The sequence below is a fragment of the Cyclobacterium jeungdonense genome (assembly GCF_010994275.1).
GTDB lineage: Bacteria > Bacteroidota > Bacteroidia > Cytophagales > Cyclobacteriaceae > Cyclobacterium > Cyclobacterium jeungdonense.
In genome coordinates this window covers 172,534-230,204 of the sequence record NZ_WMCD01000002.1, presented here as the reverse complement: position 1 = coordinate 230,204, position 57,671 = coordinate 172,534, and the positions used below count along the sequence as shown (strand labels likewise).

44 protein-coding genes and 1 pseudogene (2 of these 45 only partly in view) are annotated in these 57,671 nt (G+C 44.2%); 11 read left to right on the top strand and 34 right to left on the bottom strand.

Features of this window, described 5'->3' with window-relative positions; translation table 11 throughout:
• Nucleotides 1-2,189, top strand: the 3' portion of a protein-coding gene (clpB, locus tag GKS34_RS06060) for an ATP-dependent chaperone ClpB (protein ID WP_163383916.1). The gene continues 427 nt to the left of window position 1, outside the view; only the last 2,189 of its 2,616 coding nucleotides appear in the window; its start codon lies off the left edge, out of view; it ends in the stop codon at nt 2,187-2,189.
• 175 nt (nt 2,190-2,364) lie between these two features.
• Nucleotides 2,365-3,279 (top strand): glutaminase, encoded by a 915-nt coding sequence (locus GKS34_RS06055; protein WP_163383915.1) that lies wholly within the window; start codon nt 2,365-2,367, stop codon nt 3,277-3,279.
• Here the strand turns inward: GKS34_RS06055 and GKS34_RS06050 are convergent.
• Genes GKS34_RS06050 through GKS34_RS06040 form a run of 3 tightly spaced genes read right to left on the bottom strand, consistent with a single transcriptional unit; the run spans nt 3,276 to nt 8,503 of the window.
• The gene (locus tag GKS34_RS06050; protein ID WP_163383914.1) at nt 3,276-4,223 is read right to left on the bottom strand and encodes a sugar phosphate isomerase/epimerase family protein; all 948 of its coding nucleotides are present in this window, start codon (nt 4,221-4,223) and stop codon (nt 3,276-3,278) included. The genes GKS34_RS06055 and GKS34_RS06050 overlap by 4 nt on opposite strands.
• Nucleotides 4,224-4,272: 49 nt before the next feature.
• The gene (locus tag GKS34_RS06045) at nt 4,273-5,766 is read right to left on the bottom strand and encodes a DUF1501 domain-containing protein (RefSeq protein WP_163383913.1); all 1,494 of its coding nucleotides are present in this window, start codon (nt 5,764-5,766) and stop codon (nt 4,273-4,275) included.
• 1 nt (nt 5,767) lies between these two features.
• Complete coding sequence (locus GKS34_RS06040) at nt 5,768-8,503, bottom strand: PSD1 and planctomycete cytochrome C domain-containing protein (protein ID WP_163383912.1); 2,736 nt, start codon at nt 8,501-8,503, stop codon at nt 5,768-5,770.
• A gap of 221 nt (nt 8,504-8,724) precedes the next feature.
• Between GKS34_RS06040 and GKS34_RS06035 the strand changes: the two genes are divergently transcribed.
• From GKS34_RS06035 to GKS34_RS06025, 3 genes are all read left to right on the top strand, one after another.
• Nucleotides 8,725-12,816, top strand: a complete 4,092-nt coding sequence (locus tag GKS34_RS06035; protein WP_163383911.1) for an ATP-binding protein — start codon at nt 8,725-8,727, stop codon at nt 12,814-12,816.
• 160 nt (nt 12,817-12,976) lie between these two features.
• Nucleotides 12,977-13,471: a YybH family protein gene (locus GKS34_RS06030; protein ID WP_163383910.1), complete on the top strand. Its 495-nt coding sequence runs from the start codon at nt 12,977-12,979 to the stop codon at nt 13,469-13,471.
• 196 nt (nt 13,472-13,667) lie between these two features.
• A complete protein-coding gene (locus tag GKS34_RS06025; protein WP_163383909.1) occupies nt 13,668-14,102 on the top strand; it encodes a nuclear transport factor 2 family protein in 435 nt (144 codons plus the stop codon).
• A gap of 594 nt (nt 14,103-14,696) precedes the next feature.
• On the opposite strand, the gene GKS34_RS06020 is transcribed toward GKS34_RS06025, so the two are convergent.
• The 5 genes and pseudogenes from GKS34_RS06020 to GKS34_RS06000 all read right to left on the bottom strand — a co-directional run bounded on the left by GKS34_RS06020 (nt 14,697) and on the right by GKS34_RS06000 (nt 18,370).
• Complete coding sequence (locus tag GKS34_RS06020) at nt 14,697-15,782, bottom strand: porin (protein WP_163383908.1); 1,086 nt, start codon at nt 15,780-15,782, stop codon at nt 14,697-14,699.
• 234 nt (nt 15,783-16,016) lie between these two features.
• Nucleotides 16,017-16,445 carry a DUF1801 domain-containing protein gene (locus tag GKS34_RS06015; protein ID WP_163383907.1) on the bottom strand — a complete coding sequence of 143 codons (429 nt, stop codon included), beginning with the start codon at nt 16,443-16,445 and terminating at the stop codon, nt 16,017-16,019.
• Between the two features lie 282 nt (nt 16,446-16,727).
• Nucleotides 16,728-17,720, bottom strand: coding sequence for an NAD(P)-dependent alcohol dehydrogenase (locus GKS34_RS06010; protein ID WP_163383906.1), 993 nt, complete (start codon nt 17,718-17,720; stop codon nt 16,728-16,730).
• A gap of 15 nt (nt 17,721-17,735) precedes the next feature.
• Nucleotides 17,736-17,903, bottom strand: a pseudogene (locus GKS34_RS06005) (glutathione peroxidase); the annotation flags it as partial.
• 38 nt (nt 17,904-17,941) lie between these two features.
• Complete coding sequence (locus GKS34_RS06000; protein WP_163383904.1) at nt 17,942-18,370, bottom strand: DoxX family protein; 429 nt, start codon at nt 18,368-18,370, stop codon at nt 17,942-17,944.
• Between the two features lie 446 nt (nt 18,371-18,816).
• Here GKS34_RS06000 and GKS34_RS05995 point away from each other — a divergent pair, with 446 nt between their 5' ends.
• Nucleotides 18,817-20,391: an alpha-L-arabinofuranosidase family protein gene (locus GKS34_RS05995; protein WP_163383903.1), complete on the top strand. Its 1,575-nt coding sequence runs from the start codon at nt 18,817-18,819 to the stop codon at nt 20,389-20,391.
• A 370-nt stretch (nt 20,392-20,761) separates the two neighbouring features.
• Here GKS34_RS05995 and GKS34_RS05990 read toward each other — a convergent pair whose 3' ends face one another.
• From GKS34_RS05990 to GKS34_RS05950, 9 genes are all read right to left on the bottom strand, one after another.
• On the bottom strand, nt 20,762-21,397 hold the full coding sequence (locus tag GKS34_RS05990; RefSeq protein ID WP_163383902.1) for a sulfotransferase family protein: 636 nt from the start codon (nt 21,395-21,397) through the stop codon (nt 20,762-20,764).
• A gap of 102 nt (nt 21,398-21,499) precedes the next feature.
• On the bottom strand, nt 21,500-22,504 hold the full coding sequence (gene ahr, locus GKS34_RS05985) for an NADPH-dependent aldehyde reductase Ahr (protein WP_163383901.1): 1,005 nt from the start codon (nt 22,502-22,504) through the stop codon (nt 21,500-21,502).
• 128 nt (nt 22,505-22,632) lie between these two features.
• The gene (locus tag GKS34_RS05980; RefSeq protein WP_163383900.1) at nt 22,633-24,750 is read right to left on the bottom strand and encodes a PQQ-dependent dehydrogenase, methanol/ethanol family; all 2,118 of its coding nucleotides are present in this window, start codon (nt 24,748-24,750) and stop codon (nt 22,633-22,635) included.
• Nucleotides 24,751-24,975: 225 nt separating this feature from the next.
• Entirely contained in the window at nt 24,976-25,404 is a 429-nt protein-coding gene (locus tag GKS34_RS05975; protein ID WP_163383899.1) for a nuclear transport factor 2 family protein, read from the bottom strand.
• Between the two features lie 72 nt (nt 25,405-25,476).
• Nucleotides 25,477-25,668 (bottom strand): RidA family protein, encoded by a 192-nt coding sequence (locus tag GKS34_RS05970; protein ID WP_163383898.1) that lies wholly within the window; start codon nt 25,666-25,668, stop codon nt 25,477-25,479.
• 185 nt (nt 25,669-25,853) lie between these two features.
• Nucleotides 25,854-28,292, bottom strand: coding sequence for a TonB-dependent receptor (locus GKS34_RS05965; protein ID WP_163383897.1), 2,439 nt, complete (start codon nt 28,290-28,292; stop codon nt 25,854-25,856).
• Between the two features lie 132 nt (nt 28,293-28,424).
• The gene (locus tag GKS34_RS05960) at nt 28,425-28,943 is read right to left on the bottom strand and encodes a nuclear transport factor 2 family protein (protein WP_163383896.1); all 519 of its coding nucleotides are present in this window, start codon (nt 28,941-28,943) and stop codon (nt 28,425-28,427) included.
• Between the two features lie 501 nt (nt 28,944-29,444).
• Entirely contained in the window at nt 29,445-29,990 is a 546-nt protein-coding gene (locus GKS34_RS05955; RefSeq protein WP_163383895.1) for a hypothetical protein, read from the bottom strand.
• Between the two features lie 824 nt (nt 29,991-30,814).
• Nucleotides 30,815-31,141: a DMT family transporter gene (locus GKS34_RS05950; protein ID WP_163383894.1), complete on the bottom strand. Its 327-nt coding sequence runs from the start codon at nt 31,139-31,141 to the stop codon at nt 30,815-30,817.
• Between the two features lie 687 nt (nt 31,142-31,828).
• Here GKS34_RS05950 and GKS34_RS05945 point away from each other — a divergent pair.
• From GKS34_RS05945 to GKS34_RS05935, 3 genes are read left to right on the top strand one after another with little or no spacing between them, the layout of a single operon-like run.
• Nucleotides 31,829-32,674, top strand: coding sequence for a BamA/TamA family outer membrane protein (locus GKS34_RS05945; RefSeq protein WP_163383893.1), 846 nt, complete (start codon nt 31,829-31,831; stop codon nt 32,672-32,674).
• Nucleotides 32,675-32,694: 20 nt separating this feature from the next.
• A complete protein-coding gene (locus GKS34_RS05940; protein WP_163383892.1) occupies nt 32,695-34,203 on the top strand; it encodes a serine hydrolase domain-containing protein in 1,509 nt (502 codons plus the stop codon).
• Nucleotides 34,200-35,969 (top strand): C45 family autoproteolytic acyltransferase/hydrolase, encoded by a 1,770-nt coding sequence (locus GKS34_RS05935; protein ID WP_163383891.1) that lies wholly within the window; start codon nt 34,200-34,202, stop codon nt 35,967-35,969. The genes GKS34_RS05940 and GKS34_RS05935 overlap by 4 nt, the downstream gene beginning before the upstream one ends.
• 52 nt (nt 35,970-36,021) lie before the next feature.
• Here GKS34_RS05935 and GKS34_RS05930 read toward each other — a convergent pair whose 3' ends face one another.
• The 12 genes from GKS34_RS05930 to GKS34_RS23570 form a co-directional block, all read right to left on the bottom strand.
• The gene (locus GKS34_RS05930; protein WP_163383890.1) at nt 36,022-36,480 is read right to left on the bottom strand and encodes a hypothetical protein; all 459 of its coding nucleotides are present in this window, start codon (nt 36,478-36,480) and stop codon (nt 36,022-36,024) included.
• Between the two features lie 16 nt (nt 36,481-36,496).
• On the bottom strand, nt 36,497-37,282 hold the full coding sequence (locus tag GKS34_RS05925) for a 2-oxo acid dehydrogenase subunit E2 (protein WP_163383889.1): 786 nt from the start codon (nt 37,280-37,282) through the stop codon (nt 36,497-36,499).
• A gap of 154 nt (nt 37,283-37,436) precedes the next feature.
• On the bottom strand, nt 37,437-38,864 hold the full coding sequence (locus GKS34_RS05920) for a bifunctional metallophosphatase/5'-nucleotidase (protein WP_163383888.1): 1,428 nt from the start codon (nt 38,862-38,864) through the stop codon (nt 37,437-37,439).
• Nucleotides 38,865-39,667: 803 nt separating this feature from the next.
• Nucleotides 39,668-41,296, bottom strand: a complete 1,629-nt coding sequence (locus GKS34_RS05915; protein ID WP_163383887.1) for a potassium channel family protein — start codon at nt 41,294-41,296, stop codon at nt 39,668-39,670.
• Nucleotides 41,297-41,868: 572 nt separating this feature from the next.
• Nucleotides 41,869-42,903 (bottom strand): hypothetical protein, encoded by a 1,035-nt coding sequence (locus GKS34_RS05910; protein ID WP_163383886.1) that lies wholly within the window; start codon nt 42,901-42,903, stop codon nt 41,869-41,871.
• A 384-nt stretch (nt 42,904-43,287) separates the two neighbouring features.
• Nucleotides 43,288-43,866 carry a GDYXXLXY domain-containing protein gene (locus GKS34_RS05905; protein ID WP_163383885.1) on the bottom strand — a complete coding sequence of 193 codons (579 nt, stop codon included), beginning with the start codon at nt 43,864-43,866 and terminating at the stop codon, nt 43,288-43,290.
• Complete coding sequence (locus tag GKS34_RS05900; RefSeq protein WP_163383884.1) at nt 43,859-45,142, bottom strand: DUF2157 domain-containing protein; 1,284 nt, start codon at nt 45,140-45,142, stop codon at nt 43,859-43,861. Before GKS34_RS05900 ends, GKS34_RS05905 begins: the two co-directional genes overlap by 8 nt.
• 372 nt (nt 45,143-45,514) lie before the next feature.
• Nucleotides 45,515-46,123, bottom strand: a complete 609-nt coding sequence (locus GKS34_RS05895; RefSeq protein ID WP_163383883.1) for a DUF4386 family protein — start codon at nt 46,121-46,123, stop codon at nt 45,515-45,517.
• Nucleotides 46,120-47,223 (bottom strand): PepSY-associated TM helix domain-containing protein, encoded by a 1,104-nt coding sequence (locus GKS34_RS05890; protein ID WP_163383882.1) that lies wholly within the window; start codon nt 47,221-47,223, stop codon nt 46,120-46,122. The genes GKS34_RS05895 and GKS34_RS05890 overlap by 4 nt, the downstream gene beginning before the upstream one ends.
• A gap of 97 nt (nt 47,224-47,320) precedes the next feature.
• On the bottom strand, nt 47,321-48,319 hold the full coding sequence (locus tag GKS34_RS05885) for a 3-keto-disaccharide hydrolase (RefSeq protein WP_163383881.1): 999 nt from the start codon (nt 48,317-48,319) through the stop codon (nt 47,321-47,323).
• Between the two features lie 802 nt (nt 48,320-49,121).
• Nucleotides 49,122-50,012, bottom strand: a complete 891-nt coding sequence (locus GKS34_RS05880; protein WP_163383880.1) for a hypothetical protein — start codon at nt 50,010-50,012, stop codon at nt 49,122-49,124.
• A gap of 584 nt (nt 50,013-50,596) precedes the next feature.
• Nucleotides 50,597-50,719: a hypothetical protein gene (locus GKS34_RS23570; RefSeq protein WP_262888549.1), complete on the bottom strand. Its 123-nt coding sequence runs from the start codon at nt 50,717-50,719 to the stop codon at nt 50,597-50,599.
• 627 nt (nt 50,720-51,346) lie between these two features.
• Between GKS34_RS23570 and GKS34_RS05875 the strand changes: the two genes are divergently transcribed.
• Nucleotides 51,347-52,642 (top strand): agmatine deiminase family protein, encoded by a 1,296-nt coding sequence (locus GKS34_RS05875; RefSeq protein WP_163383879.1) that lies wholly within the window; start codon nt 51,347-51,349, stop codon nt 52,640-52,642.
• 640 nt (nt 52,643-53,282) lie between these two features.
• On the opposite strand, the gene GKS34_RS05870 is transcribed toward GKS34_RS05875, so the two are convergent.
• The 4 genes from GKS34_RS05870 to GKS34_RS05855 all read right to left on the bottom strand — a co-directional run bounded on the left by GKS34_RS05870 (nt 53,283) and on the right by GKS34_RS05855 (nt 56,132).
• Nucleotides 53,283-53,513 (bottom strand): hypothetical protein, encoded by a 231-nt coding sequence (locus tag GKS34_RS05870; RefSeq protein ID WP_163383878.1) that lies wholly within the window; start codon nt 53,511-53,513, stop codon nt 53,283-53,285.
• A complete protein-coding gene (locus GKS34_RS23720; RefSeq protein WP_163384202.1) occupies nt 53,488-54,027 on the bottom strand; it encodes a SatD family protein in 540 nt (179 codons plus the stop codon). Before GKS34_RS23720 ends, GKS34_RS05870 begins: the two co-directional genes overlap by 26 nt.
• 657 nt (nt 54,028-54,684) lie before the next feature.
• Nucleotides 54,685-55,170, bottom strand: coding sequence for a copper resistance protein NlpE (locus GKS34_RS05860; RefSeq protein ID WP_163383877.1), 486 nt, complete (start codon nt 55,168-55,170; stop codon nt 54,685-54,687).
• Nucleotides 55,167-56,132: an NAD-dependent epimerase/dehydratase family protein gene (locus GKS34_RS05855; protein WP_163383876.1), complete on the bottom strand. Its 966-nt coding sequence runs from the start codon at nt 56,130-56,132 to the stop codon at nt 55,167-55,169. The genes GKS34_RS05860 and GKS34_RS05855 overlap by 4 nt, the downstream gene beginning before the upstream one ends.
• 132 nt (nt 56,133-56,264) lie before the next feature.
• Between GKS34_RS05855 and kbl the strand changes: the two genes are divergently transcribed.
• A complete protein-coding gene (kbl, locus tag GKS34_RS05850; protein ID WP_163383875.1) occupies nt 56,265-57,461 on the top strand; it encodes a glycine C-acetyltransferase in 1,197 nt (398 codons plus the stop codon).
• 196 nt (nt 57,462-57,657) lie between these two features.
• Here the strand turns inward: kbl and cdaA are convergent, their stop codons facing one another.
• Nucleotides 57,658-57,671, bottom strand: partial view of a diadenylate cyclase CdaA gene (gene cdaA, locus GKS34_RS05845; RefSeq protein WP_163383874.1) — the 3' portion only. The gene runs 853 nt beyond the window's last position; only the last 14 of its 867 coding nucleotides appear in the window; the start codon falls outside the window, past its right edge; it ends in the stop codon at nt 57,658-57,660.

Sequence of the window (57,671 nt, the reverse complement as noted above, 5' to 3'; positions counted from 1 at the left end):
AAGGAAATAAAGTGACCGATCAAAACGCAGAATCAAAGTACAGGTCTTTGGAAAGGTATTCCAAAAACCTAAACGAGCTCGCCAAAAAAGGCAAAATAGACCCGGTTATTGGCCGGGATGAGGAAATCAGAAGGGTATTGCAGATACTAGCACGAAGGACCAAAAACAATCCCATACTTCTGGGAGAACCCGGAGTGGGTAAAACGGCCATCGTAGAAGGCTTGGCCCAACGGATTGTCAGCGGAGATGTGCCGGAAAATCTGAAAAGTAAATTGCTGATTTCCCTGGATATGGGATTGCTCGTAGCTGGTGCCAAATACAAAGGAGAGTTTGAGGAAAGACTGAAAGCAGTCATCAAGGAAGTAACCGATTCGGAGGGAGAAATCATTCTGTTTATCGATGAAATTCATACGCTGATCGGTGCCGGTGGAGGAGGAGAGGGTGCCATGGATGCGGCTAACCTGCTAAAACCTGCGTTGGCCAGAGGAGAACTTCACGCTATCGGAGCCACCACACTGAAGGAGTATCAGAAATACATTGAAAAGGATAAGGCTTTGGAGCGAAGGTTTCAGCAGGTAATTGTCGACGAACCCGATGCCTTGGATGCCATTTCCATCCTCCGGGGGATCAAAGATAAATACGAATTGCATCACGGAGTCCGCGTTAAGGACGATGCGGTAATAGCTGCAGTGGAACTTTCACAGCGTTACATTTCTGATCGCTATTTGCCCGATAAAGCCATTGACCTGATGGACGAAGCCGCCGCCAAACTGCGGATGGAAATTGATTCCCTGCCGCAGGAACTCGACGAGCTCAATCGCAGGATCATGCAGTTGGAAATTGAGCGGGAGGCTATCCGAAGGGAGAAAAACAAGGAGAAAGAGGCCGTGCTGAGTAAAGAGCTGGCCGAACTCACCGAAAAAAGACAAGAAATCAAAGCCAAGTGGGAAAGTGAAAAGGCTGTCATCCAGGGGATACAACGTGAAAAGGAAAGTATCGATAAGTTTAAGCTGGAAGCGGAGCAAGCGGAAAGAGCTGGGGACTTCGGTAAAGTAGCGGAAATCCGGTATGGAAAAATAGGAGAAAGCGAGAAGAAACTGGAATCTTTCCAACAGCAACTTAAAGAGATGCAGGAAGGCTCCCCTTTGTTGAAGGAAGAAGTAGACCATGAAGACATCGCAGCCGTAGTCAGTAAGTGGACGGGAATTCCCCTTTCCAAAATGATCCAAAGTGAGATGGAAAAACTCCTTCATTTGGAAGAGGAGTTAGGTAAGCGGGTAGCTGGACAGCGGGAGGCAATTGTGGCCATTTCGGATGCGGTTCGCAGAAGTCGTGCGGGTTTACAAGACCCAAAGCGCCCCATAGGGTCCTTCATTTTCCTGGGTACTACCGGTGTTGGAAAAACCGAGTTGGCAAAAGCCCTGGCCGAATACCTGTTTAGCGATGAGAATGCGATGGTAAGAATAGATATGTCAGAATATCAGGAACGTCATGCAGTCAGCCGTCTGGTGGGAGCGCCTCCGGGTTACGTGGGGTATGACGAAGGAGGCCAATTGACCGAAGCTGTGAGAAGAAAACCTTATTCCGTGGTACTGCTGGATGAGATCGAAAAAGCCCATCCTGATGTATTCAATATCCTGCTTCAGGTTCTGGATGATGGCAGGCTAACCGATAATAAAGGAAGGGTGGCCAACTTTAAAAACACCATCATTATCATGACCACCAATATTGGCTCTACGCTGATTCAGGAGCGTTTTGATAGCATGGATGAATGGAACAAAGAGCAGGTGATGGAAGAAACCAAAGAAGAGGTCTTTAGCTTGTTAAAAAAATCAGTGCGGCCGGAGTTTCTCAACCGTATTGATGAAACCATCATGTTCGAACCTCTAAATAGGGAAATCTTACGGCAAATTGTGGATATCCAATGGAAGGAGGTACAGCAACGACTGGCTGAATCCGGCATAGAGCTTGAAGCTACTCCGGAGGTGTTAGACTATCTCGGCGAGGTCGGTTTTGATCCCCAATACGGAGCCAGGCCTCTAAAGCGAACCATGCAGCGACTTATATTGAATGAGTTGTCCAAGCAAATCCTTAGTGGCTATATTAAAAACGAAAGTGCTGTATTGGTAGACCTGGATGCGGATAGGCAGGTATACTTCAAAAATGTGGATGAAGTAAGCGTGGAATAAGTGGTTCCAGTATCAATTGGTTTTCACTAACCATTATTCTGGATTTTCATTCGGTAAGATAGACAGTTGGCTGTTAATTCAGTCAGCTGTTTTTTTTTGTCCAGTTGTAGAAGGGGTCCCTCAAAAAAATAGCGTTACTTTTGATAATCGGGACGTACCCCATAAAAAAGTAACTATGGATTACCAGGAATTAATCTCAGAAGTATATCAGGAAGTAAATGAGCTGGACTTACGGGGGAAAGTCGCGGATTACATTCCCGAATTAACGAAAGTATCCAGAAACCGGTTTGGTATTGCCTTGATAGATCTGGAAGGAAAGGTATATGGAGTAGGGGATTATCAGGTGCCTTTTTCAATTCAAAGTATTTCCAAGGTATTTACGCTGACCATGGTCTTTCACAAATTCCGTAGTAAACTCTGGTCCCGCGTGAACGTGGAGCCTAGCGGCAACCCCTTCAATTCCATCGCGCAGCTGGAATATGAAAAGGGCGTACCGCGAAATCCTTTCGTCAATCCGGGAGCCCTGGTGATCACGGATGCCTTAACCAGTAAGTTTGAAAATCCCACACAGAGCATCCGGGATTATATTGATGAGTTGGCAGGACAGCATTGCGTGCGCATTAATGAAGAGGTGATGCAATCGGAACTGCAACACGCGGAGAGGAACACAGCCATGGCTTACTTTCTAAAGGCCTATAAGAATTTTGACAACGACATTCCGGAAGTGATTCGCACGTATGTATACCAATGTTCCATAGAAATGTGTTGTGAAGAACTGGCAAAAGCGTTTTCCTATTTGGCAAACGACGGATATTCCATCTTTGCAAAACGCGAGATTTTAAACGAAAGCCAATCCCGGCGGGTCAACGCCCTGATGCTTACCTGCGGCTTCTACGATGAATCCGGAGAATTTGCTTTTCGCGTGGGATTACCCGGTAAAAGCGGCGTGGGAGGAGGGGTAGCTGCTATCATGCCCGGCAAATTCAGCATCGCCGTCTGGTCTCCCGAACTGAACGAGAAAGGAAATTCGGTAAAAGCGATCAAGGCCTTGGAGCTGCTAACCGATAAACTGAAATTTTCCCTGTTTTAAATCAGGTTCACAGTTCTCCACATGGCTTTGGAAGTGGCAGCCAGGGCCTGCTCGTTGTCCATAGCATTTAATTTTGCATTGAAAGGTTCCGCCCTGACCGGTCCATCGTATCCAATAGTTACCAGGGCCTGCATAAATCCCTTCAGATCTATCAAGCCACTATCTCCTGGTAGTTGCCGTTCACCATCGATCTGTTCAGGAATAGTTCGTCCAGCAGTGGCATCGTTGAGATCGCAGGTCACAATTTGCTCGTTGGTCAGTTTCTCCAGATCGGCTACGCTTTCACTGGAGGTATACCAGTGAAAACTGTCCAGCTGTACACCCAAATTTGGGTGCCCGATCTCGGCGATGAGGTCCTGAACTTCTTTCAGGGTTCCAACAAAGGGATAGCGGTTGATGATTTTTAGATTTTTTGTACCCACGTATTCGAAACCGAGTTTCAACCCTTCATCTCCCAATAGTTGGGCTGCCTTTCCAAGGCGCTCGCTGTGTTGCTTAAAGTTGTCCAAATAGGGGAGTTCATCGTGGCTGGGCATAATCCAGGTGCCCACACGGCTTACACCGGCTTTTCGCAAGATGGTGGCTACCTTCGGTAAGTCTTTAATTCCCTCTTCAAATGTAGCCTTGTCTTTTCGGAAATCGACTGGCAGTCCTGCTGCATCCCAGGTCAGGTTGTGGGCTTCTTTTTTGGCCAGAAACTCGTCAAACTTTCCCGGAGACATTTCCATCAACTGAGCAGGAACGGGTAAGATGGCTTCAAAATTATAAGCAACTGCCTTGTCAATCATCTCCTCCTGATTAATGGATACTCCGATGGCGTAGGGATTCAAACTCACACGGAATTTTCGTTCTTGTATATTCCCACCGGCATGGGATAGATAAGGGGCGCTGGCTAATCCCAGGGAAAGTAAACTGCTTTGCTGAATAAATGTTCTTCGGTCCATTGGGTGTTTTCTATAGTTGTTGTTGTAATACTGACTTCTTTGAGTTCATTCAGGTTAGTATTTCCCGTATTATGTTTCCTTCAACGTCCGTTAGCCGGAATGGCCTGCCCTGAAAGTCAAACGTAAATTGTTCGTGGTCAAATCCCAAAAGGTGCAGGATGGTCGCGTGAACGTCATGTACAGAAACTTTATTTTCTACTCCGGAAAAACCAATTTCATCGGTTTCTCCATGCGAAGCTCCCTTTTTGATGCCTCCACCAGCCATCCACATCGTAAAAGCATCCACGTGATGATCCCGGCCCATATAGCTCTGAGTTTTTCCTTCTCTGTTTTCCTGCATGGGGGTGCGACCAAACTCCCCTCCCCAGACTACCAGGGTCTGGTCCAGCAAGCCTCTTTGTTTCAGGTCGGTCAGTAAGGCGGCAATGGGCCGGTCTATTTCCTGGCATTTGTCCTTCATCCCCAGGTTTATGGCCGTTTCCTCATTGGTGCCGTGCGCATCCCATCCCCAATCGTAAAGCTGTACAAAGCGCACGCCCTTTTCTACCATTTTTCGCGCCAGTAAACAATTGTTGGCAAAGGACTCTTCTCCAGGCTGTGTTCCATAAAGCTGGTGAATGTACTCCGGCTCTTCGTTGATGTTCATGACTTCCGGTACCTCAATCTGCATGCGGAAAGCCATCTCGTATTGGTTGATGCGGGCTAAAATTTCCGGGTCTGCATAGCTTTGGAAATCCTCCTGGTTAATGGCGTTGATGGCGTCCAGTAATTTTCTTTTCATGGATCTGGACATGCCTTTCGGATCCTCGATGTACAATACCGGATCCCCTTTGGAACGGCATTGCACTCCTTGGTAAACGGAGGGTAGAAAACCACTTCCCCAGACACTTTTTCCGGCATCCGGGGTTTTTCCTCCAGAGGTAAGCACCACGAAGCCTGGCAAGTTTTGGTTTTCCGATCCCAGGCCGTAGGTTACCCAGGAGCCAATACTGGGCCTGCCCAATCGGGGACTACCGGTCTGCATGAAGAGCTGGGCCGGTCCATGGTTAAATTGGTCGGTATGGACTGCTTTCAAAAAAGCCACCTCATCCACTACCTGCTTGAAATGAGGCAGGTAGTCAGATACCCAGTTACCGGATTCCCCGGATTGCTCAAATTCAGCCTGTGGCCCAAGCAGGTTTGGTCGGCCCCTGATAAAGGCAAACTTTCTTCCCTGAAGCACAGATTCCGGACATTCCTTGTTGTGAAGTCTGGCCAACTCGGGTTTGTAATCAAACATTTCCAGTTGGGAAGGTGCACCTGCCATGTGCAGGTAAATCACCGATTGCACTTTGGGCGCAAAGGGAGGTGCCGCCGCTGAAAGAGGATTGAGGTCCCGCTCGGAGAGTTGCATGCCCTGGGGTTCGGGGGTTTGACATCCGACCAGCGAGCCCAGTGCTAAACCTCCCATACCGCTGACACAGCTTTGTATAAAATGCCTGCGGGTTTGGGATTGTAGTTCTCGTTCCAGTTTTTCAGCCAGTAATTTTTTGATCTTGTCCATGTCAGGATTTGGTTAGGAATTCATCCAAATTCATCAGCGCATTGGCGATGAGCGCCAAGGCTGCCAGCTCCGGGTTTTTCTGCTCGTCTTCTGCAAATTGCAGCCATTCCTCCATCGCCTCTGTGTTGGATGAGAAATCTTCCAAGGCGAATGCATACAATGATTGAAGGTGCTCCTGTTTTTGCGGACTGATGGGTTGCAACAAGAGTCTTTCGTAAGCCCAGGAAATGGGGTCTGCAGCATCGGAGCGGTACATGCTTAGAGCCAGGTGAAAAGCGGCCTCCTGGTATACCGGATCATTTAATGTAACCAAGGCCTGCAGGGGAGTATTGGTTACGGTACGGCTAATGGTGCAAACTTCCCGGCTTCCTGCATCGAAGCTAATAAAAGAAGGGTAGGGGCTGGTACGTTTCAGAAACGTATAAACGGCTCTACGGTAACGGTCTTCTCCTTCACTGGTTTCCCAGGATTCTCCGTTGTAGACGGTTTGCCATACATTATCCGGCTGGGGAGGCATCACCGGTTTGCCATACATTTTTCTGCTTAGAAGGCCCGAAGCGGCAAGTGCCTGATCCCGGATTTGTTCTGCACTGAGCCGGAATCTCGGGCCTCTAGCATACCATTTGTTTTCCGGGTCTTTTTCATGAAGAAAGGCAGAGGAAACAGAGGACTGCCGATACGTTCCGGACAAGACCATATCTTTAATTAAAGGTTTTAACCTCCAGTTGTGGTCTTCCATTAATCGGACAGCCAACCAGTCTAGTAATTGCCGATGACTGGGCGGGTCTGATTGGGTGCCCATATCTTCCAAGGTGCTGACAATTCCGCGGCCAAATAATTGTTCCCAAAGCCGGTTAGCAAGGGTTCGGGCGGTCAGTGGATTTTCTTTGCTGGTCAGCCAGTAGGCAAGCCCAAGGCGATTTTCAGGCCATTCCGGATCCCAGCTGTTAAGAACGGCAGGCACATCTGGTTTTACAGCTTCCCCTTTGAGCATCCAATTGCCTCTTTCAAACACATGGGTTTCCCGCTTCATGTAATCCGGGTTTTCTACGAGGATAGGAACTGACGGGGTGTTTTTGTTGAGCAAGGTTAAAAAATCGTGGTCTATTTCTTCGTGCCCGGGTTGATCTTGTCCGGGTAACTCCGGAAAAAAGCCAAACCAATTGATGGTAGAAGTGGTCTGCTGCGGTTTCAGGGATTTGTTCTCCATGTGGAGGTAAAGGTCCACCTTTTCATGCAATTCTTTTATGGGAAAGCGGCGTATTACCCTACCCTCCGTTTTTCCCAGGGTGAATTGAGCCAGGATTTCCCCCTCTGGCCCGCCTTTACGAATGGTCAGCAGGTTTCCTTCGTTTCCTGTCCAGTAATTAATATAAATATAGGGCGAGCCTCCGGTGTAGACATCCCGTAAGTAACAGGATCCATTATCCCAAAGGCCCAGCCATTTGGTGTCGATCAATTCACCATTTTCAAAGTCCTCGGCGATGTGGGCATGGTATTTGGGTTCCTGGTAAAGCAGGATAGCCTCCATTTTATTCTCCAGCGTTTCATTCCCGTACTGGGCAGCCCAGGATTTTATTTCCTCCATGCGGATGCTGTCTTCCCCGGTGTAGAATTTTAATTTGGGTTCCTCCCCATGGGTGTCTTCATCCCGGCTGTTATTGAAGAAAGCCATAAGCTGGTAATAATCTTCGTGCCTAAATGGATCGTATGGGTGGCTGTGGCACTGCACGCAGGACATGGTCGTGCTCTGCCAAACTTCAAAGGTGGTATTGACCCGGTCGATCACGGCAGTTACCCGAAATTCCTCATCCTGAGTACCACCTTCATCGTTATTCATGGTGTTGCGGTGAAAAGCAGTGGCTGTTAGTTGGTCTAAATCCGGGTCGGGCAATAAATCTCCGGCAAGTTGTTCGATGGTAAACTGGTCAAAAGGCATGTCTGCGTTCAGGGCTTTGATCACCCAGTCCCGATATGCCCAGATTTGGCGGCTGACGTCCCGTTCATAGCCTTTGGTATCCGCGTATCGAGCCAGGTCCAGCCACCAGGAAGCCCACTTTTCCCCAAAAGCAGGATTGTCCAATAGCTCATCTACCAACTCTTCATAACTCATCTGGCCGGATTTCCACCGGCTTACCAAGGCTTCATCAGGAGGAAGCCCGGTAAGATCCAGGCTCAGCCTTCGAATAAGGATGTTTTTACCTGCTTCTGAGGAAGGGCTAAGTTCTTGCCGGGCCAGACCTTCGGCTATAAACCGGTCAATGTCATTTTGAATGAAAGGCGGGGCTTCTTCGGAGAGTAAGCCTGCCTGAAGGCCCTTTTCAGGAGCCACTGGTTTCGCCGGCGTTTTGTACGCCCAATGTTGGCCCCAGTTTGCACCCTCTTCCACCCACTGGGTGAGAATTTTGATTTCTTCTTCGCTGAGGGGGGCTTTTTTGTACGGCATGCGTACTTCCGGATCGCTTTCGCTCAAGCGGGAGATAAACTCACTGTCGTGGACATCTCCCGGAATAATGGCAGGACGACCGGACTCCGTGGCAGCAAGGGCTTCCTCTTCAAACAGCAGGCTAAATCCCCCGTTTTTTTTGACTCCTCCGTGGCAGGAAATACAGTGCTGGTTGAGTATAGGCTTCACCTGCGTACTGAAATCAATCTCCGTTTCCTGGGTTAAGGCATAGAAAATGACTCCTGCAAGTAGGATGCTGGCCATTCCAATAAGAAAACCGGACTTTTTCATGGGGATTCGGGCACAAGTTTTAATGTCGAAAATTAGCCAGAAAAGCCTGAAATTGCAAAGTATTGCGAAACGTGGACGTAGATCTGCCTGTTTTATGACTGGGAGACCCACCAACAGGCCTGCGACTTACTCAATACGCGATACAATAGTTGGGAAATAGCAAATCCAGATTGTTCAAAGTTTGGAAAATTGCTTATATTAAGTCAAAAATCCAGTCTGATTTGATCTGTAATAAAATTTCGTTATTCCTTGTTTATCTGTTCCTTGCTGGACTGTATCCCAATGCTCCCCTGGCAGCACAGTCGCTTGGATTTTCTGAGAATATTCAATTTGAAGAGATCTTTAATCCCGCGGGACCTGAATCCAATATGGCCAACAGGATGGTGCAGGATAGTGCGGGATTTATTTGGTTTCCGACGCCCGTAGGCTTGTACCGGTACGATGGAACGAATTTCCGCCTTTATCCACTTTCTACTAACGGAGGTCCTGCCGATACCGAAAGCCTTTTGGTGGATCGGCAAGGGAATTATTGGGTGGGTGGATTTGGAGGGGGACTGTATCGTATGAATCCGGAAACAGGAGCGTTTCAAAATTACGTTTATCGCGGCAATGAGGAAGCGGCTTCACCGAGCCATATCGGCAACCTGGCAGAAGGTCCCGAGGGAAAAATATGGTTGGCAACGCGGGAAGGAGTATTCGCTTTTAACCCTGAAGTATCATCATTTGAGCATTATGATAAGGTAGAAGTAAATGGGGTTTCACTTCCTATAGGTTATGCTGAAACAGTACTTGTTGATCGCAGCGGAAATAGTTGGGTTGGGGCTGGCTATATTTGGGGCGACGTAGAAAGGGAAGATACGGGTGGCCTTCTCAAGTTCAATGTGGAGGAAAATGCCTTCGATCTATTACTCCCGGATACATTTAAAGAAGCACCAGCTAATTCCTTTAACATCAGTAGTCTTTACGAAGACAAGCAGGGCAATATCTGGATAGGCACGGCGGATCGGGAATTGTTCAAATTTGATCCAGTAACCCACACGTTTCAGCAAATACCGCTCAGGTTGCGGGACCTGCCAACCCGACCCGTGTGGAGTATTCTTAGCGATATTACCCAGGACTGCCATGGTCGGTTTTGGTTGGGGGTAACCCATGATGGGATGTACCTTTTTGACCCGGCGGATGATAGCACCCGTTATTTTGCGATCGACCCCGCCCACCCAACGAACGGATCAGCCAATAATGCCTGGAAGTTTCTGGCTGCCAGGGATGGATCAATCTACGTTAGCAGCGGACGGGACGAGGGGTATGTAAAGCGATTCGAACCGTGCACGAAGCAGAATTATGAGGGGACATTTGAGACCTTTCTGGCGGGCGATCAGGTCAATGAGATTGTAGCTGGCGCTGGTGAGGAAGGCTGGATAGGCACCCAGGACAATGGCTTGTTTCGTTATCAATCCAGTGGCCTCCTTCGGGCCATGAAGCTGGATTCCGGCGAAAAAAGTATAAAAGCACTTCATCAGGACAGAAAGGGTAATCTTTGGATCGGATGCTGGCCGCAACCTTGCGGACTCCTGCGTCTCAACCTGGATAGCGGGACGAAAGAAGTCCTGCGAAAGGACCCTGAGAATCCCAACAAGCTTTCCTCCGACCTGATCATGGATATACTGGAGGATCGTACCGGCAATATCTGGATCGCCACCTGGGGTGGAGGTCTCAATCGATACGACCCGGTAACCGGAATCTCTACACAGTACCGCTACGATCCGTTGGATTCCACCAGCCTCGGGGGTAATTTTGTTACCAGTTTGTACGAGGATCCATCGGGGATCATCTGGGTAGGAGGTGGAGGTACGCTGCTTGAGCCTTCCGAGCCGGCGTTCCTGGATCGCTTCCTACCCACCCAGGAGGTTTTTGAGCACCACTTCCATGGGATGGAAGTGGAGGCGTTTTCCGAAGTCGACGCAATTACAGACATTACCGGTGCTCCAAATGGTGCCCTCTGGATCAGTAAGCGCGGCGTTATTGTGAGATTTGATCCGAAATCGGGCAGCAAACAGTTGTTTGCCCGAAGCAGGGATTATAATTGGTATTGGAGTATCCATCTGGACAGTAATGGTGGTGTCTGGAGTACCAGTCTGGATGGATTGGCCCATTTGAATCCAACAAGTTCGAATTTTACGGTCTTTCCATGGCATACCTTACCCGTCAGCAGCAATTGGTGGCAGCCGATAGAAGGCCTGGGAGACGACCGCTTTCTGGTCGGAGGTCAGGGTGGTTTTATGCAGTTTTCCGGTCAACATTTACTAGCCGCTAAAGTCGGTCAGCTGCCGGATGTTATTTTGGACCGGTTTGAAAACCAGGGAGAAGCGCTGCTGCCGAAATACCTGAGTCCGGCGGCGGCAAGTCTTCGGGAAGCAAAGCAAATTACCTTGCCTCCCGAACAGAATATCTTTTCCCTAAGTTTGAAAGCTCCTTATTTTCAAAAAGACCAGCCCATATCTATCGAATACATGCTTCATGGCTATGATTTAAACTGGAAGATAGCGGATCAGCAGGGTCTGGTGTCCTATTTTAAGGTTCCGCCCGGATCGTATACGTTAAAAGCCAGGGTAAGAAGTGCCAATGGTTTGGTTACGGAACCGTCACTGAATATGGACATCGTTATACTAACTCCCTGGTGGCAACGCTGGTGGGTATTGGCTTTATTTCTGCTGGCGTTAATGATACTTTCCTATTTTAGTTATCGTGCGATTTTGCGCCGAAAGCTAGCCTTGGTAGAGGCGCGAAAACTCAAGGAAATGGATGCCTTAAAAAATCGGCTGTATACCAATATTACGCATGAATTTCGCACACCGCTCACGGTTATCAGCGGTATCACAGACGAAATCGAAGGGCACGAAAAGGAAAAGAGGCTGATTCAGCGAAATAGCAACCAATTGTTGGGCCTGGTCAATCAGATTCTTCGACTCCAAAAGCTGGAATCGAAAAAAACGGAACTCCGGCCTGTTGCTGGCGATGTAGCCCGATTTCTGAACTATTTAGTGGAATCGTTTCAATCTCTGGCGCAGCGTAAGCACCTGCAGCTTGTTTTTTATGCAGATCCGGCTACTATTCCCATGGATTTCGATGAAGAGAAAATGCAACAGTTGGTATCCAACCTGATTTTTAATGCCATCAAGTTTACGCCGGACTATGGCAAGGTGGAATTAGGGCTAACGCTAATAGCAGACGGAAAAGAGATTCGTATCAAGATACGGGATACGGGAGTAGGAATGCCAGAAGATCAGTTGAAACATATTTTCGACCGTTTCCATCAGTCCGAAAATCAGGGAAATGCCACGGAAGGTACTGGAATTGGCCTTGCACTGGTGAGTGAATTGATAAAGCTCATGAGCGGCCGTATAGAAGTGGAAAGTCAGGTAGGACAGGGGACTACCTTTACCGTTTTTCTTCCACGTCCGGAAGTTGAGGCCTCTGATCAGCTTGTTATGCGAAAGCCAACTATTGATAGTGCTTTTCTCACTCCCCTGGAAGAATCTACCGGGTTCGTCCCCGGAAATAGTGTCCGCTCCGTCGCAGGAGACCCTTACATTTTGCTTGTAGAAGACAATCAGGATGTTGCGTACTACCTGGAAAGGATTCTGCGGGATCAATACCGCATCGGGCTGGCGCGGAATGGAGCGGAGGGAATGGAAAAAGCACTTGAGGAGATTCCTGATATGGTGATCAGCGACGTCATGATGCCCCAAATGGATGGTTTTGCCTTTTGTGCTAAATTAAAAAGAGACCTTAGGACCAGTCATATTCCGGTGATTTTGCTGACAGCCAAAGCGACACAAGGGGAACGGCTGGAAGGTTTGAAAGCTGGTGCGGACGCGTATTTGGCCAAACCTTTCGATAAAGAGGAATTACTCATCCGAATAGAAAAGTTGCTGGACTTGCGTCGGAAAATACAACAGAACTTTTGGCAAAAGGATGCCCGCCATTTGCCGGATTATCAAGATGCTTTTTTAGATAAATTGCATCAAGCAGTGAAAGATAACCTAGGGGATGAAGATTTCGGTACCCTGGAACTTTGCCGTGCAATGGCTATGAGCCGTACCCAACTGCACCGCAAAATCAAAGCGCTGCTGGATATTCCAACGGCACGTTTTATTCAACTCACCCGGCTGCACAGGGCCCGTCAGCTGATCCTGACCACGGATAAAAGCATCGGAGAGGTCAGCTTCGAGACAGGGTTTAAGGACCCTTCGTATTTCACCAAGCTGTATGCGGCTGAATTTGAAGAAATGCCCTCTGAAACACGTAAATAGATGTTAATCAGCGACTTAAATGAGTTATTAGGAACATGATTACCAAAAAGAAAGATTTAAATTGGCGATTTTGCCATTCTTTGCAACAAACTTACTAACTACTTCGACCATTCTGGTAGGATATTGCGATTAGTATTTTCTATCAAAACAAAAAGATATTATGAAAAATCTAATCAATGTTTCTTGCCTGAGCCTGGTATTTCTCATTGGGATTACTACCGCCAACGGTCAGGAGTACGAAGGCATCGTCACTGACTATCCAAAAGAGCAACAAGAGGTAATTCAAACGATTGACGACATCATGCTAAGCGTGAAAAAGGGAGATGTAGACAAGTTAATCGGGTTCCATTTCTACAGCCCGAAGTTTACGGAGTTTAAACAAGGTGCAGCCCGAAACGGAGCCGAAGCTAACGAGGCCTTTGAAAGAGAAGTTTTTGGAAACGTCACCGAGGTGGTTAAAATGGATGCCCGTGACTTGAAGGTGGCAGTGTACCATGGAAAGGTTGCAAATGCCACTTTCCACTCGGATTTCCACCTGAAATTCGGCGATGACCTCGCCGTTATCAATGACCAGATCACCTTGCTTTTCGTTAAAAATGGGCAGGGTGAATGGAAAATTGTTCACGAACATCATTCCCCGCTTGCGGAAAAATAGAGATGGCATACCTGAGTTTGTTGCATTTTCCCATAATCTGGATGGATGATTTGCGACACATAGCCTGAAAGACAACATCCCAATCCTATGAAAGCCAGTAGCTCCCTTTATGATACCTGGGCGGGTAACTGGCAGAAAAATAGGGATCACATGATTTTATTTTATAATAACAATATTCGTTAAAATCTAGCTCATCATGAAAAAAGCGATAGTTTATACCTGCTTCTTCGCGGTAAGTGTTTTAACCGCAAGAGCACAGAACGCAGAAAAACAAGCAATCATACATGTAATCGAAGGCGAGCACCTGGCAGCATGCGCCAAAGACTTTGACACGTTCTCCAGTTTCTACGATCATAGTGAAAATGTGATTTGGGGAAATGGAGTTAGCCTTAGTTTCAAAGGGTGGACAGAAGTGGAAAATCAGCTACGACCATTAATGGAGCAGATGCCAAATCCGCTTGAACCCAGCGTATTTTACAATTACCAGATCGCCGTTGCCGGAGACCAGGCCTGGGCGACCTTTGACAAGAAAAATAGAGGGGCGACCACGCCTATTTCCAAAGAACAACGCATTCTCGTCAAGAAAGATGGGGAATGGAAGCTGGTGGTCATGCTATTTTTCCCGCTTTAAGCGGCAATGCGGGTTTCATCGAAGTAGTGTCCGTATTCGCTGCCGGTTTTAATCCAATCCACCGGGCAATGCTGCTGCGGAAATGGACTCCGGCAGCCTGCGGCCTACAATTAAACAGACAGGGCCGAAGCCGCCCTTCCATTAGCTTAAATCTGGATTGATAATGGCTGCAAACGTAGTTTTGAATTCTGGCTTAGGGTACTTATAAACGCGTGTTTGGTTTTTTTCCTTCTCGGAAAAAGCCGTGACGTCCCTAAGTAAGCGGACATGTCCGGACAGGCATTCTTTTTCTTCTCAGATGGGGTTCTGTTTGATGTCCACGTTTTTTTCGCATTGATATGCTTTTAATTTTCCCTTCTTGACTTTTTTCCGTTTTTGCTAATTGACTGGGCATTTTCTGATTCCCTAACTAAAGCCCCAATAGCAGTACTCAAGCGCAATAACTGCCTGCTCATCCCATATTCTTTCTGGGACTTTCGTAAGATTCTGAAAATCCTCACCATTATAACTACAAAAAACCTTTATCCTTTATGATATTCATTTCCTAACTTAAAAAGCTCTCTTAATTGCCATTTCAATTATCAAGAATTATTGTCAATTAAACGCCATGCTCAATGAAGTTCCAATAAAGAAATTGCTTTGCGTGGGAGCCTGTTGGCTGTCCAGGAAAATTTCATCCTCTCTACTGGTAAAGTTCCTTCCTTCTACCCGCCAGAGCACATTTTCCATTACCTGCACATCCAGATTCACAGAATACCCAAAAGTTTGAAAAACATTGCCGGTGGAAATGATCACTTCATCTTTATCGGAATAGTACTCCACCCTGGCAGAAAAAGCCCATTTTTCGGTAAGTGTAAACCGACCGATCAGGACAGGGGAGTACCAGGTATGGTAGTCACTACTTCCCGTAGTTACTTGCTCGGCGCCAATGTCAAAACCAGCAATAAACCCAAATTTTTCATGGATTTGAAATTGACCATAAAAATTATGGAAATACCGCATCTGTCGGGTGCTGTCCGGCGTATCGCTGCCAATAAAAGAACTGCTGTTGAGGCTGATGTTTTCGCCTGGCGTCCACGTAAGTTGATGGCCAAAGGCTGGTGTTTGATTGCCGGGCAGACGCTGTATTCGCTGCCAGCCGTTGAGAATTAGCCCGCTCAAAAACCATTTGTCATCATGGCTTGTATACGAAATTTTTGCTCCGGAAAGATAGTAAGGGGAGTTTTCAGCTACCAGGCTGCGTGTCATGTTCCAACAGGTCGCACCAATGGCACTTTCAAAGCCAATATGAGACCCAAAGATACCGGCATCCACCCACAGGTTTTTGGTTTTGGAGATTTTCACGCCCACATTGGCTTCAAATATGTTTTTCAATACACCGGGTTCGGCCGCGAGATTGGCATTGGCATAGGTACCTGTCATCAACGCCAAGGTACCCCTTACTTGATCGTTGTCATAGGCTGCCTGAATGTACCCGAAGTTTAGATTTACTTCGTTGTGCCGGTTGAATGAATAAAGGAAATCGGGGCGGTTGTGGTCCACGGGCTCGCCAAAATCGTACACGTAGTAGGTTTCCAAATACCCACTAATTTTTAATGGGCTCTCGTTGGAGTCGGTCTGGGCAAAAATCAGGTTAACCAGGCCAAAACTCATTGTGATTGAAAGCAGTATTTTAAACATGCCGTTGAAATTAATCCTTGTACAATGTAAGATTTTTTGAAGCCCACGATTATAAATATCAGACCAATCTTCTTACACAGATTAAAAGCGCCAAACAAGTGGCTACTTTAGTGCGGGAACCAACAAAAATGCTCATTGGGAAGGGAATTGCTACCACTCTACCCTTCTTCCATTGGTTTTAAGTTTAAATGGGTGTTTTAGTAGGGCTAAATACCAATAAAAACTTATGCTAAATCAAATCCCCAAGGTCAGTTGGTCTTTCACTTTGTGGTACCTTAAAGCCGCTTTAATGCATTCTTTTAGTTCCAGTACGGGAACTTTCTGATTTAACTCAAACACGATTGCCCGATTCCCCTCGTATTGGAAGGTTCGGTCAAATACCATTCGAAAGGTATCCATCAGCCGAGTCGTGCATTGGAAATACAAGGCATACTGATCCGGGGCTTTTGCTTTCCAATCCATTCGAATAGTGCTGCCCTTTTTGGTTAGAAAACTTGGTTCCCCCCATTTCAATGTCTCTTCCAGTTCATCAACCCCTTCCGTTTCTTCGGCAGTTTCGATAATCAATTCCCGTAAATAAAGCATTTTTTTCCGAATGGGGTCAGGATACCGGGCAAATACCTCCATTACTTTGGGGTTGGTTTTTCGTGCTAGCTTTTCCATGGTCTATTCTTAGTCGGCGGGCTCTAGGTTTTTAGCTGTATTCGTAGGACTTATTTGGACGTTGCAGAACACAGAACCAGGTCCATCCGCTGATTTGAATAAACCTGCCCCTGAGATCGCAAGTATGAATATAAAGTTAGTAAATAAATGACACCTTTTTACCTGATTTTATCCGCTTTGGTTTTGCCTTCCTGGATTAGCCTAATTTACCGTATTAACGTGCCCAATTTTTCCACGCAAGGTCTTGCTAGAGGAAACTGAAAGGCTGACTCTGTCAGTCTTTCAGTGTGACAACGACGACACCGTTTCGCCCTTTATCACTACCTTACCCCGATGCTTTCCTTCACCGAAGTATTGGATGAGCCTCGGGGTATCTTTGAGTAAATAAGGCCCGTCAATGATGATATTAATCTTTTTTTGGTCATAAAGTTCCAGGAAAAAGTCTAAACTCCTATTGGATTTTAAACTCAGGATCAGAAGCTTTTTGGTGGAAAATAGGGATAGGACTTTGCCAAAAAGGACCAGATTTATCAAGCCCGCCGGATTGCCACCGATCGTAACGTATATTCCGTTCGGGGATAGTGCCCGTAAGTAAGACCAGGGATATTGATTGGATTTGCAGTCCAGGATCAAATCGTAGGTGTCACCATTTTTCGTGAAATTGGTTTTCTTGTAGTCTATGACGTGATCATACCCGATTGCCTTCATTTGCTCCAGTTTTTCTCCTGAATCAACTCCGGTAACGACACAGTCTTCCAGTTTGGCCAGCTGAACGGCTAAGGTACCTACCCCTCCACCGCCACCGTTGATAAGGATTTTTTGCCCTTTAGTAAGTTGGCCAAGGTCCCGAAGCGCTTGCAAAGCCAGACAAAATGCATGAGGTACCGCCGTGGCCTCTTCGAAACTCAGGTTATCGGGTTTTTTGACCAAAGCATTTGCATCTACACAGACGTATTCAGCAAAGGTTCCGAAGCCATATTCCGAAATATCTCCAAATACTGCATCTCCAACGGTAAATCTTGTTACATCCGATCCGACTGCATCCACCATTCCGGCCAATTCCATTCCGGGGATTTGCACCCTGGGTCGAAACAGCCCAAACAGCAGTCGGTACAGGTAGGGTTTGCCCCTTACCAAGCTCCAATCGTAATCATTTATTGCTGTAGCACGTATTTGTACCAATACCTCGTGATTTTTGGGAATGGGTTTGTCCACCTCCCTTACATCAAGCACTCGTTCAGGATTGCCGTATGTTATAAATTGGACCGCTTTCATAAGAGTAGGAATTGGTTATTGTTGTCTTTCGATGATATATCTCATTTCATCGCTGTTATTCCATTTGATGCGATCCCCAACCAAGCTGCCAGGGTCCGATTTTAGAAACGTAAAGAGGGGATGCGCCTGTTTTCCATTCACGTCAACTTTATCCGACATAACAAAACTCACCCCATAGGTAAGCTGGCAAAACGCTTCGTTTCGAAATCATAAAACATTTTTTAGGTTCTATTTTTATTTTTCTGGATCCATTTATTGAAAGCGCCGGTGGACCAAAGAGCCCATACAACCAATACAGGTTGGAAAAATAGCCGTATCAATCGTTTTTGGTCGGTATCCAAGCCAAAAGCATCGATACCATTGGTGTATTGAGATAGGTTTCCAGGGAAGATAAGTACGTAAAAGACCGCCAACGCAATCCCCACGTAATAGGTATAACCGGTTAAAAAGATCATAGCAAGTCCCAGCGATATTTCTACCATGCCAGAGGATATGACGACAAAATCCATAAACGCTGGATCCTCAGGTAACCATCGCGGAACCTGGGCCTGGAATTCCTCCCGTTGAAAAGTCAAATGCCCCAGTCCTGCCAGTACCATTAGGCCACCCAGCAGGATTCTCATTAGGTTTTGAATAAGCGTTGTTTTCATTTTGACTATCGTTTGGGATTAAATCGTTTACGATAGAAAAGTACCCAACATTTGTCGCATGATCAAACCAATGTGAATCATTTATTAAAAACCTTAAGTCTGCCCGCAGATTTAATACAGGTATAGGTTCTACGCTCTCAAAACGACATCAATGGAATAAATTGGCCAAAGCGCAGGTGCATAGGGTAGGTGTGCAGCGCCTCCAACCTACAGGCCAGTATCCATGCTCACGACATATTTAGTTCTTTAATGCGTCCTGGTATTTTTTCGTTTGGGGTGTTGCGCTCCTCATTTTTTTGTGGATTATTGAATTTTTATTAATTTAAAACGATGGCAGGTATGCAGGTTTCTTACCTATTGGCTTTTACAATGGTCATTGCTGCTGCTTTATTGCCGAAATCGTAACCTATCCGTCCGTTTTTTGCGTACACGACCCCATACGAAAAATGAGTATCAACCGAAGAACCTTTATTAAATCCGCTGCTTTTGCCGGAGCGGCATTAGCAGCCAGCCCGGACTTGTCAGCCGGCGCCAGGTCCGTTGTCGTTAAGGCAAAAGAGGGAATCGAAATTGATCCCGAGCCTACCTTTGCCTTGTCTCCTTATTTGTACATGCAGTTTATGGAACCCCTGGGCCGCACCGATGGGTCGGTAGAGGCCGCGTGGGATTTTAGTAAACACGCCTGGCGAGAGGACGTGCTGGAAGCCACCCGGGAGCTGGCGCCCAGCATGGTGCGGTTTGGCGGTATTTTCAGCTCCTATTACCGCTGGCGAGAGGGCGTCGGTAAGCGAAGCAGTCGTGTACCCATGCAAAATCTACTGTGGGGCGGGTATGAATCAAACCAGGTAGGCACCGCAGAATTCGTAGACTTTTGCAGGCAGGTGAGTGCCGATCCGCTGATGTGTGTGAATTTTGAGTCCGAAGGCAGTCCCGGATGGTCGATTGACGGTATGGGTAGCGATCGGCGTGGTACCGCTCAGGAAGCAGCCGAATGGGTGGACTATTGCAACAATCCAGAAAATTCGCTGCGAAAGGCCCACGGTATAGACGGTCCCTTGCAAATCCCCTTCTGGCAAATCGGTAACGAAACCTCCTATGCCAACGACCGTTTCCACCTGGATACCGCCGTTCAGAAGACGCTGGCGTTTAGCAAAGAGATGCTTCGGGCCGACCCGTCTATCAAACTGGTCGGCTGGGGCGGTTTGCAAAGATGGGGTGAAGGAAAAGAAACCTTCTGGGCCAGGGAAATGATCGAGCGTGCCGGAGAAAACCTGGATTACGTGGCGTTTCACCACATGTTTAACCCCTACGGCAGGGAGCCAAACAACCCCTTGAAAGGAGTAGATTACCGGAAAGATCCTGCCCGAACCTGGGAATACCTGATGAATGCCTGCGCCTACCACGAGAAAAAAGTACTGGCCATGCGGGAACAGGTGGAGCCCTACCAAATGCCCATGGCCCTGACCGAGTGCCACTACAGTTTTCCGGGCAGAAACCGAAACGAGGTGATGTCCACCTGGGCCACCGGTGTTTCCTATGCCCGCATCGCTAATTTACACGAACGCCACGGGGACCTGCTCAAGATCGCGACCATGGCCGATTTTTGCGGCACCCGTTGGCAGGTCAACGCCCTGATGATTCCTATCCCAAGATCCTACGGGGAAGCATTCCTGATGCCGGTTGCCAAAGTGATGAAACTCTACAGAAAATACAGCGGCACCAACTATTGCGCAACCACACAAACGCCTGCTTACTTGGACGTTACGGCAAGTAGAAAAGGGAATAGGTTGTTTGCGCACGTAGTCAATACGCATCGATCTTCGCCCGTAAAAACCACCTTATCCCTAAAAGGCGCAACGATAGCCTCGATCAAGGTGCATGAAATGGCAGCCGATCCGGAGTTTGAAATAATCGCCCGGGAGCCCGACCCACTCCAAATACAAACAAAAGAGGCACCTGCCGACGGAGCATGGACCTTTCCGGCTGCTTCGGTATCGGCAGTTGAAATCCAACTCGTGTAACCGGGGCCGTGGCGACCAGCTTAGCCACCGGATACTAGCCCGGGCGGATGCTGGCGGTTCGGGGACACACAGGCATCACAGAACCCGCCCTATCCCCGCGCACAAATTACGTTTTAAACAGCAGCATCCCGGCATTGTAATCCTAGGAATCCAAGGCCATCAGATACAGGTTAATGGCTTCTAAAACAGTATGCTGCCAGGACATCCATACCTACCTGTCTTTTTCATTGAGCCAAACTGCCGTCAATATACTTTGGTAATTAAAATAGCTGATGGGCCATTGGATGATTTCCTGAACGATACTACCCGAAACACGTGCCGTTTTTCCAGACTAATTAAATTAGAGCTGAATATTCTTGTTTGAGCAGCCTCAAGATGTTGGCTTTGTGGCAGCATTCACCAAATCCCAGAATTCTTCCCGGTTATTGGTGCGGGGAAACGCCGTATCGGGGGTCTCTACGTTTAAAAACGCGCACAAAGGTTCCCATCCTTCCTTGACCTGATATACCAGTAGTTGTTCGGGCGGGATTAAGGCCACCACTGCGTTATTATGTGCTTCGTATCTTTCTGCCAGGCCCTCGAAATCAAGGCCCATCGGGAAACCTGATTTTTCAATCACCTTCACCACCATATTGAGCCATTCCTGAACAGGAGCTGGTGTGTTTTCCCGTTCGGTAAGCAGTTTGTAGATCGTAGAACCAAAGCTCTCTGCCCACGATTCTTTGCTCCGGTGTGTTAAAATAAATCGACCACTCGGATACGTTGCATAAAGTTCTTTGTAAAAGGCAGCGGTAGGCCAATCAACGGCGCTCTGCATGCCTTCATAAACAGCGTCAAAGTTGGTCGGATGATTCAATAGCTCATTCCAAAGTGGCAGTTGAACGGGCATGTTTTGCGCCACACGCTCCATATGGTGGCAAGGACCCAGTTGTAGTTGTTCGAGTGCTGTTTTCAACGAATAGGTGCCGGTTCTTCCCAGGCCTAATCCAATAACTTTCAATTCCATAATTATTTTTTTTTTTTTTGTTTACTAACTGACTACACTAAATCTGTTTTCGGCGTACCCCTTTTTGACGACAACTGCTTAATCCTGGGATGTTGCTACCCTTTAATTTTTCAGTACAATTCGGAAACGGGCCTTCCCTGATTCCAGATGTTCCATCGCTTCATTGACTTGAGACATGGGGAATTCTTCTGTAATCGGATAAATGTCGTGTCGTACGCAGAATTCCAGCATGGTTCGTGTCAAGGCCGGGCTTCCGAGAGGACTTCCTGCAACAGACTTTTCTCCCATAATCAGAGAAAATGCAGGAATAGCCATCGGTTCTAATACCGCTCCCACATTGTGAAACTTTCCTTTTGGAGCTAAAGCGGTCAAATACGAATTCCAATCCAACGTAACATTGGTCGTATTCAGAATGAAATTCAGAGTTCCGGCGATTTTTGCCAGTTCCTCGGGATTCCTGGAATCCACAACCTGGGTGGCTCCCATTTCCAGGATGGACTTCTTTTTATCAGGTTTGGAGCTAAAAGCGATGACTTCACAGCCCCATTTGTTCAGGAATTTGAGTGCCATATGGCCCAGGCCCCCGATGCCAATTACGCCAACCTTGTCAGTTGCTTTGACTCCGGCGAGAATGATCGGATTAAACACGGTAATACCTCCACAGAGCAAGGGACCGGCTTTGTCCAGATCGATACCCTCTGGTAGCGGTATTGCCCAGGACCAATGGCTTCGAACGTAGTCAGCAAAGCCACCATGTCTGCCACCAATAGTGAATTCGGCTGTAGAGCACAGGTGATGGGAGCCATTCATACACTCATGACAAGACATGCAGGAACCAGAAAGCCAACCCAAACCGACCTTATCCCCGACTTTTACATTTTTGACAGCATTGCCTGCGGCGACAACCTCACCTATGATTTCATGGCCGGGAACAATGGGATAGGCCGTCATTCCCCAGTCATTATTCATCATACTAAGATCTGAGTGGCAAATGCCACAGTTGATTACCCTGATATCGACTTGCTCAGTACCTAATTCTCCCAGTTCGTAAGAAAAGGGTTTTAACTTTTCATGGGGGCCATTGGCGGCATATGCGGATACGTTCATAGTTGTAATTGAGTTTAAAATGTGGAAAATTGGGTTGATAATTTTGAAGTATTGTATTTTAACCGATGATAATTTTTTTTCAAGGAAGGATCGGGTTGATGAACTGATGTAGATCTGATTGCATAAGCTTAATGTGATTCCACCTCTTTTCTAGGATTGTTTGTGCTCCCTGTCCTATCCGAAGTTGAAGTTTCCATGGCCCTTTGCCTGACATAATGCCGCAAATCCTCCAGCTCTCTTTCCGTAATTTCAGGTTGTCCCGGCATCCCTCTTCCTGCTAAAATGCCATCGCGCACAATAGAAGAAAAAGCTTCTTTGTTTAAAACAAGAGCCGATGCCCTCAGGTCCGGTGCCATGCCTCCCGCAATTAAACCAGATCCATGGCAAACACCGCAGCTCGTGTATACTATGGCTCCTCTTGCTGCCATCTCATCGTTGATTGTAAAATTAGGATCATTCAGAGGTTCGGGAAAATAAGGGGGTGGAAGAGCGGCCATCTCTGCAGAACCCTCCAGCGAAAAACTGATCAGGCGCCGGCTATGGATGCCATACGACCAACCCAGTTCGGCAGCATCCGCACCTAGCCCGGCAAAGCCGCCACCAAAGCCAACCAGCAGCGATATATATTGTCTTCCGTTAATCGTGTAGGTGATTGGCGGAGCAGAAATACCCAGGCCGGCATCAAACTCCCACAGGATTTCTCCCGTTGATGCTTCATAAGCTAAAAATTTGCCGTCCGACCGCCCTTGGAAAACCAGGTTTCCGGCCGTGGTCAATGTACCAGCATTCCAAAATGTCTCCTGTGGCAGATACCAGGCCACCTCTTGTTTAACTGGGTCCCAGGCTTGCAGAGATGCACTGTATTCCCTGGGTTGTTTATCAGAAAATTTCCGGCGCACTCCAAGTCCACCGGTAAATTCCCGGGCCTGCCAGTTCTCAAGATCGATCCCTTCATCGGAAAAATTTGTTGAAAGATGATGGGTAGGAATATAAACCAGCCCGGTTTGCGGATTGTATGACATGGCCTGCCAGTTATGAGCACCCCAGGGGCTAGGGGTGATATCAGCTGGTCCGTCCTCATACCGTGAACCTTCCACTTCTACAGGGCGGCCTGTTTTCATATCAATATGAGATGCCCAAGTGGTTTCAACATAGGGTTCTGCGGAAATCAATTTACCCGTCTTGCGGTCAATTACATAGAAAAAGCCATTCTTTGGTGCGTGAAGAATAGCTTTTCTCTCCTCCCCCTCAATATTCAGGTCAGCAAGAATAATGTCCATATTGGATGTATAGTCCCAGGTATCTCCCGGAGTGGTCTGGTAGTGCCAGACATATTCGCCCGTATCCGGGTTCAGCGCCACGATACAGCTTAAAAAAAGATTATCACCGCCGCCTGGGCTTCTGATTTTCTGGTTCCACGGCGATCCGTTACCCGTTCCGATATAGAGCATATCCAGTTCGGCGTCATAGGTAAACCCGTGCCAGGCATTTCCGCCCCCGCCGTGCTTCCACCAGTCGCCAGTCCAAGTCTCAGCCGCCATTTCCATGGCTGCATTTTCGAAGCCGTCGGCCGGGTTTCCAGGCACAATATAGAATTTCCACGCCTCCTCACCGGTATCCGCTTCATAAGCGGTAACCCAGCCGCGGGTCGGGCCATTTTCCGTTCCGCCGTTGCCGATCAGCACTTTCCCTTTGAAAGCCTTGGGAGCTCCCGTAATGTATAGGGAACGCTCCATATCATAGGTACGAACCGACCAGATCTCGGCGCCGGTGCCTGCATCAATGGCAATCAGCCTACCATCCCAGGTGGCGGCAAAAATTCTGCCTTCATAAAACGAGATCCCCCGGCTGTGAGCCCATCCAATTTTCCTCTTTCCCTTTACTTCTTCAACTACTTTGGGGTCATATTCCCAGATCAGAGAGCCGTTCGTTGCATCTACCGCCCTGATGATATTCATGGTTCCCGTAAAATACATCACGCCATTTACCACCAGAGGTGTTGACACCAGGCCCACATCGTTTGGGAGTTCTATGAACCAATCCACTTTCAGGTCAGCCACATTATTGGTATTGATGTCAGTTGCAGGACTATACCGCCGCTCGTTGTGTGTACGGCCGTAAGCAAGCCAGTCTGAGGTCTGTTTCTCATCGGCAAGAGCAACATCGGCGAAGAGTGGAGCTTGATTTTTATTTCCGCACGAAACCAACAGCGATAGTCCGATTAATGCTGTTACGGTTTTTTTCATGATTTATTTAAGTTATATCTTTAAACTTATAGGTTTATCGGAGACAAGGATTTGGGTTTTGGCCATCGATTTTTTTAGGATCCAGCATGCTTCCCAAAGGTGCTTAGACGGTTTAGAACATGATTCCAAGGTCGTTGATTGCGAACTGGTTGAAATTGACCATTGGAGATTTTTTCTAGGATCCTGATAATCGAGCATCGGGGTATAGTTCGAGACCGGATTGGTTTACTCATTCAAAGCATCATGTAATTTTTTCGTATCCACATATTGTTGAAAAGCAACCACTTTCCCGTCTTTCAATGTCCAGAAATGGGCCACTTGGGCATTGTATGTTTTTCCTTTTTTGGTTTTGGCATCATAGCGTAAGGTGGCCAGTACTTTGTCATTGAGCATCTCGTGCAGCTCGATGTCTTTCAAATTAAAATATTCATGTTCCTCACCAATGCGGGCAAAAACACCATTCAGCACCGCATCTGGTCCCTTGTATGGATTGCCATCTGCATAAGCATTACCTTCAGCCTCATTCCAAATGATATTTGAATCCATCATTCCCAGAACTGTCGGGATATCGCCAACGCCAAAGGCCTTATAGAGTCCATCTATGACAGCCCGATTTTGGGTGGCAATTTTTAAATCATCTTCATGTGTTTTCATAGAATTCTTACTGTTTTAAATTATTAAGTTACTTTTTAACTTTTCCAAAGTTTGGAACTTTGGAAAAGTTAGTTATTGTGGTTTATGTACTTCCAATTCAATTTCGATTAAAAATTCAGGCAAAGCCAGCCCTTTGACCTCCAGCCAGGAACCGGTCGGAAACTGATGGGTGTAGATGGAATGGCGGTATTCGGCATGGGAATATCCGTAGGCTTTTTCTATTTCGGGTCTCAAGCAGAAGTACGCTGGTTTTTCTGATTTCATAGGAATCGTTTAGTCGAATCGTATATTTTTGATTATGTAAAAAAAATGGCGGACTCAATGATCTGACTTTCAGTATTAAATCAGTAAGAACTTAACCTTTCAAATTTTGAAATGAAACCCATCAAGGACGAAGCCACCCCTTTTTTGTCCGAATGCACCAATTTATTTTCTCAAGGAAAAAATGATCAATTGGTCACCCTTTTCTGTTCCTCCTGGGAGCCTACTTTTCGGTCTCTCGTTCCTTTAATCTTGCTGTTACCAAACGTATAGGTGTAGGTGGCCATAAATACCCTTTTTTCAAACTTAAGGCGCCCAGAAATTTCTAAATCAGCACCGCCAAATGACTTCCATCGCAATTGGGTGGTTTCAAAGATATCATTGCAGGAAACCCTTAAAACGCTGGATTTTCCAAAGTCCTTTTGGATTCCGAGATTGACAAAAGCCCTTGAAAGCCGTTTGTAATAGCCGCTGATGGTGGGCGATGCATAATATCCCATCAGCTCAACGGTGTATTTTTTGGGAAGAGGGAAAGTATTGGTCAGCACTACCTGTAATCCAGTCTGATCTACTTCATAGGTTTCCCCATTTAACAATGAATTTACTTTTTGATAGTTAAAGGTGAAGTTGTTTTGCATTTCCCACCAGGAAGCTACTTGCAAGGGGAATGCTAGCATCATGGATACTGTCTGACTTTGGTCAACATTTTCCGTTTTCAGGAATACGGTATTGGTCTCCTCGTCAAGGGTAGGTTGAAAGGCAGCGATTACATTCTTATCCATACTGTACTGCGCAGAGAAAATCATACTCTTGTAGGAATAATCTGTTTTGAGGGTGTTGGTATAGGTAGGTAAGATGTTTTCATTTCCGGCGAAAAAGGTAAAAGGGTCAGAAAAAAACACGAAAGGTGCCATCTCATTGAAAGTAGGGCGGGTAATCCTGCGTCCATAAGACAGCTGTACCAGGTTGTCAGCATTGATTTTTCTGGACAAAAATGCCGTTGGAAAGAAATCCCCGTAGTGTCTGTCAACGATTTTTTCTCCTGATATGGTCGTCAGGTTGGTTTTGGTGTTCTCGTATCGTAACCCTGCATTTAAGGTGGTTTTTTCATCAAATTCAATTTTTGCTGTGGAAAAAGCGGCCAATATATCTTCTTCGAGAAAGCCATCATTGGTGAATTTTGGATCAATCAGCCAATCTGATCCAGGTTTCTCCTCGAAGAGCACCGTATTGGTAAATTCTGAAAAAGTAGCTCTGAGACCTGATTCTACGGCTACTGATTCCCCAATTTTCATGGAATGGTTGAGATCTGCTACCCAAAGCTCAATTGGGGTGTCCTTGGCTATTCTGAATTCCTCTGATCCGATCAAATCATTGGATTCATCATAATTCATGATGGTATACCCGGATGGGTTGGAATTTTTGTAGGTCAGGTAATCTACATTGGTACTGATGACCTGACCATTTTGAAATGTATGCTGAAGATTGATATTGCCCATGATATGACTCCATTTATTAACTTCTACCGTTGTCATTCTAAAAAGGGTATCCGGGGAGATGGAATATTTGGATTTTGTGACATTGGGTGCAGTCATATCCCAACGGTTAGTATAGCCGCTGACCAGGCCACTGAAGATGGTATTGCTTCCCCATTTGTAGTCAAACCCTGCCTGATAATTGATGGACTTTCTGGTGGAAAACCGATCGGTGTTTGTATCAATACCAATGTCTTCAAATCCGTTGTTGTTGCCTCTAAATTGTTCCCATTCCTGAACCTGATCTACATAAGTCGTGGACAAAAGACCAAACCAACTGAATTTTGGCCCTTGATGGTTGAGGTTGAAGCTCATATTGCCGTTATAGCCAGATCCATAGCCTTGGCCGACCGTCAGGGATCCATTGGTTCCTATCCTATCGTTGTCTTTTTTCATCACAATATTGATAAATCCGGCATCACCGTCCGCATCATAGTTGGCAGGGGGGACAGTAATGATTTCGATCTTTTCTACATCACTGGAGTTGAGACCAGCCAGCATCTGATACGCTGCCTCCAGGGGCATTCTGAACCGTTGGCCATTCATCAGGATAACCACGCCGTTTTTCCCTAAGACGGAAAGGGTATTGCTTTGCCTGTTTACCGATACTCCCGGAGACCTATCCAGCACATCGATGACCGACAAGCCCGCAGCAGAAACGCTGTTCGCTACATTGACCACCATTTTCCCCTGTTCCAACTCAAATAGTGGCCGGGTTGCCGTTACCGTCACTTCATCCAGGTTCTGATCTTCTTCCTTCAATAGGATAGCCGCCAACTCATTTTTTTCAGTCCCCAAAAAAGGGAACACCGGGGAATAGCTTTTGGCATATCCCAGGATCGTTACTTCCACAAAGTATTGCCCTTTTGGGATGTCCGTAAATACATAGTTTCCGGAGTCGTCGGAAATGGCACCGTTGATCAGGGAGGAATCCGGCTCGTTCCTGAGCAGTACACTGGCATAGGATAGGCCCTTTGCCTGGGAATCAAGAACTTTTCCCTGGATCATTCCTTGAGAAAAAACGCTGGAAGCCAATAGACAAAACAGTACGGCAATAAATGGGACCTTCAAAAGATTACTATAAAATTTCATTGGATTATTTTTTTTTCAGCGTTAACTCCTTCAAGAGAAGCCAGAAAAATTCCTGTCGAGCGGTGAAATAAATCCCCTTGGCGATCTCAAGGTCACCAAAGGAAATATGACATTACGAAGTCGGTGATTTACTCAATTAGCCGGAGGAGTCACCTTAAACCCCTGCGTTTCTAGAACATTAAGCATGTCATACCAGTATCTCATAAACGTAATTTTACCATTTTCCATACGGGAAGCAGAGTGGTATGGAACCTCAATTATTTTCCCACTTGCCTTGTTTGTAAGCGTGTTTATTCCCCATGACAGGATCCATTCGCCTTCATTCCAGTTATTGGTAACTTTGACAGGCAGGTAAAGCTCTTGCGAAAGGCTGTGTTTGAATTGGTTGGTACTATTGGTGTAATATTCATTGTGCTGTGCCACTGTAAGGGAGTCCAGGCCTCCGCCCAAACCATAAATCATGGCACCTGTTGCGAATTGAGCGTTCATTGTGGCCACATCACCTGCTTGAAGTGCTTTCGTGTAGTTTTGGACTACTTCCATCGCTTTTGCTGCATTCTGAAATTCCAGCGTTACTTCCTGTGCTATTGAAACAAGGGTCGTCAGCAAAAGCAGGAATGCAGATACAAAGATTATTTTAAAAATTTTCATGATAAATGGGTTTGATTGTTTAGAAATAGGAAAAGTTTATTTAAAACATTAATATAAATAGATTACCGGTGATCCGATAGAAGGCCAGGATGAAAGGATGGGTTTACTGTCCGAAGCCAATAGAATTCTTTTCGGGGCTAGATTTGAAGAACGGATTCTGAGCCTCATCTAGAAAAATAAACATGGGCACATCAAAAAGCGGCAAAAATAAAGGCCCGGTGGGTCCCCTCCAATATCAGGTTGGCAACCCTCCAAGTGAAAAGATTCCATCCTGTATACCCACCGGAAACAGAAGGATCATTATAACCGGATGCAAATCAAAATCCATCAGCATGGGCAGACGCTTGTACAGAGAAGGACTGGTCCTAAAGTGCTTCCACGGATGCTATATCATTGGCGAACTGCATACGCAGAAAGCATTTATTCACGAACAGTTTCAGGATATTGGGCAAACACCCCATTTACGCTGGGGCTTGTTTTCCGGCCTAGCTTTCCCATGGTCTATTCTTGTTTGGTGGCCTTTTCATCTACAATTGTTTTCAAAGGGTTTTTATTTTTGTTCCACGAATTCCGGTCGTATACGCCCGGAATCCCATGATCACCCTCTTTGAAATCAAAAGAAACATGATTTATTCCATGTAATTCAGTAAACGAATAAGTCGTGGAAACCATGAAACTCTCCGCACCAGCAGACCCCATTTGTTGTGTCAAAACTTGACTGTCAGGAATGGATATAAATGCCGTGTCATTTGAAGTTCTGATAAATTTTATTTGTACTTTCGGCCATGTTTTATTGACTATTTTTTCTAAAACCTCACCCGTTAACGAATTTCTGTCCACCCCCCGTAATTGGGTTACTTCAAATTCTTCAGTCTGCTGATTAAAGTCATATTTCCAAATCGCCTCGGATGGGTCATAAACCTCTGAACGCTCTGAACGGAGTTCACTTTTCTTTTCCTCCCCACTTGAAACACTGTCTTCCTGCTGCTTCGTATTACAGGCGATTATCATTAAAATCAGACCAAGTGAAATCAATTTAGGTTCCATGTACTCTTAGATGCTAGGTGTGGTTTATATGGTGAATATAGGCCAAAAAATATACTGTTCCAATGGGGGAAAAGCTGTCTGCAGTTTAATGAAATCCGGATACTTAAAGCGCAGGGCGCATCCCGAAATAATTGGAACATATTTAGTGAAAATTCGCATAATTTGGGGATATAAAGGAAAGATTTTTAAGGAGATACCTGTGCGTTCGGAAATATTCTCGGGAAGATTTTTTGTCCGGGTACCAGGTTCGCATCGGGAAGTTGGGTAGGGTGCCACCGAAGCTTTTCATTACATGGTTTAGCAAGCCCCGAAAACCGATAGTTTTCTATTGGTCTGATAATTGCCGAAGGAATATGAAAACGTATATTCTCTTAGGTAGGAGGTGCTTTCGGTCAGAGAAATGAGGAGAAACGGACTTCGCGATATAGCCATTATGTTTGAATTTTTCGCTATAAATTTAATACTTGATAATCAATGGCGTTTTACCTACTACTTGACGTATCCAGGATGCAATATCATCGATACCTAAGGCACCTTGATAGGCTTTCTGTTTCTTTTTAGCTTCATTAAAGGCATTTTAATTGTTTAACCATTTCTTCAGAAATGAGGGGTATGTTAATGAATTTAATAGGGGTAGGAAGTAGGTTATTCACTTCACGTTTAAGGACTTTCAGGTAATCTATTTGACTTTTCATTGAAAATTGTAATTACATATAACGGATCTAATTTTCTTCATTCTGTTCCGAAATCATGTGGCTTGGCAAAAGCCGGACCGTCATTTTTTAATTATGTAAAGGGATACTGATTATATTAATACCATTAATCTACTGGGACACTGCTTTTAGTCCTACAATAGACAGGATTAGCGTCGTCAGGAAGAAAATCCTCAAGAAAGTAGTTGGTTCTTTAAACACAAAAATGCCTATTAATACCGTGCCCACAGCACCAATACCTGTCCAGACTGCATAGGCGGTTCCTATTGGTAGGGTCTGTGTTGCTTTTACCAGTAGCCCCATACTGAAACTTAAAGTCAGAAGGAATCCGGCATACCATAGGTACTGTTCGTTTCCAATCGTCTCTTTTGCTTTTCCCAGGCAGAATGCAAAGGCTATTTCAAATAGTCCGGCAATGATTAATAATATCCAGTTCATTTTTTATTTTATTGAGTTGGTTTAATTTCCTCAGGTAAATAATCTGCCACTTTTCCCTTGCAGGAGCTAGCTTTTTGATGTGCTCAGGTTGTAAAGGTAGCCACAAATTTTGCCGCCTTCGAAACCCTTTGACAGTTCCCTGTATTTGGGATTAATAGGGTTACTGCTTTAACTGGAAAAACGCCAAAGTAACTATTTGATAAAAGCCACCTTGCTTTCGGTTTCCCTTAAACAGTCTCATTTAAAGGAAAAATAATCTAAAAATAGTTGACTTAATTCTTTCTGTTTGATTATTTTTAACGTGACTTACCTGACCAAAATCCAGAACCGGGATAAAATTCCTTACTTGAATAAAATCTAGTACCAAGTAGCGTTTAAATCCTGATTTCGATACCATAAGCATTTTAAAACCATCATGTTAGAAACGGTTGTTTTATGTTCAGGCATTTGTTTTTAGGGATTCTCTTCACGGGATTTTTAGTCTGTTTTTCTTTGCATGCTCAGGAAAATACAGATTCGGCGTACGTAAACAAGTTTGTTCCGTTACCTTTTGCCAGTTATTCACCGGAAACCCGGCTTATGTTTGGCGGCTTGCTGATTTATCAGTTTAAACCAACAGGTGCTGGGCTAGAAACAAGGTCCTCCCAGGTTTTATCCTCGGTCATATTTTCCATTAATAGACAAATTATGGTTGAGGTGATTCCAATAGTCATTTTAAAAAATGAAAACTGGTTGCTGGAAGGTGTTTTACAGTACCAATATTTCCCCAATAACTACTGGGGTATCGGGCCGGAAAGCAAGGAAGAGGACGTATTGGACGTTCAATACAGACAGTTCAATATTAAGCAAGGGGCATTCAAGAAATTGGGAGAAGGTCTCTATTTGGGACCGATGTTTCGGTGGACCAGACTTAGTCGTTTTGAAGTGGGAAATCAACCGACTGCGCCTGGAACATTGGAAATCCCAGGTCAGGAAGGCAGCAACCTAACTGGATTCGGTTTTTCTATTCGTTGGGATAAAAGAAACAGTATTACCGCACCCACCTCCCATCATTATGTTGACTTCTCCTCTTTCTATTATTCCAGGTTTTTGGGTTCTACCTATCCCCATTTTCAAATGCAGCTGGATGGAAGAAAGTATTTTGACATAACAGGGGATAAGAAAACTGTACTTGCCCTTAATGGCAGAATGAGGATGACCGAAGGGACCGTGCCTTTTCAGGAATATTCCATGATAGGTGGCTGGGAAATCATGCGCGGATACTTTTTGGGGCGCTTTAGAGATTACAACGCACTTCAGGTACAGGCCGAACTCAGACAACACCTATTCGGAAGATTTGGTTTTGCTGCGTTTATTGCTGCTGGGGAAGTGTGGGACAATCAGTGGGATATCTCTTTTTCCAACCCAAAATATGCAGGAGGTATCGGTATCCGATTTAACATGAACCCGAAGGACACCAACAACATTCGGTTGGACTATGGAATCGGTCGCCATGATCGGGGATTTTATATCAAAATCAGTGAAGCTTTTTGAATCCATTAAACCAAATAAGGATGAAGCACTTTTCTATTCTGCTTTCTTTAAGTTTTGTCAGTATGCTTTCCTTTTCCTGCCAGAAAAAGGAAAACAGTGATGCCAACCATTATCAAGCCCAGCATTTCCCTGAAACTGTTCACCTGGAATCGGTTGATTTTATTGCGACGCTGGAATCTAAGGTTCCTATTTGGTTAAGAAAAAACAAAATCCCCGGGGCGATCTTTGCGTTGATTCATCAGGGCCAACCAGTTTGGTTTGGAGCTTTTGGTTATGCTGATGTGGAAAATAAAATCCCGATGCACCTGGATAATATCTGCAGGGTAGAATCCATTTCAAAATCTGTCACGGCCTGGGGAATTCTGAAACTTGTCCAGGATGGACGTATAGATCTTGATGAGCCGGTAGCCAGTTACCTGAAAAGTTGGACATTTCCCCCATCGAAATACCAAACCGAAAAGATTACTGTAAGACACCTCCTCACCCATTCCTCCGGATTGAAACTTGGTACCATAGGCATACGGTATCTGCCGGAAAGTGAACGACCATCTTTACGTTCCGCACTGACCCAAGATGCAATTCTATTCCAGGAGCCAGGTCAATCTTTCTTTTATTCCAATGCGGGTTTTAACTTGTTGGAATTGCTTGTTGAGGAAGTGACAGGTAAGGATTTTGGGGTATTCATGGAAGAGGAGGTTTTGAATCCTTTGGGAATGGAGGAGGCAGGCTTTGGTTGGGACCCCAGGTTTGAATCCAGAGTACCCAACGGATACGATTTAACCAATCATTCCATACCGCCCTATGTTTATCCCGAAAGGGCATCAGGAGGCTTGTTTGCTACCATTGGGGATGTAGCTGCTTTCGCTATCGCCGGCATGCCTGATTTTTCGAATTCCGGATCTGAGGTTCTTGAAAAAGATATGATCCTTCAGATGTATCAGGAGCAGATGCCCCTTTCAGGATTTTATTCCATGGCTTTTACTTCCTATGGTTTAGGTCATTTTTTGGAAGATTTGTCCAATGAGAAAAGAGCCATTTCACATGGTGGGCAGGGATCAGGATGGATGACCCATTTTCATTCCATCCCGGAGTCTGGGGAGGCTATAATTATCCTGACAAACAGCCAACGTAGTTGGCCGTTTTTTGCTAATATTTTGACTATCTGGGGAGATTTCCTGGAAGTTGAAAAAGTGGGTATGTCAGTGATTTCTTTGGGCAATACATTGGTTTGGATACTGTTGTTTTTAATTGGTTTGGGAAGTCTACTTTCCCTTGTCCTGCTGTTATTTCAATGGAAATCCGGCATGAGAAAACTCAACCTTACCGGAATGGCAAAACGCTGGTCATCTTTCCTGTCATTTTCCCTGGGATGGCTTCTCGTTGGTATCTTGATCTGGGCAAATTCACAACCTTACTTGTTTATTGAAGCGGTATTCCCAGGCCCATCTCCCTGGCTTGTTCGCTCTATTCTGTTACTTGCAATCGCCCTTCTTTCTTTTTCCATTTTGCCTAAAAAGTCCTTTATATGATTAGGTGGAAGCGATACTATTTTGTCGGGTCTCTACTTGCCCTGGGTGTTTTTTTGATATTTTTCGCAGGTGATTTCTTTGTTTTGAAAGGGCCAATAGACAAACCGTCATTTACTTTTTCTAAGGAAAATGGGTACCAATCTTTTAAAAATGGGAAAATTTATCGTCATGAGCAAGCGGCTCCCATGCTGGAAATAGAGGGAAATCACTATGAAATGGGACTGCAATATGGTGTGCTATTATATCCTGAAATCACGAGAGCAATTCAGGAATATCAAAAAATTGTAAAGGTCCTCGCCAAAGACCTCGGAATACCTCAGCCCTTTTTGCTGGCCTATCTGAAGTTAAAAGCATTAAGACTATACAAGAAGTTGCCCAAACGGTTTCAGGAGGAAATCAGAGGGGTATCGGAAGGTTCCTCTGTACCGGAAAACACTGTAATTGCTGTCAGTTTACTTTACGATGTTTTGGGCTCGCATGGATGCACGAGTCTTTTGATGAGATCTGAGGGGGGATCCATCATTCACGGGAGATCTCAGGAACCCTATGGATTTGGATTTGGGGGACTTTTTGGCAATCATACGGTGGTAGTGAAACAGAAATCTGAAGGATTCAATGAAATTACCCGAATGGAAATCCCTCTTTTTATGGGTGTTGAAACGGGCTACAATGAGGCGGGAATTGGGTATTCCGAGGAGACCTATTCCCTCTCTGAATCCTACAGTGAGGGGTTTCCAATTGTGTACCTGGCCAGAATGATTCTCGAGGAGGCGTCCAATCTGGAGGAGGTACTTCAGATGGCGGAGAAATATACGACAGGGCTGGGAAGTGGGATGATTTGGAGCGACAGAAAGACAAGTAGCGGTTTAAGATTGGAAAAATCGCCAAAAGGACAGGCCTTCCAACCTATGGATAGTTCCATTCTATGGGATTTCAATAATTTTGTGGATGCTGCTTTTGCGGTTCAGGAACCTCCCTATGTGCGGTTACTTTCATTTAACAGAGACAGAGAAAAGCTAGCAGAGGGATTCCCGAAAAAGGACTCTTACGCTGTTTCGGATGCCGTTTCTTTTTTCCGTCTACAAAAGGATGAAACAGGAAAGGATTATTCCTGGTTGGGATCAAAGAGTGCTATTGCGAATGCCTGGGGGCAACAAACGGTAATTTTCGATCCAGAAGGCAAAGGATTTTACATGTCCCTGCGGGACGTGTATTCTTCAATGGGCCGATTTTTGTTTTATTCCAATGATTTTTCGATTTCCCCGACCCATTTTATGGACAGTGCTAAAATGGATGCCATGGTTAAAGAAGCCGGTCGTATCAAATCAGGATTGTTACCCAAAGGAAAAAGGTTAGAGGAATGGGTGAAATTTGCTACCAAATACCCAAACGAGGCAAACGCACAATTTTTAGTTGTGGAGGAAGCTTTCAAGCAGGAAAAATGGCAAATCCTGCACGAATTTGCCTACAGGTGTATTTCATTGGCCCCTGAGGCAAGTGAGTATCGGTTTTACGCAGGCTTGGCTGCCTTTCTGAGAAGGAATTTTTCTGCCTGCAAAGGGTTTCTCAATGACGCTAATAATCTTAGTCCCGAACAGGAGATTTATCGATTGGCTGTATTAAAGAAAATGTGTAAAAGCGAAATATTGGAAAAAGAGCTTGACCATCAATTGGTTATCCTACTAGACAACTATCAGGCAAGGGACTATTATGAATCTATTGTATTGCCCAAAATAGAGCGAATGAAAAAAAAATCGTTTCTTTAATCCTTTATCCAATTGCAGTTTTTGCTGGTTGTTTTCCAGCAATTTTGATGATTCATTCGGTTATTGAGGTTTCAAAATTCTTCATAACAGCGGGTGTCAAGGTGAAAATAATAATAAAAAGTCCAGTGAAAATCATGATTGACTGTAACCAAAAGTACTGCGTCATTATCAGCTGCACCGTAATCCATGTAATGACAATAATTCCTGAATATAAGGAAAAGGTCCAGGCCCAATGTCTGTTAGCGTAAAGGTTGAGCGTATTCGCCCACTTCCAGTCAGGTTTTGTGAGCAGGCCTACAAAGGTAAGCAGGGGAAATAATCCGATTAAAGTGAATAGTATGAAGGCAGGGATTAGGTAAGTATTGAATGGAGAATGGGAAAGCCATTCCGTATCCATACCAAGACCTGAGCCATCCGGCTTGATGAGCAACATCCCGCCTCCGTAAACGGCACCAATACCCAGGAAAAGATGAAGTACAAAAAGCAAGTAAAGGGAAAACGGTCGCTCCATGATTTTACACGTTCGTTTATAAATTTAATCCAATTTCAATATTTTCCTTCAAATCGCAGATAAAACGTACCATTGGGGCACCATCCAATACATCGTGGTCCATAAGGACTGACATATTGAGTATTTCTCTAATCTCTATGCTATCATCTATTACAGTCGGTTTCTTCAGGACCGAACCTACTCCAAAACAGATGGGGTGTACTGATATTGGAATAAACCAACCATTAACTTTTCCTATCATTCCTATGGAGGTAAAGGCCACATTCCCCATTTTTTTAAAAGCTAATTTTGGATGTTTCAATATAAACTTCCAAAAATACCGTCTTAGGAATCCGGGCAGTGAATAGTATACTTTCTCCCATTGTCTGGTTTTTTTCCGAAGTATTATGTCATTTTCAGTAAATTCTTCGTTTTTTGCCTCTGCGATTTGTGCGGTTATGGATTCCATACTTACTTCATTTGCTCTTTCAATTATCAATGGAATGGGCACTTTTGTCCCTTTTAAATCTTTTTCTACAATAATTGAAACATTTATATCTTCAAAAATCATCAACTTATTTCTACCAAGCAGGTAGGCGCTGGAAGTTTCATACTTCTTTAGAGTATAGCCAATGACGCTTATCAGCCAGGCAGTAAAGGATATTTTGTGATTATTCGTATTATTGTACCCCTTTATTTTCTTCCTACTATCTGTCACATCAAATTCAAGCAATCCAGTAACATGATGTTTTTGCTTTCCAACCTCGCACACATCAATGCTGGCTATTCTGGAATTTGGAAATTTCTGAATTTTATAATTCATCCTATGTGAGGGCAAATCTTTGTATGATAAACGTTTGACATTTGGCGTCTAAGAAACGTATGGGTATTTGAAACCATTACTATCCTTGGGGCGAATTTATCTTTCATTTCCCCTGTCAGAGAAACCTAACAAGGCCGTCTTCCTGCCTGTTTTATTACACTAAAGCAAATAAGTTTTCATCAGTCGGATCGAATTTGGGGTGGTCCTTCAGAAATGCGGCCATCGCTTCGACAGCTTTCCTATCCATTTCTCTCCTGTTTTTTCCAATATTTTTCGGGACACCTTGTGAAGTCACAAAACTTACCTTATAAATTTCCTTTGGATTGAGATGCTCTTCATTAAAATAAATTTCCTGTATACGATGTCCGACCGGATTTTCAATTCGAAGATTGATTCGTAAACCCGCACATCTTTTAACGTATCCGCCCATCTGCTTCATAGGCTCTTTAGAGAAAGTTCGTTCAAGGTTTTCCTCCAGCATGTCAATGATTTCTTGTCCGGTCAAATCAACTGTTGAAACAGGGGGATTTATTGGGATGATATTGAACAAATCTTCTTCAGTGATATTTCCACTACAGATAGGTGCGCCATAGCGCCATCCATTTGAAAAGGAAATATCAGTGCCACTGACATACATAATTGCTTTCAATAGTAATTTATCCATTGATGAATTCATTGTATCATACCGATGCAATGTAGATTCTGTAAAACCGATTACGTTCTTTTTTAACCTTTGATAAGGTTGTAAAATGGTATCAATTATTTTTTCCATTTTCGAGTCAGGAGAAATGTGCTGTGCTATTTTTAATAACTCGTATTGATGACCGGAAATTTGTTTGCCCTCTATATTTATTTTCAAATGACCCAGAAATGATCCATGGCATCCGCACTGAATGAGTAATGCATTATTAACCAACACAGGTTTATATAACCGGTTATGCGTATGGGCACTCAAACAAATATCTATGCCGTCAATTTTTTGAAGCATGTGCATGTCCTGAGGAAATCCGTTATGTGATAGTAAAATAATAATATCAACGCCATCATTCTTTAGCTGCTTTACGTATACAGGTAATTCAGCCATTCCATCGGTAATTTTTAGTCCCTCGCTAAATTGCGCTGGCATTGCTTTATCAATAATTCCGGAACAAATACCAATTACCCCGATTTTCAGGTTTTCAAGTTGTATCGTTATAAAAGGTTGAAGGAAAAGGCTACTATCCTCATTATACACATTTATCCCCAACATGGGATAACTCAGTTTCGATATCAGTTTTTTAAGCTGATTTGGTCCGTATGCAAAATCCCAATGTCCTACCATGGCATTGAAAGAAAGTTCATTTAACACCGGAATTATCGCTTCGCCCTGTGATTTAACCAAGGGTAATGTTCCGTGAAAAGTATCACCACCATCAAATAGTAAGGTAGGATTAGCATTTTGTCTTATTTGTCTTACCAAAGTGGCAATGCGGGAATATCCCCCAACAGTTTCGGTAAATTCTCCTTTGTTATTGTAGAATAATTCATTGTGCGGTTCTAAATAACCATGCACATCATTTAGGTATAGTATATTTAGTTCCATATCTTGTTATCATTTTTCTCCCTCTTAAATGGAACGGTTTGGCGTCTGGTTTGGCGTTGATTAAATCAGTAATAAAATTTCTAACCTTTCATTGCCAGGTCTCGGTATTGGTAGGTCATCAACGGTTAGAAGTATGTTGATATTTTATAAATTCATTTTATCAATTTAAGAATGTTAAGATGAAATAGCTACTATTAAAAAAATAATATTTAGTGGAAGCAAATGTGCGGGTCAAGAGAAAGCGGGAAGAAACACGCATTGGACTTCGTACCACTTTGCTTCTCTTAATAAGTTAACATTCAGCAATAAAAATCCGTAAATGGTTTAGACATCGCTAAAGTAAATTTTGTTGTATTTTCCCTAATGTTTATAACTATTTTTTTAGCGGCCAAATGGAATCTCGCATGCTTATGCAATAATCAACCCTACGTAGGTCGCTTGTGTCCTGCTTGATTTTATAAAATTAAAGAATTCTAACGTAGGAAACCTGAAATTGAAAATGGATGGAATAGGTTGTTGTCTCAATTCCTGAAAAAGAAAGCTGTTTTGGATTGGAATATCTGTTGTGTAGTGTATGCCTATCGGAGTTCTTTTGCATAATCACATGCTCTTGTACCCCTATAAACTCCGGAAAAATTCTTCTAATAACCCATAATTTCAGTAATTTTATACTGTATCAGCAGACCCTATTTTAAACGTCGTTGGTATTTCTGCTGGTCCATTTTTTTAGGCTCCGGTGAACCAAAGTGCCCTCAATACCGATAGCGGCTGAAAAATGAAAATAAACCCGGATTTCAAAGGTTTCAGTCTACATACATTTCTTGAAACTGCCGAATGCTTTCATCGGTGCCAGCTACTATAACTTCATCTTGATCTCGGAATTGAAACGATTCAGGGTCTAAAGCGGATATTTTTTCCCCTTCCCGGATCACGGCAAGTATGGTACAGCCCGTTACGGCCCGTACATTGCTTTTGGCAAGGGTGGTTCCCGACAGGTTACCGGCGGGCAACTGTACGAGATTAATCTGTTTTTCTGCCGCTAATGATGTTTCGTCTTCAAATATATGGGACGCAAGCATCCGGCCACTCACGGTAGCAAGAGACTGAACGTAATCGGCACCGGCATTATACAGTTTTTTCACATTTTCAATATTATTGGCCCGTACGATAATGTGGGTTTTATTGTTCATGCTCCTTGCCAAAAGCGTGGCAAACAGCGCTATGGTATCGTCCTGAATGGTAATAATCATGGCGGATGCATCAGCAATTCCGGCCTCCTGAAGAGTTTTTGTATCCCGGATATCACCGACAATGTGTACACCTTCTTTGTCCCGAATGTCAATGATCTTTACCTCGATGCTCTTCGTCTTTAATACACTAAAAGCAGCCTTTCCTGAAAGGCCGAACCCTACGATCAAGACCTTATTCCGCACAAAACGCCGGATAGTAGCTTCGGCCTTTTTATTAAGCTTTGCGAGTTCATCTCTTTCTCCGGCAACCAGTAAACGTAGTTTTGATTTCAAAATCAAGTCTGGGGATACGGGGCTTTGAAACGTACCATTCTGCCATGCCCCGATAATATTAATCCCGAAACTATCCAGTAAATGAGCTTCACCAATAGATTGATCACAAAGTTCGCTTCCCTCTTCTATGTCAATCTCGATCAGTTCAATACTATTATCAATCGTTACACTGTCATTGATTAAAATGGCAGGAACCTGGACGGCGAGGCTTTTTCCTATTAATTGTCTTGGTGAAATGGTACTGTCGGCCCCCGCCAGCTTATAGTATTTTTCCATCTCTTCATCGTCAAGAACAGCGATGATTCTGACAGATTTATGAAGATCTCTGATAGAAAATAGGATACTTATATTTTTGTCCGTGGTTGAGTTAAGTACAACGGTCTTTGCATGGGTTAAGCCCGCGGCTTCCAGCGTTGACTCCAACTCGGGGTTACCTAGCAAAACCTCTAATCCGGATTTATAAAGATCTTTTGCTCTTTCCTTACCCGATTCTATAATGACATAATCCTGGCTTCGGGATACCAGCTCTTTAATCAGTACTTCAGCGTGGGTTGAATAGGAACATATGATTACGTGGCCTTTTTTACTGACCGTGGTTGGCGGGGATTTTTCCAGAGCACCCTTTAGAAAAGGGAGAAAAAAAACGGGGAAAGCTATAAAAACAAGAAGCACACCAGTCAGATTCATGATGAGCACGAAGTAATTTAGGAAGTCACTTTCCCAAGGCGAAAAACCTCCATAGCCACTAGTTGTCAATGATTCCACCACTACCTGGAGCGCTTGCGGAAAGGTCACATCCCGATTCTCAAAAATGGTCATGGACCATGAAAAAATTTCCGCATAGACAACAATTATAGCAGCAACTACTAGTACGGAGAAAGTAATTCTTTTTATCAGGTTATTTTGCATGAGAAGGCAATTTATAGCCTAAGTTATTTAAAAATATATACAATTATTTCCCGCTAACCAATGGATAAGGTAGGACATACCAAGCTGATAACTATTGAATCCTGTGTACCCCTCGTCGTATGGTTATAAAGTGCTCCGGCCTTGACTTCGGCCAGTATCACCGGTAAGTTAATAAACGAAAGAAAAGACTTAATCAAAAATAATCAAAAAAATGAGACCTGGTTCGAGGCACATTACTGCCCCTAAAAAAAAGGGTTTTCAAAAATGGTACGCGTCTGCATTTCCCTTTCATGTTCCTGGTCAGATAGAAAGCCGGAGGTCCAGCCTGTGGTATTTTCTCCGGTAGGATAATTTTGGAACAACCGAGGCGTGCCTCCAGGGAGTTAGTGGCGTTCTGTGTCAGAAAAATGGGGTGAGCTGTCTACACGATTTTACCCCACGTCCCTTCTTCAGTAATAGTAAATCGAGCGCGTAAACATCCCACCCCGTAGCATTTGATAAATGATTTGAACACGCACCAGGAAATTCGTTTCTACATTGGTTTCCTGGGGTCCATTTTTTTCATATAGGCTTTATCTAAATTTTCCGCTTTCATAAGCTGGGTTAGTTTCGTCCGCCAGATAGTCATTTTTTAGGCAATCGTCCCTTAAATTAGTTACCCCAGCAAAGCCTCCTAATGCAGCAGCTATAATTCCCAGGATAAGTGCAACGGCAAGATACATCGCGGCATCAGCTACTGTCTGGGCGATTTTTTCAGCTTGTTCGTTGGCAGTTTCCTTCGCTTCTTGCATAAACGCATCAAATTCTTCACGCGCCCTTTCGAATTCTGCAAAAATATTTTCGACACTACGTTGAGCTTCGCTTTCGCTCATATCGGTGCGCTCTACCAGGATATTGACCAAAGCTTGTTGATCTATCGCTTCAAAGGACTGTTCAAACATGTTTTTGGTCTTACTAAAAATACCCTCCACTTCAGCATCTGCTTTTCCAGGTGTTATTACCATTTCCCTAACACCTTCCCGGGCTTCATCAGCAGATTTTTCAGCTTGTGATTCCAGGTATTGCGGATCGAGATTCTCTTTTCCGGTATCCTCTAAAAGTGAATAAAATTCTCCTCTTGCATCATCAAGCGATAATTCCAGATCTTCGAACTGATTCTTTATTATCGGGCCCAGTTGATCCTGCACGGCCTGACCTGTAGTAGAAAGTACTCCTCCAACCACATTCCCGACACCAGAAATAATACTTCCTATCACAGAAGTAAGTAACCATGCTGAAATAAAAGCATATAAAGCCCAAGTCATTATTCCATGAATGATTCCACTTGTGTTTACAAACGAGACGCCAACCCGCGCTGCAACAAAACCACCAATAAAAAGAACTATGAGATTACTAAGAACCCACCAAATGATTGAGCCGACTCCTAACCCGCTTAAAGGGTTGCTTTCCTGAGTAGGCTCAACACTCCACAATCCTATGGCTAATCCAATCAAATTTAAAATCATCATCACCGATAAGGCTGCAATAGTACCTGCGAAAATAGCCCTCCATGAAATGCCTTTTGGTGGTACTTTGTTGTAGGAATTTAAATTACTGGTATTTCTCATAATCATTGGTTTTGGTTTATTAAAATATATTACAATAATTATTTTAAATATCATTAAATAAAAAAATATGGGCGTTATATGTTTTTATTAAAGGATTGCATATTTCACAGAAAGAGCTTTAAAAGTTTCCATTCTATGGTTAATAGATTGGATTTTATAGAATGGTAAGTGCTGTAAAAGCCATCGGACCAGTGATAGTAAAAACGTAAGCGTCTTTCTTTGTCCTTCCTGTGAAAAAATAATTAATACTAACGGTTCGATTAGGAAAAATGAGGGCCTACGACCCCGGTATGTCCCAAATAAAACGAGTTTGTTGATCGTTTCATACTCTTTACAAACCCTTCTCTGCTCAGTTGTGTTATACGGAGTTGATCGATTTTATTCTTAACGTTCTTTTTGGTTTGATTTAACCATTTCCTTGATTGATGTTCCGCCAATCATGACGTCTTTTAATACAGCCTCACCATTTTTAATACTAACCAAAGCATAAGTAGGATTGCTTGTGTCCCGTTGGAATTGTCTGTAGGCGAGTTCGGCATCGTAAGCCTTAGATTCTTCCATATAAAACCTATCAAAGGGGTAGTCAATGGTAAGCATATTGGAATCGTTTCCACTTAGGAACCTTACCTTGGCTTTAATGTAGTCATTGTTGTCGGACGGTTTGATTTTTGAAATGGATGCTATTTTAGCAAATCCATACGTATCGGTTTGCAGGGAAACATAAATTGGTTCTCCTGGCTTCCAATCCTGTTTATTGGGAACGGGAAAGGTGTTTTCATCGTAACTGAGCGTGATGTATTTCCCAATAAACGGATCATTTGGGTCAACCGGAGCAGTCTTGAATTTGTAGGCTGTCCCTGTATTTAGTATTTCTTCTCTGTTCCATATCATTTTGGCCGGGACATACAGTTGTACCAATGCCACAAGAAAAAATGCAGTCACTATTATTTTTTTGTTATCCATTTGAATTCCTTTTTTTAAGCATCCAGTAATTGGCAACAAAGAAGCCGGTACCCACCGAAACAAACATGATTCCCCTGAGGACAAAGCTTAAGTTGGTATCAAAAAACCTGCAAATCACCAAAGCAGTGATTACCAGTAAACCATAGTTTACGATTCCTAAATGGTCTTTCTTTGCCCCATTACTAATGATCAAAGTTCCCAGTGCTAAAACATAAGAATTTATAAGTATCACTGCCATTGGAGAAAAAAAACCTAAAATAAAGATGAGAATAAACAAGATAAAAAACCCTGCTATAGGCATATATTCGTTCAGCGCCTTGTTCTTATACTGAAGGTAAACAACTGCTCCAACTAAAAGTGATGTAAGAGCGGAAGCAATAAACTCAGGTGCTACGATTACTTCTCTGAGCAGAAAGTGTTCTTTTCTCAAATTTTCCCAAAACCCATTGAAACTCAGTATTAACAGCAACGCAATGGTTCCAAGTGATCCCAATATTTTATAGCCATTATTTCTGGACTTTTGCTGGGTAAAAAAATCCAAATTCCCAATTAGAAACAGTAGGCCGAAGAGACTGAAATAGGCGATGAACATTAATTCCTCTGTTTCTTTGGCTACTGTTCCAAGTGAAATGACTACTGATAGTGGAATCATCCAATTGTGAAAAATCATATAATTACTTTCGGGCTTTTTCATATAAAGCTGGTAATAATGAGGTAAAACACCTAAAAGTAGAAGCCAGTAAAGGTAGGAATCAGATGAGGGATAAGACCAATAGCTTTGATGGGATGCATAATAAGTGATTCCACTTATAAAAAGCAACGAAGTGATGGAAGACCTCATTAGATAAATCAATGGAAAGCAAAGCAGCATCCATGTGAGTAAAAAGGATCCGGTTCCGCCGGGGATATTGTAAATCTGACTAACAAGTGCGATACTTGCGCCAATTGAGAAAAACAGAAAGGATGTGGCACTTTCTCTCCAGGTAACGCTATTCAGCCTTTTGATTAAAACATAGCCGCATAGCAGTTGCCCTGTAAGTAGCGGTAAAAAGGCAACGATCGTTTTTGTTCCTCTTGAAAGCTCGTCCCAGTTGTGGGCTACTATCAGCATAATACCAAGTCCGACCAAAACTGCTCCCAGGACCCCAAAAACGATGAGAAGCCGGTTTGTTGACGAACCGTTCTTGCTTTTATAATAAGCCTGAATGTTGTCAGCCGTTTCTTGGGTAATAACCCCGGCCTTTTTTAGTTCGGGCAGGTCTTTCAGTAGGTTCATTCTTTTTTGAAACTAAAATAATGGTAAAATATCTGTTCAGAGTGAATTTTCGAAGCGAATCCTGCCAGTCCACTGCAAGGTTAATTTGAAAAAATACCCCTCTTTAGCAGTACATAAGGCACCTGATTATCCATTACGTATGCCTAGATTGGTAAATATAGGTGAAAAAGTTGACCGTACCAATGGTTCAAAAGCTGATAAAAACGATACCAGAAGGGGCATGGATAGAGGAAGTTATCTTTGATCTGTACTCTTTCCTGGAAGGGATACAGTTAGCCAATGCCCGCCCCAATTAACTTCATATAAAATGGATAGGATTGATAGGAACTTTTCAGGATTATTTCAAAGTTTCCCTCAAAAAAAATTACACTTTCAATTTCTCAATAAAATGATTCCCAACCAGAGTGACCAGACGATCATTAAAAGCAGAACAATCAGAGATAAAGGGGGTATCAAAGAAATGACCCCTAAGGCTATCCCAAGATAACAGAAGGAAGCAGAAAAGACTTTGTTTTTAAGGGCAGTTCTATTTATTACCAAATACCAAAAACCGTTAAAAAATACTGAACCTATTCCAAATATGATAACTACCATTTCCATTTTTGAAATGCGGGAAGGGGTCAGGGGACTTATTTCTGGCGATGCTGACAAAACCAGGCTCAAACTAATAAAGGCATTAATCAACAAACAAATTACAGATAAGCCACCTGCTATAGAACCCCATTTTATGCTCCCTAAATTATTGACTTTGAAATAGTTGTAAAAATAAATAATAAGGACCATTGCGGTAATGCTGGATAATATTTTTAGTAGATCAAGAAGTATTAGAGGGAAAGGATTACTTCTTGCCAATTCAGCTAATTGATCAGGGTTAGGGACGATACCCAGCGAAGAAATGACAACGAAAAGCGTTACCAAACCCAAAAATGAGTGCAGTAGGGCTGCGACACCGCTAACCTTTCGATTTACAGCTTTACTCATTTTTTAGGTCTTTTTTTTCTTTTAGCCCACCAAATGATAAAACCGGTGATCGGAAGGGACCCTGCAATCAACGACCCCAGAAATACCAGTACCCTACCCGGAAGGCCCAAAATACTACCAAAATGGATGTCATAAACCATTCCATTTATTACATTAAACGTGCTTATCTCACTGGATAATCCATTGAGAAAGTTGCCTTGAATACGGTCCCCGGTGTATTGGTCGTGATAGTAATGATTGATCTCGGTTATTCCTTTATTCGGGTCAATGATGGAAAGGTGGATAGGATCCTCTTTTTTATGAGGAATGCTGATCCTTACCTCTGAGCCGCGGAACTCCGCATGGTATTCGGAAATCAATCTGTTTAACATTGCATCGTTACCTGCGCCTTGCCCGGTGCCGGGATCGCTAGAAAGAGGTGTTTCCCAGTTAATTTTAGTTTCTCCACTGAGCTGTTTCACTGTGGTCCTTACGGCCCCAAAGCCCCAATAAATTCCGGTAATAACGGCAAAAAAAAGAATCCAGGAGGCATAAAAGCCCAGGATGGAATGGAGGTTATAATTCAGTTTCTTGGGTGAAAGAGACCAGCGAAGGTAAAATTTATTTTTCCGAGGCCACCCGTTTGCTGGCCACCAAATTACCAGACCAGAAATTAACATGGGAAGCGCCAATAAAGTTATCCAGTGGACTATTTCTCTTCCAGCCTCCCCCAGTAGTAAATTGCGGTGAAGTTTTTTCACGTAATTAATCCATCCCTTATTCATGTCCTGTAAATGAATAAGCTCAGCAGTGTAAGGATTAAGCTGCGCCAGGTAATAGGTGCCTGGCGCATACAATAATACTTCAATACTGCTTTCCGGATCGCGGTAAAGCGCCGTTCGAAAATCTCCTTCAGGGAAGGTTTTTTCCAGGGTATTTCTTATTTCAGAAATGGAAATAAAAGGCTTTCCCTCTTCGGCCACTTGCTGATGGTACATTAGGCGGCTAAACTCCGGTTCCCAGGTATACAACGCTCCGGAAAGTGCGATGATAGTGAATAGAACCCCGGTACTCAGTCCAATTACCAGGTGTGTTTTGGCCAGGAACTTTCTGATTGTCATTCGTGAAAACGTTATCCTAGATTTGGGTAAGTGGTTTACGGAGTGAATAAAAGCTTTTTTTTCAGACTAAATTTTCCTTGATTGGTATACCTCCCAATTATTCGACGGGTGTCAAAACGATATTCCGGTAACTAACCTTTCCATGATCACCTTGTAGATATATTGGTCCGGGGGCAAGTACATCGGCACTCATGGCTCCACCGGTTGGTCCCCAGGCTGGCTGATTGTCGATAATTTTTTCACCATTTAAAATGACGGTAACGTGACGATCAACTAAGGTGATATCCATGGATTGCCATTCCCCCGCAGGTTTTTCGGCGGCCATGTCGGGTGTAATGCGGCTATACAAAGCCCCCATATTGTGCGAATCCAGTGGCTTGCCATAGGAATCTACCACCTGAATTTCATAGATGCCCCGAAGGTAAACGCCACTGTTGTTTCCTTCAGGCACATTTACTTCCAGTTTAAGATTGAAGTCTTCGAATTCCTGTTGGGTACGGATATTACCATAGGATATATGTTCTCCATTTTCAGGCTGTACGGGATCATTAACCATAGTACCGTTTTTTGCGGAAAACCCATTTGTTTGGTTGGGGTTCATCAATTCCCAACCGGTCAGGTCCTTGCCGTTGAATAGATCGACGGGTTCTCCGTAGGTTACTTTCGAAAGGTCTGGTTTTTCAGGCATAGGAGGCATACGGAAGCCAGTGAAATTAGAGACGTATTCCCCCGTCCTTCCAGGTCCTGTCATGCTTCCTTTCAGGCTTTCCCCGGTTTTCTTTATTCTGAGGGTATGGGTAAGGGTATGGCTTCGATCCTCACTTTTCCGCGAGTTCGTTGTTCTGGTGACGACCAGAGTGTTTTCATCGGCGAGGTACACATTTGCTACCGGCAATACACTCCCACCTATCCACAGAAGTTCGGCGTCGAGAAACCCCTTTTCTTCATTGACATGAAGCCATCCGACACCTCCGCCTTCTATTTCCAGACCCCACATGCCGATAAAAGGATTGGCGAGGCGGCTGTTGGAAAAGGCATTACCAAAATTAATTAAGAAGATAAGCAGCAGGAAAATAGAACTTACAGTATATTTCATATGATTATAATTTGCTTTTTAAAGGTCAGAACCTGTCCCGAATTTCTTCGGGAGAATTTCGCATGGAAGATAATCATCCCTCTGTGTGGAGTTATCGCCTTGCTCGATTTCATGGTGTTTTTTTTAGTTTCTTTTTTATATTTCCTTTTACAGGAGCAATTTAATAAGTTTTGCGTAGCGTTTTTGTTTCTTCTACTATCTTTTTTATGCCTCTTACTACTTTTTCATTTGAAGTTGGCGTATTCATCTGCATAAATAATGCTTGCTCTGGTAATTTGAATGCCAGTTGATATTCCGAAGGACATCTGCAATTTCGAAAAAAATCGGTGTTGGGAACGGATAGAAACGATGCCTATCTGGTGGCCGTAAAAGCTTGTATGAAAGGATGTGGCTACCATAATGGTGAAAAATTCGGGCTACGGGCAAGAATACGGTGGTTTCGGATTGAAAGAATTCGTGAATAGTAAAAGGGTTATGATAAGGAAGTAGGAACCAGAAAAGGGGGATGGACGGTAGCTCAAAGTCCAATTCTGATTACTTCGATCACTTTGTCACGCCTGAGACGAAAGAGGTACGAATCCATGCTTTCCTATTACCTCAAATCGCAACCTACAATCCAGTGAACAGGGATTGAGCGTCAAAAAATAATTCCTTTGAATTATTTTAGCAAAGAGCCCGGATGCAGGGCAGTTACACCCTGTCTCGATTCATCGGGAAGACCCGTACGCTTGGTGGTCCCCATGCTCGGGATAGATCAAGATATCCCCATTCTGAGCTGGTTGGCTCAGGGCTTGCTACTCGATTAGGCGTATGTGTGTTTCATCCCATTACTGGGTCCGGCTTTAATATTTTTAATCATTAAAAATGTGCAAATAACTGTTACTAAATTAAATGAGGGTATAATAAATATTACCGGAACAACATTAACCCCAACAATGTACATTGCAATAATTTTGGCGGTCAGGGCGGTCATCAATAGTGAGAGAAAACCTAGATAAATGGTGGAGTAGATGTAACCTAATCTTTTTTTTCTGAACAGCAAAAATCCAATCACAAAACAAATGGGCAATAATAATCCAAGGTCGAAACCTTGTACGATTAGGGTTGTGAAATGGTTCAGTTCGACTGGGTAAATGGAACCATCGATTAAAGGAGGAACCACAATGCCCAACCAAAGAAATGCAATTGAAATTGCATTAAACATTAAAAAGCCTCCGACAGCTTTCGTGGGTGTCTTTTCAGAAAAATGGAAGTTACCCAATAACTCCAATGCTCTTGCTGTGATAAATAAACCAAAAAATGATAACGCCAGAAGTGTTACATAGCATAAAAATAGAAAATTGTACATACCCATAGCAGTGTAAAACAGGTATGTCACTAGAAAATAGCCAAGCGCACCGCTTAAAAGAAAAAATGAACGGATGGATTTTTTCAGGTATCCAATGAGCGATACCAGCAAAAGTGGGATAGCGATAAATAGTGTAACATAATCCTGGGCAATGCCTTGGACTGCTACATCGGCTGGCATGTGCTGGTAAAGACCCTTGCCATAAATCACTACATCATGGCCTCGAATGGATTGATAAACAAATGTACCATTCCCAACATGTAAAAATATCCCAATAAATGCTGCTACACCAGCCAGTAGGGCAATGCTAAGAACAATAATCGACACTTGATTCTTTTTATTCATATCACAGTCCCTTTCCTTTCTGCAAAAAACAATATAAGAGCCAATATTCCAAAACCAAATTCAGTGAAAAAACTTATCCAATTCGAAGTATCGCCCGCTCCGTCGAATAAGATTCCAAATTACCTTGCCACCGAAGCAATATCAATTGACAGAAGCGAATCCGTACTTATGAAGTGTATTTTTTGTCCTTTATAAGTCCATTCAGTGATTATCCAGGTCCCTTGAGATAACTCCCCTTTTTTGTCGCAACCGATAAGAGTTACTAATAAAATTATAAACATTGTAATGGCTTTCTACTTCGTCTTAATGGTGCTTAACTTGTGTATAACTCTGATTAAATAAATTTTCAGTCAGGGTATAATATTACTAATTATTTCGTTAAATATCTTCAAATGGAGAGCGGTAATACAGCCTCAGCAAGTCCACCACTTTACTTTTTCCGCTAGGGGTACCACCCTGCCTTTCCTTGGGCTGCCGGATGATACGTGATCCCCTTTTCGGGTATCTACATCTTGGATTTTCAGCCCAAATAACTCACTCCTTCATAAGCCGCATGCACAAATCAACGATAGCATGGCCCTGTGTTAGATGTTTTGGTACGCTTCCAAAATCCATTTCACCTCCTCCTTGCTCAATACATTGGGAAGTAGCTTGGGCTTTTTAGGCCTATTGATAATTTCAGGGTCCAGTTTTTTCTGTACCAACATGGCAAAGTAAAGTTTCAAGGCATTGATAACCTGGGATTGGTAGGAAACTGAATACTTCCTTCTGATGATAAAGTCCCTGTTGGTAGGGAACCCACCAAGTCTTGTGCCTCTTGGACGACTGGCATTCCGAATAGGTTTTTACCAGCTCCTTTAAAGCAAAATCGTAGGGAAAATCCATGCAGATAACCGGCAATCCCTCGAAAACAGCGTTTTTTAGCACAATGGCTTTCATTCGATTAAAAAAATATACGATCAAGATAGTGGATTATTTTATCGAAAAAAAAAGAAACCAGCCGAAATACAGGTAGGCGTTCCCCGCGAGCCCAGGGCTGCCGTTGACCTCCATGCAGAAAGGCAACGCCCGAACCCCTGAATATCCTTTTGCTACGGGCTATCCTCGTGCATGGCTCGGTTTGCTTCGAAGCAAAGCTTTTCCCGGTCAGCGAAGCTTTCACACGGAGGATATCCCGGTCTTCCACCATCAGCGGTCATGGGCTGAGCGGGGCAATTAGTTGCCTTTTTAATAGCACTCGTGGTAATTCCCTGGGGGTTTATAAAATTCAAATTTTATTCAGATTCTTTTTGTAACTTACTTTAGTAAATTTGATCGATGAAGCCGGTTTTCCAATGATGTATAAAAATGCGATCAACCAGTGGCCTGACATGAATGCCATTGCCGGATTGACAGGGATGCAAGGTTTGCGTAGCTGTCTGTTTGTAGTATTGTCCTGCCTCTTTTTTTTTGTCAATGCATGCAAGCAGGATGCTGAAGCAACACTCTCCGCTGGTCCTGTGGCCGAATTTGATCCACAGGAGAGCACCTTCATCTGTTGGACACCCCAATTCCAGGAAATCTCCCTGAAACTCATCCAGGAGATCGCAAGGGATGATCATGTCACGCTGTTTTATAACCAACGCAATCACCGTCCCGAAAACCTGCAAAATTTATTAGAAGAGCGAAAAATCAATGTAAAGAATGTCAGCCTGGCCGCTTTCGAATTAGAAAAGGACAATATCTGGATCAGGGATTATGGACCGATACTCATGCAGGATGAAGCAGGTCGGGAGGAAATGGTGACGTTTCATTATCCCCACGAGGAAAACCTGGAATACAATCTGTTCAGCGAACAGTATGCCACCAAAATGAGGATCCCTTTTATGAGAAGTAGGTTATACAGCGCCGGAGGTGGTCGGGAGATCAACGGGCGGGGAACCATTATTTTAATCGAAGGGCATGAAAAATACATCAACCCGGACCGTAGCCTGGAAGAGATCGAGAACGAATACAAAGAAAAGCTGAACCAAAAAAACGTCATCTGGCTCAAAAGGGGTATTCCGCAGGACGATCTGTTTGATCATGGACCCGTGATTGACAATATCTACGGCAATGGGGTGCACTGGCACGTAGACGAGTTTTGCCGGTTTGCGGACGCCCACACCATCCTGCTGGCTCAGGTAGATCCCGCAGATCTTCCGTTGGATCCCTTCTACCAGGTGGTACACGACCGGCTGGAAGAAAGCTATAAGATCCTGAAGAATGCCCGGGATCAGGATGGAAAGCCATTTAAGATCATCAGGGTACCGCAGGCACCGATTATTTTTGATCAGGGCCAATACAACGGTCAGCCGATTTATTATACGCCGGTCACCAGCTATCTAAACTTTATCTTAACCAATAACCTGGTGGTAATACCTGCCTATTACACGCCGGGCGACCCCGATCTTATCCGGCAAAAGGACGAACAGGCAAAAAAGGCGTTTCAGGAGGTGTTTAAAAGCAGAAAAGTGGTGACGATCCATGCGACCGAACTTAACTACAATGGTGGGGGGCTGCACTGCATCACCATGCATCAACCCAAGATAAAAAAACGATCCCGGCTCCGGCTTATAATGGATAATGCACACAAACGATTAAAAGGTTAACCCGTCATCTTGAAGCCTACATAAAATGATAGGTTTATTCATGGCTAGAAATGGAATTTCGTAGTTTTTCCCAGATACCAGTGGGAGTGTCCCACCGGGCCCTGGTCCCATTTTGCTTGTCTTTCAGGTAGGTTCGATTAAGAAAACAGTTGATTTCCGGAATCTATGTACATGGGGTTTGTCACCAACGCAACTTGGGGAATTCCCGGCAAATACCCAATCTATCCAAAATCTAATTCCACAAATTACCAGGCGTGGAGTCTACCTCTAGTAAAACCCCTGTTTTTGGGTAGCTCTGATACTAGACGTATATTAAAAATCATAAGGCGAACGGAGATGACGATACCCATTCTTATGTGTATCAGGCCGGTCCTTCTACAAAATCGAGCCGTTCTCCAGCGTGTTCATTCCTGTGTTATAAGCTGAATCAATTGGTGCCAATGGATAGGGTTGAATAATTATGCTGGAATCAACCGCAGGATAAACTTAATTCCAAGGGCGAGCAGTAGCGTAGCTGTAAATTTTATCAAGGTTCCGGCGAGAAAAAAACCGGCATTATCATTGATGTCTTTTTGCCTTGCCAAATTTTTTGCTGTGGAAATTAACGCGAGCCCAGTCACCTTTCCTGCCAGTACGAAGGTTATGATAATGATGTTCTCACATTTGCCGATATTATAACCATCTCTGATAATCTTCTGTCATTTTGGTCTACATTTCCATCACCATCTATATCAATTTTTTCTTTTCCGTTTAGAATTATTCTTTTTATCAACAAGTCCGTGGCAATGAACGTAATCAAATATCCGATAACGATTACTAGTCCTTGGATCAAGGTGCTGTTTTCCCTAATGAACAGTAGTATCGATTCCATGAAGTAGTTGTTTTAGATTTTTTTCGGCTTCTCGGACTAATCTAAGTTTAGACTTGTTTGAAATCTTCGAAATATACTGCTGAGACACCCCCAACTTTTCCGCAAGATCCTTTTGTTTTATGTCCAAGCCCTCATGCCTGTAAACGGCCCATTCTATTTCGCTCCAGTCATTGCGAATGGATAGTATTAGATTAAGGATCGTATTAACGGTAATTCTCTTCAAATCATTTTGAAGATCGGCCAGGAAAAAAGACGTACTTTTTTTTAAATTGTCTAATAGATCGTTACTTTTCCAAAGTGCCGGCCCTTCTAAATTTAGAAATTTTTTTGTTTCCAAACCAAAAGAAACGTCATCTTCAATCAGGACTAATCTCGAATTATGGTATTTATGGTATTCCTGAATTGCTAATACAATGTCAATGGCAGATTCGATACTATCGCAAATTCCACCAAAGCTATCTCCAGAATATATCGTGAAAGGAATTTTTATCGACGAATGGAATTCCTCGTTAATTTTTTTTAATCAATTGGTGAAAATAGTCCCATTCTTCAGGTTTAAAGTGCTTCCGTGGTTTAATCACATCCCCAATAAGGACGATTTCTGTACGTTTTATACAATAAATATAGTTGTAAAATAATATACAACTAAAGAAGGCGTAAAATAAATATACAACTGTATCAGTAGTGTTTATTTACAATTTGCGGCCTGTTCAATGCGATTTTAGGTACTAATTGCTCTTTGATTGATGTATATTAGCGAAAAGACCAAACTAGTACCATCGCTGGTGGGCCTGGCCGGGTACGGGTCCTATTGGGGGCCAAGGTGGGCGAAGGGTTCGGGTATACCTGTTACCCCAAAAAAGTAAGCGGGACGAGCTTGTCCTGCTATGTATGGCAACCTTTAGTATTCTTTACAGCAAAATCATAGGTAATCTCCAGACAGATAACCGGCAATCCCTCGAAAACAGCGTTTTTTTTTTAACACAATGGTTTTCATCCGATTAAAAAAAGCATACGAACAAGACAGTGGAATTTTCGTACTGAAAAAATAAAAAACGTCCGAAATACAGGCAAGCGCGTACTAGCAGGTACGCGGCATCTATTGGCCACTAAAAGAAATTATGGGCAGTACAGACCCCTCGGCGGTGTTGGTACTATTGAATAAGGACGCTTATTGCTCTACCAGTTCCAACGTATAATTCAGATCAGATACAATGGCTTGTTCTTCGCTGTCCAGTAAATGCAAGGTACCGAACTCGTCTTGCCGGAAGCTTTTTATAGGTGCGCTGCTTTCATCCAGCAGGCGGATGGCCATGGCTCCGGGATCGTTTTCCAGACCGTAGACCACTTCGTAAATTCCCTTGCTGACAAACTCCCGGTCCCCGTCTTCGGTGCCCAGATAGGTCTCGGTCAGTTCATACTCCCGCTCCTTCTTATTGGGACTGTTTTCCAGTTTGAGTACTGTCCGGATCCCCTCGCAGTCTTCACAGGGAAGCAGCCCTTCGTAATTCATCCAGGTGGAAAAGGTATTGTCCAGCACCAGTTCTTCCCTGTTTTCCATTTCCTCTTCGTTTTCTCCCTCGTACCGGCTTTCCTGGGTAGGGGAGTCGCAGGAAATTGCTCCTGCAAGGATTAAGATGTATGTCCATTTTTTCATAAGTCGCTTTGTTTATTTTGAATCCAAGTCGGCAATTCCTGTAGAATTTCCCGGATCATGGCAGGCAGCTCGTAATCCGGTGACCAGTTCCAGTCCCTTCTCGCCTCCCGGTCGTCGATGGACTGCGGCCAGCCATCTGCAATGGTTTGCCGGTAATCAGGGTCGTAAGTTATGGTAAATTCCGGAAAATAGGGAAGGATTCCCCGATACAATTCTTCCGGCGTAAAGCTCATGGCGGCCAGATTGTAGCTGGAGTGGATGCTAATCCTGTCTTTGGGGGCCTGCATCAGCGCAAGGGTAGCCTTGATGGCATCGGGCATGTACATCATGGGCAGGCGGCTGTCTTTTTTCAAAAACGAACGAAACGATTTCCCGGCAAGTGCCTGATGAAAAATGGCCACCGCATAATCGGTAGTCCCTCCGCCGGGTAGGGCCTTGTAACCGATCAGTCCCGGAAAGCGCAGGCTCCGCACATCAATCCCATAGTGTTGGTGGTAATAGGCACACCAGCGCTCACCGGCAAGTTTGGCAATGCCATAGGCGGTAATGGGTTCTTTGGCGGCATGCTGTCGGGTCTGTATTTTGGGAGTGTCCGGACCAAAGACAGCGATGCTGGAGGGCCAGAACAGTTTGTTCAGTTTAAATTCACGGGCAAGTTCCAGTAAATGCAAGAGGCTATCCATGTTAACCTGCCAGGACAACAGCGGCTTTTTTTCTGCAGAAGCAGAAAGAATGGCGGCCAGGTGGTATACCTGTGTAATTTTTTCTTCTCTAATGTATTTTCGCAGGCGGTCCCGATCCATGACATCCAATTTGGAGAAACGGCAATAGGGAAAGGAGGCATTTGCCTCCGGGTTGATATCAGTGGCGATGACCGCCTCGGGTCCGTACACCTCCGTTAATTGCTGCGTTAATTCCGTGCCAAGCTGCCCTGCAGCACCGGTTACCAATACCTTCTCCATTCGGGTTTGTTTTGATTTGCTTGATTCAAAGCTACAATTTCAGAATTTTTATACAATCAGCTGTCATTTTTCTTTAAAAATTGTAAATTCATCACTCAGAAATCGGGTAGTTAGAATAAAACCACAAAATCCATGTTTGGCAGCATTCAAGAGCAATTGCAGGATGAAATTGAAAATCTCAAAGCCTCAGGACTTTACAAAACGGAACGGGTCATCCGCTCCCCTCAGGGCGCGGAAATACGACTGGCCGATGGCAGCCGGGTGCTGAATTTTTGTGCCAACAACTACCTGGGCCTGTCCAGCCATCCAAAGGTGGTCGAAGCGGCCAAGGAAGCCATTGACAGCCATGGTTTTGGCCTGTCATCCGTCCGCTTTATCTGCGGCACCCAGGATATTCACCAAACACTGGAAAGAAAGATTTCGGAATTTTTGGGCACGGAAGATACCATTTTGTACGCCGCGGCCTTTGATGCCAATGGTGGGGTATTCGAACCGATTCTCGGCCCAGAAGATGCCATCCTTTCCGATGCCTTGAACCATGCCTCCATCATTGACGGAGTACGGCTATGCAAGGCCATGCGGTTTCGGTATCGCCATAACGACATGGATGACCTGGAAGCCCAGCTACAGGCAGCAGAGGAAAAAGGTGCACGACACAAACTCATAGTAACGGATGGGGTGTTTTCCATGGACGGTACCATTGCTCAATTGGATAAAATCGTGGCTTTGGCCGAAAAATACCAGGCAATGGTGATGTCCGATGAATGCCATTCTACCGGATTTATGGGGAAAACGGGAAGGGGCGTACACGAGTTGAAAGGGGTAATGGGCAAGGTGGATATCATTACAGGCACCCTAGGAAAAGCCCTGGGAGGCGCTTCCGGTGGGTTTACTTCCGGAAGAAAGGAAATAATAGAACTCCTGCGTCAAAAATCCCGCCCCTACCTTTTTTCCAATACCCTTGCCCCGGCGATTGCGGGTGCATCCATTGCGGTGTTTGACCTTTTATCGGAAACTACGGAACTCCGGGATAGGTTGGAGGCAAACACGCGTTTTTTTAGGGAACGAATCCGGCAGGCGGGTTTTGCTATCAAAGAGGGAAGCCATCCCATCGTGCCGATCATGCTCCACGAAGCCCCTCTGGCCCAAAAGATGGCTGAGAGGCTTTTGGAAAAGGGCATATATGTCATCGGCTTTTACTACCCGGTAGTTCCCAAAGGGGAGGCGCGTATTCGTGTGCAATTGTCAGCCGCCCACGAAAAGCAGCACCTGGAAAAAGCGATCGCAGCATTTACAGAAGTAGGAAAGGAACTGGGCGTGATTGGCTAATGGATGCTATTATTGGTTCACCACAGATGGCCACGGATTAGCACAGATTTTTTCTTTGGATCGCAGTGTTAATCGGAGTAATCCGTGTTGCCATGTTTTTAGTTATCTTGAAAAAGTCTCGATTACTTAGGATACCACCTGTGGAGGAATAACCTATTCCGGAGACTAAAAAAAATCTTCGGTTTTGACTTCGGAACTACACTTCCGTAG

What these genes read in the sequence shown, in the direction of transcription:
- GKS34_RS05910 (WP_163383886.1), bottom strand. Translation starts at nt 42,903, where the DNA reads ATGAGAAATACCAGTAATTTAAATTCCTACAACAAAGTACCACCAAAA.
- GKS34_RS05915 (WP_163383887.1), bottom strand. Translation starts at nt 41,296, where the DNA reads ATGCAAAATAACCTGATAAAAAGAATTACTTTCTCCGTACTAGTAGTT.
- GKS34_RS05960 (WP_163383896.1), bottom strand. Translation starts at nt 28,943, where the DNA reads ATGAAAATTTTTAAAATAATCTTTGTATCTGCATTCCTGCTTTTGCTG.
- GKS34_RS06055 (WP_163383915.1), top strand. Translation starts at nt 2,365, where the DNA reads ATGGATTACCAGGAATTAATCTCAGAAGTATATCAGGAAGTAAATGAG.
- GKS34_RS05880 (WP_163383880.1), bottom strand. Translation starts at nt 50,012, where the DNA reads ATGAATAAAAAGAATCAAGTGTCGATTATTGTTCTTAGCATTGCCCTA.
- ahr (WP_163383901.1), bottom strand. Translation starts at nt 22,504, where the DNA reads ATGAACGTATCCGCATATGCCGCCAATGGCCCCCATGAAAAGTTAAAA.
- GKS34_RS05895 (WP_163383883.1), bottom strand. Translation starts at nt 46,123, where the DNA reads ATGAGTAAAGCTGTAAATCGAAAGGTTAGCGGTGTCGCAGCCCTACTG.
- kbl (WP_163383875.1), top strand. Translation starts at nt 56,265, where the DNA reads ATGTTTGGCAGCATTCAAGAGCAATTGCAGGATGAAATTGAAAATCTC.
- GKS34_RS05920 (WP_163383888.1), bottom strand. Translation starts at nt 38,864, where the DNA reads ATGGAACTAAATATACTATACCTAAATGATGTGCATGGTTATTTAGAA.
- GKS34_RS05965 (WP_163383897.1), bottom strand. Translation starts at nt 28,292, where the DNA reads ATGAAATTTTATAGTAATCTTTTGAAGGTCCCATTTATTGCCGTACTG.
- GKS34_RS06030 (WP_163383910.1), top strand. Translation starts at nt 12,977, where the DNA reads ATGAAAAATCTAATCAATGTTTCTTGCCTGAGCCTGGTATTTCTCATT.
- GKS34_RS06020 (WP_163383908.1), bottom strand. Translation starts at nt 15,782, where the DNA reads ATGTTTAAAATACTGCTTTCAATCACAATGAGTTTTGGCCTGGTTAAC.
- GKS34_RS05860 (WP_163383877.1), bottom strand. Translation starts at nt 55,170, where the DNA reads ATGAAAAAATGGACATACATCTTAATCCTTGCAGGAGCAATTTCCTGC.
- GKS34_RS05930 (WP_163383890.1), bottom strand. Translation starts at nt 36,480, where the DNA reads ATGGAGCGACCGTTTTCCCTTTACTTGCTTTTTGTACTTCATCTTTTC.
- GKS34_RS06000 (WP_163383904.1), bottom strand. Translation starts at nt 18,370, where the DNA reads ATGAAAACAACGCTTATTCAAAACCTAATGAGAATCCTGCTGGGTGGC.
- GKS34_RS05900 (WP_163383884.1), bottom strand. Translation starts at nt 45,142, where the DNA reads ATGAACCTACTGAAAGACCTGCCCGAACTAAAAAAGGCCGGGGTTATT.
- GKS34_RS05940 (WP_163383892.1), top strand. Translation starts at nt 32,695, where the DNA reads ATGAAGCACTTTTCTATTCTGCTTTCTTTAAGTTTTGTCAGTATGCTT.
- GKS34_RS06010 (WP_163383906.1), bottom strand. Translation starts at nt 17,720, where the DNA reads ATGAAAGCGGTCCAATTTATAACATACGGCAATCCTGAACGAGTGCTT.
- GKS34_RS05950 (WP_163383894.1), bottom strand. Translation starts at nt 31,141, where the DNA reads ATGAACTGGATATTATTAATCATTGCCGGACTATTTGAAATAGCCTTT.
- GKS34_RS05975 (WP_163383899.1), bottom strand. Translation starts at nt 25,404, where the DNA reads ATGAAAACACATGAAGATGATTTAAAAATTGCCACCCAAAATCGGGCT.
- GKS34_RS06025 (WP_163383909.1), top strand. Translation starts at nt 13,668, where the DNA reads ATGAAAAAAGCGATAGTTTATACCTGCTTCTTCGCGGTAAGTGTTTTA.
- GKS34_RS05990 (WP_163383902.1), bottom strand. Translation starts at nt 21,397, where the DNA reads ATGGAATTGAAAGTTATTGGATTAGGCCTGGGAAGAACCGGCACCTAT.
- GKS34_RS05935 (WP_163383891.1), top strand. Translation starts at nt 34,200, where the DNA reads ATGATTAGGTGGAAGCGATACTATTTTGTCGGGTCTCTACTTGCCCTG.
- GKS34_RS05925 (WP_163383889.1), bottom strand. Translation starts at nt 37,282, where the DNA reads ATGAATTATAAAATTCAGAAATTTCCAAATTCCAGAATAGCCAGCATT.
- GKS34_RS05945 (WP_163383893.1), top strand. Translation starts at nt 31,829, where the DNA reads ATGGTTGAGGTGATTCCAATAGTCATTTTAAAAAATGAAAACTGGTTG.
- GKS34_RS05875 (WP_163383879.1), top strand. Translation starts at nt 51,347, where the DNA reads ATGATGTATAAAAATGCGATCAACCAGTGGCCTGACATGAATGCCATT.
- GKS34_RS05980 (WP_163383900.1), bottom strand. Translation starts at nt 24,750, where the DNA reads ATGAAAAAAACCGTAACAGCATTAATCGGACTATCGCTGTTGGTTTCG.
- GKS34_RS05885 (WP_163383881.1), bottom strand. Translation starts at nt 48,319, where the DNA reads ATGAAATATACTGTAAGTTCTATTTTCCTGCTGCTTATCTTCTTAATT.
- GKS34_RS06045 (WP_163383913.1), bottom strand. Translation starts at nt 5,766, where the DNA reads ATGGACAAGATCAAAAAATTACTGGCTGAAAAACTGGAACGAGAACTA.
- GKS34_RS05995 (WP_163383903.1), top strand. Translation starts at nt 18,817, where the DNA reads ATGAGTATCAACCGAAGAACCTTTATTAAATCCGCTGCTTTTGCCGGA.
- GKS34_RS05890 (WP_163383882.1), bottom strand. Translation starts at nt 47,223, where the DNA reads ATGACAATCAGAAAGTTCCTGGCCAAAACACACCTGGTAATTGGACTG.
- GKS34_RS05970 (WP_163383898.1), bottom strand. Translation starts at nt 25,668, where the DNA reads ATGAAATCAGAAAAACCAGCGTACTTCTGCTTGAGACCCGAAATAGAA.
- GKS34_RS05855 (WP_163383876.1), bottom strand. Translation starts at nt 56,132, where the DNA reads ATGGAGAAGGTATTGGTAACCGGTGCTGCAGGGCAGCTTGGCACGGAA.
- GKS34_RS05955 (WP_163383895.1), bottom strand. Translation starts at nt 29,990, where the DNA reads ATGGAACCTAAATTGATTTCACTTGGTCTGATTTTAATGATAATCGCC.
- GKS34_RS23570 (WP_262888549.1), bottom strand. Translation starts at nt 50,719, where the DNA reads ATGTTGGTACAGAAAAAACTGGACCCTGAAATTATCAATAGGCCTAAA.
- GKS34_RS06050 (WP_163383914.1), bottom strand. Translation starts at nt 4,223, where the DNA reads ATGGACCGAAGAACATTTATTCAGCAAAGCAGTTTACTTTCCCTGGGA.
- GKS34_RS05905 (WP_163383885.1), bottom strand. Translation starts at nt 43,866, where the DNA reads ATGGATAACAAAAAAATAATAGTGACTGCATTTTTTCTTGTGGCATTG.
- GKS34_RS06040 (WP_163383912.1), bottom strand. Translation starts at nt 8,503, where the DNA reads ATGAAAAAGTCCGGTTTTCTTATTGGAATGGCCAGCATCCTACTTGCA.
- GKS34_RS06015 (WP_163383907.1), bottom strand. Translation starts at nt 16,445, where the DNA reads ATGGAAAAGCTAGCACGAAAAACCAACCCCAAAGTAATGGAGGTATTT.
- GKS34_RS05870 (WP_163383878.1), bottom strand. Translation starts at nt 53,513, where the DNA reads ATGGAATCGATACTACTGTTCATTAGGGAAAACAGCACCTTGATCCAA.